50 protein-coding genes (2 of these 50 cut by a window edge) are annotated in these 57,671 nt (G+C 56.3%); 26 read left to right on the top strand and 24 right to left on the bottom strand.

The features are described from left to right. Positions 1-67 carry the 5' portion of a transcription elongation factor GreB gene (gene greB, locus L579_RS13930; RefSeq protein WP_021184856.1) on the bottom strand. It extends 437 nt beyond the left edge of the window, so 67 of the gene's 504 nt are visible here — the first part of the coding sequence; it begins with the start codon at positions 65-67; its stop codon lies off the left edge, out of view. 207 nt (positions 68-274) lie between these two features. Here greB and L579_RS13935 point away from each other — a divergent pair, with 207 nt between their 5' ends. Together L579_RS13935 and L579_RS13940 are read left to right on the top strand one after the other, a co-directional pair. Then, a complete protein-coding gene (locus L579_RS13935) occupies positions 275-2,605 on the top strand; it encodes a Tex family protein (protein WP_036626759.1) in 2,331 nt (776 codons plus the stop codon). A 125-nt stretch (positions 2,606-2,730) separates the two neighbouring features. Then, positions 2,731-4,419, top strand: coding sequence for a sugar phosphorylase (locus L579_RS13940; protein ID WP_021184859.1), 1,689 nt, complete (start codon positions 2,731-2,733; stop codon positions 4,417-4,419). On the opposite strand, the gene L579_RS13945 is transcribed toward L579_RS13940, so the two are convergent. Both L579_RS13945 and bioH read right to left on the bottom strand, forming a co-directional pair. Further along, positions 4,420-4,689, bottom strand: a complete 270-nt coding sequence (locus L579_RS13945) for a DUF1471 domain-containing protein (RefSeq protein ID WP_021184860.1) — start codon at positions 4,687-4,689, stop codon at positions 4,420-4,422. A gap of 114 nt (positions 4,690-4,803) precedes the next feature. Beyond that, positions 4,804-5,580, bottom strand: a complete 777-nt coding sequence (gene bioH, locus L579_RS13950) for a pimeloyl-ACP methyl ester esterase BioH (protein ID WP_036626729.1) — start codon at positions 5,578-5,580, stop codon at positions 4,804-4,806. Positions 5,581-5,614: 34 nt separating this feature from the next. Here bioH and gntX point away from each other — a divergent pair, with 34 nt between their 5' ends. Both gntX and nfuA read left to right on the top strand, forming a co-directional pair. Then, entirely contained in the window at positions 5,615-6,292 is a 678-nt protein-coding gene (gntX, locus tag L579_RS13955; RefSeq protein ID WP_021184862.1) for a DNA utilization protein GntX, read from the top strand. Positions 6,293-6,350: 58 nt separating this feature from the next. Then, complete coding sequence (nfuA, locus tag L579_RS13960) at positions 6,351-6,926, top strand: Fe-S biogenesis protein NfuA (protein ID WP_013510835.1); 576 nt, start codon at positions 6,351-6,353, stop codon at positions 6,924-6,926. Between the two features lie 37 nt (positions 6,927-6,963). Here nfuA and malQ read toward each other — a convergent pair whose 3' ends face one another. The 5 genes from malQ to glpE form a co-directional block, all read right to left on the bottom strand. After that, entirely contained in the window at positions 6,964-9,024 is a 2,061-nt protein-coding gene (malQ, locus tag L579_RS13965; protein WP_021184863.1) for a 4-alpha-glucanotransferase, read from the bottom strand. 99 nt (positions 9,025-9,123) lie between these two features. Continuing rightward, the gene (gene malP / locus L579_RS13970; RefSeq protein WP_021184864.1) at positions 9,124-11,529 is read right to left on the bottom strand and encodes a maltodextrin phosphorylase; all 2,406 of its coding nucleotides are present in this window, start codon (positions 11,527-11,529) and stop codon (positions 9,124-9,126) included. A 148-nt stretch (positions 11,530-11,677) separates the two neighbouring features. Next, positions 11,678-12,436 carry a DeoR/GlpR family transcriptional regulator gene (locus L579_RS13975; RefSeq protein ID WP_013510838.1) on the bottom strand — a complete coding sequence of 253 codons (759 nt, stop codon included), beginning with the start codon at positions 12,434-12,436 and terminating at the stop codon, positions 11,678-11,680. Positions 12,437-12,484: 48 nt separating this feature from the next. Then, positions 12,485-13,312 (bottom strand): rhomboid family intramembrane serine protease GlpG, encoded by an 828-nt coding sequence (gene glpG, locus L579_RS13980; protein WP_036626762.1) that lies wholly within the window; start codon positions 13,310-13,312, stop codon positions 12,485-12,487. Between the two features lie 33 nt (positions 13,313-13,345). Then, the gene (glpE, locus tag L579_RS13985; RefSeq protein ID WP_021184866.1) at positions 13,346-13,672 is read right to left on the bottom strand and encodes a thiosulfate sulfurtransferase GlpE; all 327 of its coding nucleotides are present in this window, start codon (positions 13,670-13,672) and stop codon (positions 13,346-13,348) included. A gap of 227 nt (positions 13,673-13,899) precedes the next feature. On the opposite strand from glpE, the gene glpD reads away from it, so the two are divergent. Continuing rightward, the gene (gene glpD / locus L579_RS13990) at positions 13,900-15,408 is read left to right on the top strand and encodes a glycerol-3-phosphate dehydrogenase (RefSeq protein WP_021184867.1); all 1,509 of its coding nucleotides are present in this window, start codon (positions 13,900-13,902) and stop codon (positions 15,406-15,408) included. 211 nt (positions 15,409-15,619) lie between these two features. Here glpD and iolE read toward each other — a convergent pair whose 3' ends face one another. Genes iolE through iolD form a run of 3 tightly spaced genes read right to left on the bottom strand, consistent with a single transcriptional unit; the run spans position 15,620 to position 19,536 of the window. After that, entirely contained in the window at positions 15,620-16,516 is an 897-nt protein-coding gene (gene iolE, locus L579_RS13995; RefSeq protein WP_021184869.1) for a myo-inosose-2 dehydratase, read from the bottom strand. Positions 16,517-16,528: 12 nt separating this feature from the next. Continuing rightward, on the bottom strand, positions 16,529-17,542 hold the full coding sequence (locus tag L579_RS14000) for a Gfo/Idh/MocA family protein (protein WP_021184870.1): 1,014 nt from the start codon (positions 17,540-17,542) through the stop codon (positions 16,529-16,531). 59 nt (positions 17,543-17,601) lie between these two features. Then, the gene (gene iolD, locus L579_RS14005; RefSeq protein WP_021184871.1) at positions 17,602-19,536 is read right to left on the bottom strand and encodes a 3D-(3,5/4)-trihydroxycyclohexane-1,2-dione acylhydrolase (decyclizing); all 1,935 of its coding nucleotides are present in this window, start codon (positions 19,534-19,536) and stop codon (positions 17,602-17,604) included. A 529-nt stretch (positions 19,537-20,065) separates the two neighbouring features. Here iolD and iolC point away from each other — a divergent pair. The 3 genes from iolC (at position 20,066) to L579_RS14020 (ending at position 24,109) form a co-directional block, all read left to right on the top strand. Next, a complete protein-coding gene (iolC, locus tag L579_RS14010; RefSeq protein WP_021184872.1) occupies positions 20,066-21,979 on the top strand; it encodes a bifunctional 5-dehydro-2-deoxygluconokinase/5-dehydro-2-deoxyphosphogluconate aldolase in 1,914 nt (637 codons plus the stop codon). A gap of 265 nt (positions 21,980-22,244) precedes the next feature. Next, a complete protein-coding gene (locus tag L579_RS14015) occupies positions 22,245-23,087 on the top strand; it encodes a MurR/RpiR family transcriptional regulator (RefSeq protein ID WP_013510847.1) in 843 nt (280 codons plus the stop codon). A gap of 107 nt (positions 23,088-23,194) precedes the next feature. After that, positions 23,195-24,109: a LysR substrate-binding domain-containing protein gene (locus tag L579_RS14020; protein ID WP_021184873.1), complete on the top strand. Its 915-nt coding sequence runs from the start codon at positions 23,195-23,197 to the stop codon at positions 24,107-24,109. Between the two features lie 124 nt (positions 24,110-24,233). Here the strand turns inward: L579_RS14020 and L579_RS14025 are convergent, their stop codons facing one another. Beyond that, entirely contained in the window at positions 24,234-24,515 is a 282-nt protein-coding gene (locus L579_RS14025; protein WP_021184874.1) for a CBU_0592 family membrane protein, read from the bottom strand. Positions 24,516-24,709: 194 nt separating this feature from the next. Between L579_RS14025 and L579_RS14030 the strand changes: the two genes are divergently transcribed. Genes L579_RS14030 through L579_RS14050 form a run of 5 tightly spaced genes read left to right on the top strand, consistent with a single transcriptional unit; the run spans position 24,710 to position 31,717 of the window. After that, a complete protein-coding gene (locus tag L579_RS14030) occupies positions 24,710-26,299 on the top strand; it encodes an ABC transporter substrate-binding protein (RefSeq protein WP_021184876.1) in 1,590 nt (529 codons plus the stop codon). Next, positions 26,299-27,246, top strand: coding sequence for an ABC transporter permease (locus L579_RS14035; RefSeq protein ID WP_021184877.1), 948 nt, complete (start codon positions 26,299-26,301; stop codon positions 27,244-27,246). Before L579_RS14030 ends, L579_RS14035 begins: the two co-directional genes overlap by 1 nt. A gap of 3 nt (positions 27,247-27,249) precedes the next feature. Then, positions 27,250-28,080, top strand: coding sequence for an ABC transporter permease (locus tag L579_RS14040; RefSeq protein ID WP_021184878.1), 831 nt, complete (start codon positions 27,250-27,252; stop codon positions 28,078-28,080). Then, positions 28,077-29,699 carry an ABC transporter ATP-binding protein gene (locus L579_RS14045; RefSeq protein WP_021184879.1) on the top strand — a complete coding sequence of 541 codons (1,623 nt, stop codon included), beginning with the start codon at positions 28,077-28,079 and terminating at the stop codon, positions 29,697-29,699. The genes L579_RS14040 and L579_RS14045 overlap by 4 nt, the downstream gene beginning before the upstream one ends. Continuing rightward, positions 29,696-31,717, top strand: coding sequence for a CocE/NonD family hydrolase (locus tag L579_RS14050; RefSeq protein WP_021184880.1), 2,022 nt, complete (start codon positions 29,696-29,698; stop codon positions 31,715-31,717). Before L579_RS14045 ends, L579_RS14050 begins: the two co-directional genes overlap by 4 nt. Before the next feature lie 91 nt (positions 31,718-31,808). Here L579_RS14050 and iolB read toward each other — a convergent pair whose 3' ends face one another. Beyond that, complete coding sequence (gene iolB / locus L579_RS14055) at positions 31,809-32,624, bottom strand: 5-deoxy-glucuronate isomerase (protein ID WP_021184881.1); 816 nt, start codon at positions 32,622-32,624, stop codon at positions 31,809-31,811. Positions 32,625-32,647: 23 nt separating this feature from the next. After that, positions 32,648-34,153 (bottom strand): CoA-acylating methylmalonate-semialdehyde dehydrogenase, encoded by a 1,506-nt coding sequence (locus L579_RS14060; RefSeq protein ID WP_021184882.1) that lies wholly within the window; start codon positions 34,151-34,153, stop codon positions 32,648-32,650. A gap of 293 nt (positions 34,154-34,446) precedes the next feature. Here L579_RS14060 and L579_RS14065 point away from each other — a divergent pair, with 293 nt between their 5' ends. Continuing rightward, a complete protein-coding gene (locus tag L579_RS14065) occupies positions 34,447-35,262 on the top strand; it encodes a TIM barrel protein (RefSeq protein ID WP_021184883.1) in 816 nt (271 codons plus the stop codon). A gap of 69 nt (positions 35,263-35,331) precedes the next feature. Here L579_RS14065 and L579_RS14070 read toward each other — a convergent pair whose 3' ends face one another. Further along, positions 35,332-36,552, bottom strand: a complete 1,221-nt coding sequence (locus tag L579_RS14070; RefSeq protein WP_021184884.1) for an MFS transporter — start codon at positions 36,550-36,552, stop codon at positions 35,332-35,334. A 234-nt stretch (positions 36,553-36,786) separates the two neighbouring features. Between L579_RS14070 and L579_RS14075 the strand changes: the two genes are divergently transcribed. From L579_RS14075 to L579_RS14085, 3 genes are read left to right on the top strand one after another with little or no spacing between them, the layout of a single operon-like run. After that, complete coding sequence (locus L579_RS14075) at positions 36,787-37,500, top strand: ABC transporter ATP-binding protein (RefSeq protein ID WP_021184885.1); 714 nt, start codon at positions 36,787-36,789, stop codon at positions 37,498-37,500. Continuing rightward, positions 37,478-38,452, top strand: coding sequence for an ABC transporter substrate-binding protein (locus L579_RS14080; RefSeq protein WP_021184886.1), 975 nt, complete (start codon positions 37,478-37,480; stop codon positions 38,450-38,452). Before L579_RS14075 ends, L579_RS14080 begins: the two co-directional genes overlap by 23 nt. Positions 38,453-38,455: 3 nt before the next feature. Continuing rightward, positions 38,456-40,108: an ABC transporter permease gene (locus L579_RS14085; protein ID WP_021184887.1), complete on the top strand. Its 1,653-nt coding sequence runs from the start codon at positions 38,456-38,458 to the stop codon at positions 40,106-40,108. 63 nt (positions 40,109-40,171) lie between these two features. Here L579_RS14085 and L579_RS14090 read toward each other — a convergent pair whose 3' ends face one another. After that, positions 40,172-41,131 (bottom strand): ABC transporter substrate-binding protein, encoded by a 960-nt coding sequence (locus tag L579_RS14090; protein ID WP_021184888.1) that lies wholly within the window; start codon positions 41,129-41,131, stop codon positions 40,172-40,174. Positions 41,132-41,142: 11 nt separating this feature from the next. Continuing rightward, entirely contained in the window at positions 41,143-41,907 is a 765-nt protein-coding gene (locus L579_RS14095; protein WP_021184889.1) for a class II aldolase/adducin family protein, read from the bottom strand. 239 nt (positions 41,908-42,146) lie between these two features. Here L579_RS14095 and L579_RS14100 point away from each other — a divergent pair, with 239 nt between their 5' ends. The 5 genes from L579_RS14100 (at position 42,147) to L579_RS14120 (ending at position 48,631) form a co-directional block, all read left to right on the top strand. After that, positions 42,147-43,751, top strand: a complete 1,605-nt coding sequence (locus L579_RS14100; protein WP_021184890.1) for an EAL domain-containing protein — start codon at positions 42,147-42,149, stop codon at positions 43,749-43,751. After that, positions 43,726-44,685, top strand: a complete 960-nt coding sequence (locus tag L579_RS14105) for a D-2-hydroxyacid dehydrogenase family protein (protein ID WP_021184891.1) — start codon at positions 43,726-43,728, stop codon at positions 44,683-44,685. The genes L579_RS14100 and L579_RS14105 overlap by 26 nt, the downstream gene beginning before the upstream one ends. 257 nt (positions 44,686-44,942) lie before the next feature. Next, a complete protein-coding gene (gene proP, locus L579_RS14110; protein WP_021184892.1) occupies positions 44,943-46,448 on the top strand; it encodes a glycine betaine/L-proline transporter ProP in 1,506 nt (501 codons plus the stop codon). A gap of 122 nt (positions 46,449-46,570) precedes the next feature. After that, complete coding sequence (gene hemB, locus L579_RS14115; protein ID WP_021184893.1) at positions 46,571-47,548, top strand: porphobilinogen synthase; 978 nt, start codon at positions 46,571-46,573, stop codon at positions 47,546-47,548. 114 nt (positions 47,549-47,662) lie between these two features. Further along, a complete protein-coding gene (locus tag L579_RS14120; protein WP_021184894.1) occupies positions 47,663-48,631 on the top strand; it encodes a GGDEF domain-containing protein in 969 nt (322 codons plus the stop codon). 107 nt (positions 48,632-48,738) lie between these two features. Here L579_RS14120 and L579_RS14125 read toward each other — a convergent pair whose 3' ends face one another. Continuing rightward, positions 48,739-49,746, bottom strand: coding sequence for an alpha/beta fold hydrolase (locus L579_RS14125; protein WP_021184895.1), 1,008 nt, complete (start codon positions 49,744-49,746; stop codon positions 48,739-48,741). 328 nt (positions 49,747-50,074) lie between these two features. Here L579_RS14125 and L579_RS14130 point away from each other — a divergent pair, with 328 nt between their 5' ends. Further along, positions 50,075-50,569 carry a helix-turn-helix domain-containing protein gene (locus L579_RS14130; protein ID WP_021184896.1) on the top strand — a complete coding sequence of 165 codons (495 nt, stop codon included), beginning with the start codon at positions 50,075-50,077 and terminating at the stop codon, positions 50,567-50,569. A 74-nt stretch (positions 50,570-50,643) separates the two neighbouring features. On the opposite strand, the gene L579_RS14135 is transcribed toward L579_RS14130, so the two are convergent. From L579_RS14135 to L579_RS14145, 3 genes are all read right to left on the bottom strand, one after another. Beyond that, positions 50,644-50,916 (bottom strand): DUF1471 domain-containing protein, encoded by a 273-nt coding sequence (locus L579_RS14135; RefSeq protein WP_021184897.1) that lies wholly within the window; start codon positions 50,914-50,916, stop codon positions 50,644-50,646. Positions 50,917-51,039: 123 nt separating this feature from the next. Beyond that, a complete protein-coding gene (locus tag L579_RS14140) occupies positions 51,040-51,390 on the bottom strand; it encodes a hypothetical protein (protein ID WP_021184898.1) in 351 nt (116 codons plus the stop codon). Between the two features lie 60 nt (positions 51,391-51,450). Beyond that, entirely contained in the window at positions 51,451-52,527 is a 1,077-nt protein-coding gene (locus tag L579_RS14145; RefSeq protein ID WP_021184899.1) for a nickel/cobalt efflux transporter, read from the bottom strand. Between the two features lie 94 nt (positions 52,528-52,621). Here L579_RS14145 and L579_RS14150 point away from each other — a divergent pair, with 94 nt between their 5' ends. Beyond that, positions 52,622-52,897, top strand: coding sequence for a metal/formaldehyde-sensitive transcriptional repressor (locus L579_RS14150; RefSeq protein ID WP_021184900.1), 276 nt, complete (start codon positions 52,622-52,624; stop codon positions 52,895-52,897). Between the two features lie 61 nt (positions 52,898-52,958). Here L579_RS14150 and L579_RS14155 read toward each other — a convergent pair whose 3' ends face one another. From L579_RS14155 to L579_RS14165, 3 genes are read right to left on the bottom strand one after another with little or no spacing between them, the layout of a single operon-like run. Beyond that, positions 52,959-54,251: an NAD(P)/FAD-dependent oxidoreductase gene (locus L579_RS14155; protein WP_021184901.1), complete on the bottom strand. Its 1,293-nt coding sequence runs from the start codon at positions 54,249-54,251 to the stop codon at positions 52,959-52,961. 20 nt (positions 54,252-54,271) lie between these two features. Next, a complete protein-coding gene (locus L579_RS14160; RefSeq protein WP_021184902.1) occupies positions 54,272-54,694 on the bottom strand; it encodes a RidA family protein in 423 nt (140 codons plus the stop codon). A gap of 14 nt (positions 54,695-54,708) precedes the next feature. Continuing rightward, positions 54,709-55,848 (bottom strand): tyramine oxidase subunit B, encoded by a 1,140-nt coding sequence (locus tag L579_RS14165; protein ID WP_021184903.1) that lies wholly within the window; start codon positions 55,846-55,848, stop codon positions 54,709-54,711. 178 nt (positions 55,849-56,026) lie between these two features. Between L579_RS14165 and L579_RS14170 the strand changes: the two genes are divergently transcribed. Beyond that, positions 56,027-56,860 (top strand): helix-turn-helix domain-containing protein, encoded by an 834-nt coding sequence (locus L579_RS14170; protein WP_036626732.1) that lies wholly within the window; start codon positions 56,027-56,029, stop codon positions 56,858-56,860. Positions 56,861-57,009: 149 nt separating this feature from the next. Further along, positions 57,010-57,671: the start of an APC family permease gene (locus L579_RS14175; protein ID WP_036626733.1), read on the top strand. The gene runs 736 nt beyond the window's last position; only the first 662 of its 1,398 coding nucleotides appear in the window; the start codon lies at positions 57,010-57,012; its stop codon lies off the right edge, out of view.

Genomic DNA, 57,671 nt, shown 5'->3' on the forward strand with positions numbered 1-57,671 from the left:
TCCACAAATGATCGTGCTCAGCGCGCAGTTTGTTATAGCCCTCGCGGGTAATCAGTTGGGTTTTCATAGCGTCAACTCGTGATACAGGTCTGATTTAGCATAGTGGAGGCTAACAATATGCGACCAGCCGAACATCAGCAAGGTAAGCGCGATGTTCTGCGCGCCGCATTCAGAAAATGACGGATTCACCTGCCGCCGTCTGGCAATTTTCAGCCTCAGCCCGTATAACTGTCCCCTGTTTCTTAACCCCGTGTAAGCAAGACAGTAACTGATGATGAAAGATTCGCTGAGCCAGATTATCGCAAGTGAGCTGAAGGCGCGTGACGAACAGGTTGACGCAGCCATCCGCTTGCTTGACGAAGGGAATACCGTGCCGTTTATCGCGCGCTATCGTAAGGAAGTCACCGGCGGACTGGATGATACCCAGTTGCGTCAGCTGGAGAGCCGTCTTGGCTATCTGCGTGAGCTGGAAGAGCGCCGCCAGTCGATTCTGAAATCTATCGACGAACAGGGCAAACTCACCGCCGACCTCGCCAGCGCCATTAATGGCACCCTCAGCAAAACTGAGCTGGAAGACCTTTACCTGCCGTATAAACCGAAGCGTCGCACCCGTGGACAGGCAGCCATTGAGGCCGGTCTGGAACCGCTGGCCGACACGCTGTGGCAAGACCCGTCGCACGATCCTGAGCAACTGGCTGCCGGCTATGTCGATGCCGACAAAGGTGTCGCCGATGTGCGCGCCGCGCTGGATGGCGCACGCTATATCCTGATGGAACGTTTCGCCGAAGACGCCACGTTGCTGGCAAAAGTGCGTGATTATCTGTGGAAAAACGCCCACCTGGTTTCCCGCGTGGTTGAAGGCAAAGAGGAAGAAGGTGCGAAGTTCCGCGACTACTTCGATCATCACGAAGCACTCAGCACCGTGCCTTCACACCGTGCGCTGGCGATGTTCCGTGGCCGCAATGAAGGTGTGCTGCAACTGTCGCTGAATGCCGACCCGCAATTTGACGAAGCACCGCGCGAAAGCCACGGTGAAACGCTGATTGCCAGCCACCTGAATCTGCGTCTGAATAACGCCCCGGCAGACAGCTGGCGTAAAGCGGTAGTGAGCTGGACGTGGCGTATCAAGGTATTACTGCATCTGGAAACTGAACTGATGGGCACCGTGCGCGAACGCGCCGAAGATGAAGCCATCAACGTCTTTGCCCGTAACCTGCACGACCTGCTGATGGCGGCGCCGGCAGGCATGCGTTCCACGATGGGCCTCGATCCCGGCCTGCGTACCGGTGTGAAAGTGGCGGTGGTCGATGCCACCGGCAAACTGGTCGCGACCGATACCATCTATCCGCATACCGGACAGACCGCCAAAGCGGCGACCGCTGTCGCAGCGCTGTGCGCCAAACATCAGGTTGAGCTGGTGGCGATTGGCAACGGCACCGCATCGCGTGAGACTGAACGTTTCTTCCTTGATGTGCAGAAACAATATCCGCAGATCAAAGCGCAGAAAGTGATTGTCAGCGAAGCCGGTGCTTCGGTCTATTCCGCCTCAGAACTGGCCGCGTTGGAATTCCCGGACCTCGACGTCTCGCTGCGTGGTGCGGTTTCCATCGCTCGCCGTTTGCAGGACCCGCTGGCTGAGCTGGTGAAGATCGATCCCAAATCTATCGGTGTCGGCCAGTACCAACATGACGTCAGCCAGAGCCAACTGGCGAAGAAACTGGATGCGGTGGTGGAAGACTGCGTGAACGCCGTGGGGGTTGATCTCAACACCGCCTCGGTGGCGCTGCTGACCCGTGTGGCCGGTTTAACCCGCATGATGGCGCAGAACATTGTCAGCTGGCGTGACGAGAATGGCCGCTTCCAGAACCGTCAGCAGTTGCTGAAAGTCAGCCGTCTCGGCCCGAAAGCCTTTGAACAATGCGCAGGCTTCCTGCGTATCAATCACGGTGACAACCCGCTGGATGCCTCCACCGTCCACCCGGAAGCTTATCCGGTGGTTGAGCGCATTCTGGCAGCCACCGAGCAGGCGCTCGGTGAACTGATGGGTAATCCGGGTAGCTTGCGGAATCTCAGCGCGCGTGATTTCACCGATGAGCGCTTCGGTCTGCCTACCGTCACCGACATTATCAAAGAACTGGAAAAACCAGGCCGCGACCCACGTCCTGAGTTCAAAACCGCGCAGTTTGCAGAAGGCGTGGAGACACTCAATGACCTGTTACCCGGCATGGTGCTGGAAGGTGCTGTCACCAACGTCACCAACTTTGGCGCTTTTGTCGATATTGGCGTGCATCAGGATGGCCTGGTTCATATTTCATCGCTGTCGGATAAGTTTGTCGAAGATCCGCACCAGGTCGTCAAAGCCGGTGATATCGTCAAAGTTAAAGTGATGGAAGTTGACCTGCAACGTAAGCGTATTGCCCTTACCATGCGTCTGGACGAGCAGCCGGGCGAGAACAATGCGCGCGGTGGTGGCAACCGCAGTGCCGGTAAAGAGTCGGCACGCCCGACACAGGCGAATAAGGGACGGGCCAAACCGGCCAGTCAGCCTGCCGGTAACAGCGCAATGGGTGATGCACTGGCTGCCGCTTTCGGCAAAAAACGCTAACCCCTGCCTTAAAAAGCGCGGTGGCCGCCAGGCCATCGCGTACATCAGGTTGATAAATCGTCCCATCCAGCTACGCTGAAAAAATCCGTGTGAAAAAATGACCCTCCGCGTGGCACAGCGATCTGATGGATATTATCAACGCCTTACTTGATGAGATTTATGCAGGCACTTTCCCTGTGGCGGCTCGTGAGCGTCTGCTTTCCCACATACGTGCGGCACGGGATACGGTCAAAATCCCACGGAAACCGCGCTGGGATGAGAAAGATGTGGTGCTGATTACCTACGCCGACCAATTGCGTGAACCAGATGTCCCTACGCTTGCCACCTTCTCGCGTTTTTATCAGCAACATTTGCAAGACACATTTTCTCTGGTCCATCTGCTGCCGTTCTTTCCTTATTCATCGGATGATGGTTTTTCGGTTATCGACTATCACCAGGTCAACCCGATTTGCGGCGACTGGCAGTATGTCGCGGCGCTACACACCCATACCCGGCTGATGTTCGATTTTGTTTGCAACCATATGTCAGCGCACAGCAGTTGGTTTCGCCATTTTCTGGCGCAGGACCCCGGCTGGGATGACTTTTTTATCAGCATGCCACCCGCCACCGATCTCAGTGCCGTGACCCGGCCTCGCACCTCACCGCTGCTGACGCCATTCGAAATGGCGGATGGCGCAACGCGCTATATCTGGACCACCTTCAGCGCTGATCAGATTGACCTCAACTTCGCCAACCCGGAAGTCCTCATCCGTATGGTCAACGTGTTGCTCGATTATCTGAAGAAAGGGGCCGACTACGTGCGCCTCGATGCGGTGGGTTATATGTGGAAAACGCCTGGCACCAACTGTATCCACCTGCCCAAGACTCATCAGCTGGTGAAGTTGTTTCGCGCGATTGCCAACGTGGTCGCGCCGGGTACGGTGATCGTCACAGAAACCAATGTGCCGCACAAAGACAACATCAGTTACTTTGGCAACGGCCACGACGAAGCGCAGATGGTATATCAATTTTCCCTGCCGCCGTTGGTGCTGCACGCCATTCATTCCAGCTCCGGTCGCGCGCTGCGTCAGTGGGCCAGCACGCTGGACACCGGTAGCGGTGATACCACCTTTTTTAACTTTCTCGCCTCACATGATGGCATTGGCCTCAATCCCGCGCGCGGCATTTTATCGGAAGTAGAAATTGTGGCGTTGGTGCGTGACCTGGCGCTGGAAGGGGCGCTGGTTTCCTACAAAAACAATCCGGATGGCACCACCAGCCCGTATGAAATTAACGTTACCTATCTGGATGCGCTAAATCGTCAGGACGACGATGACAACACGCGACTACGCCGTTTCCTGCTGGCACATGCCATCCTGTTGGCCTTTCCCGGCGTGCCTGCCATCTATATTCAAAGCATCCTCGGTTCACGTAACGACAACGAAGGCGTGCATGTCGCCGGGCACAACCGTGCCATCAATCGCGAGAAGTTCAGTGTGCGTGATATGGAACAGTTGCTGAGCGGCGGCAATGCGCTTCGTCAGCAGGTGTTTGAACGCCTGAGCGCGCTGATTCAACTGCGCACACGTCAACCTGCGTTCCATCCCGACAATCCGATGACATTATTCGACAGCGATAACGCGTTGCTGGTCCTGCGTCGTCACCAGCCCGATAACCAGGAAGCGGTTCTTTGCGTATTTAATCTTAGCGGTCGCGAGATTGAGACGATGTTGCCGCAGGCTCGGCAATTTCACGATTTAATCAATGGTGGGAATATTGATGGCAACCAGCCGGTGCGACTGGCTGCCTGGCAATTTATGTGGCTGAAGGGGTGATTATTTATACACATCCGCGACAGCACTGAACTTGCCATGTTCGCGGCCCGCAATCACCAGAAAATATTTTCCGCCCTTCTCATCCGCCAGTTTTGACAACTCTTTTTTGGCATCCATCGGCGAGGTGGTTTCTGCCGTGGTGGTCACCGTACCGATTTTCTCCAGATTCATTTTCTGCACTTCTTCTTTAGTCACCTCTTTGGCTGCCAGTGCCGAAAAGGAAATCGCGCCCATCACCATCGCCGCCACAACCGTGTTGATAACTTTCATGTAATCATCCTCAGTTATTATTTGATTTGCAGAGATGTCGGCAGGAAGTTGATTGCAGAGGTAAAGCATTCCTGCCCACCCGGAAAGTATTGACCTTTCCGGGAGAATTGCCAGCTAGCGCGGCAGACGGCCACTAAAGCTAAGAATATGCTGACAAAATGCTTCCGGGTGCGAGATGAATGGCGCATGGGCCGCTTTCTCCATCACCACCGATGGCGATTGTGGCCAGCGCACATCCAGTTCTGCCGCGATACGACGAGGCACCAGTCCGTCCAGATAGCCATACAGGCGCAGGAATGGCAGCCGGAGAGCATCCAGCGACGCACGCAAATCACAGTGACGCAGAATCTCCAGACCGCCTTCCAGTACCGCCACTGACGGCATTGGCTGGGATAACACCACTTCTTTCAGTTGGCGAGCATCCTGCCGCGCGCTTTCCGTTCCCAGCGTCTGCAAAGCCAGAAAACGTTCCACGGTGCGTTGAAAATCATTACTTAATTGCTGCTGAAAGCCATGCAGCGTTTCCGGCTTAATACCGGGCCATTCTTCGCTGGCGGTAAAGCATGGCGACGAAGCCACACTGATCAGCCCCCGAATGGATTCCGGCACCGTAAGCGCCAGTTGACTGGCGACCAGACCACCCAGCGACCAACCCAGCAGCAGGCTGCGTTCCGGCAAATGCTCCACCAGATGCTGTGCCATAGCGGGCAGCGTCATGGCACCAAATCCCTGGCTGCGACCAAAACCCGGTAGATCGACCAGGTGTAAGCGAAAATGCGGGCTGAGTCGCGGAATGATGTTTTGCCACACTTCGGCATTCAATCCCCAGCCGTGCAGCAGCACAAGATCGCAATCCCCCGTGCCGGTGGTGTGCCACCAGATCGAACTCATCGGTTATTATCCTGAAAGTGAAAAGGAGGTCGCTATGCTATCAATCCCTGCCCTGTGTTGGCTATGCCGTTTGCCGCTACGCATGGCGCAACACGGTCTGTGCAACGGGTGTTTGCGTCAGTTGCCGGTATTACCCGAACTTTGCCCACGCTGTGGCCTGCCCGCCCGTGCCGATCAGGTTTGTGGGCGCTGCCTGCAACGACCGCCACCGTGGCAACAACTGATCTGCGTCAGCGGTTATCAACCCCCGCTCAGCCACTGGGTTCATCAGTTGAAGTTTTGCCGCGCCACCGCACTCAGGGTGATGCTGGCGCGGCTACTTTTGCTAAAGTGGTTAGCCATGCGGCGATGTTATGCGCTTCCCCGACCAGATATCATCTTCAGCGTGCCCCTGCATCAGCGTCGCCACTGGCGACGTGGCTACAATCAGGCGTCGCTGTTGGCGCAACCGCTGGCGCGCTGGCTAAGTTGTGACTACAGGGAAGGCATAAGCCGCGTACGTCAGGCTGCGGTGCAGCATGAGCTGAGCGCATCGGCGCGTAAAAAGAACCTGCGCGGCGCGTTTCAGCTTGAAATCCCGGTAGAGGGACGCCATATCCTGCTTATCGATGATGTGGTGACCACCGGCAGTACGGTGGCAGAAATCAGCCGCATGTTGCAGGCCGCAGGCGCGGCCAGCGTACAGATTGGATGCCTGTGCCGTACCTTGTAGAGCGTCGGCGTTGGGCGTATTATAACCAACTAAATTAGTCAACTATTGAGCAATCGCCATGATCCGTATTACTGATGCTGCCCAAGAGCACTTCTCAAAACTTCTGTCAAAACAGGAAGATGGCACCCAGATCCGCGTATTCGTGATTAACCCGGGTACACCAACCGCCGAGTGTGGCGTATCTTACTGCCCGCCCGATGCCGTTGAAGCGACGGATACCGAGCTGAAGTTTGAAAAGCTGTCAGCCTATGTTGACGAGCTGAGCGCCCCTTACCTGGAAGACGCGGAAATTGACTTCGTCACTGACAACCTCGGTTCCCAGCTGACGTTGAAAGCGCCAAACGCCAAAATGCGTAAAGTCTCTGACGATGCGCCAATGGTCGAACGCGTGGAATACCTGTTGCAGGCACAGATCAACCCGCAACTGGCAGGCCACGGTGGTCGCGTTTCACTGATGGAAATCACCGATGACGGTTACGCCATTCTGCAATTTGGCGGCGGCTGCAACGGTTGTTCGATGATTGACGTGACGCTGAAAGACGGTATCGAGAAAGAGCTGCTGGCAGCCTTCCCGGAACTGAAAGGCGTGCGCGATCTGACCGAGCACCAGCGCGGCGAGCACTCCTACTACTGATTCCCAACGTGCGACAGCGACCCGACGCTGTCGCGCGTTAAACCCGCTTCCTGCCGATACTCACAGCCTTCAGCAATCGTTGCACTTCCCCCTCTGCAAACATCGCCTCCAGCGTGGTACTGAGCTTACGACGCCAGTTAGGATACTGTTCAACTGTGCCCGGCACATTCACCGGTGAGTCCATACCCAACCAATCTTCCGGTTGCAGGCCCAGCAACGCGCTGTCGGTAGCCGCCAGAAAACGGTGCATCGCCAGATTGAGCGCGGGTGACATCCCCCGTTTGGCCGCCTGTTTACCGCTGGATTTGGCTAACGCCCCGGCCTGATGCAATGCATCCAGTAGCGCCTGCTTCTGTTTTTCCCGCTGTTGCTGCAATGACTGCAACACGCTTTCACCAGGATACAAACCGAGCTTATTTCCCAGCAACAAGTCACCCGCCTCCCAGAATCCGGTCAGGGTTGGCAGATCGTGGGTGCTGGCACTGGCAATTGACTGGCGCGGATACTCCTCTGGCTGACGATAACGCCCATCACGATGCTGCTCAAACCACAACACCTTCCATGAAAAGATGCCGCTGTTGCGCAGCAGGCTGACAATCTCAGCAGGTACCGTACCGAGATCTTCACCAATGACCATGCAACGATGGCGCTGACTTTCCAGCGCAAGGATCGCCAGCAGGTCCTGCACCGGATAAGCGACATAGGCCCCTTTATCCGCCGTCTCACCCCAGGGAATCCACCACAGGCGCAGCAACCCCATCACATGATCGATACGCAACGCGCCGCAATCGCGCATGTTGGCTCGCAGCAGATCGATGAACGGTTGATAGCCGCGCGCACGCATCACATGAGGATCGAGCGGCGGCAGCGACCAGTTTTGCCCGAGTGGACCGAGGCGGTCTGGCGGTGCCCCAACCGACGCACCTAACTTGTAGAGCTGAGGATCCTGCCAGGTTTCTGCACTTCCCTGGGCCACACCGACCGCCAGATCGCGATACAACCCTACCGCCATCCCCAACTGCTGGCTACGCTGCCAGCACTGCGCAAATTGCTGCTGCGCCAGCCACTGCAACCAGCTCCAGAACTGAATCTCGTCCTCATGCTGCGTACACCATTGCTGGACCTCGGCCTGCTGCGCATTGCGCCAGCCTTCTGGCCAACCCGTCCAACCCCACGCCTGTTGATCGTCGGTGTGCCGTTCTGCCTGAATGCCGTCAAACGCTGCCTGGTAGCGCAGGTGCTCGCCCCCCTCCACCACAAACTGCTGAAACGCCTCCTGCTGGACGCCATGCTGACGAAATGCCTGCCATGTGAGACGTAGTGCGTGGATTTTCAGCTCTGCCACCGTGCTGTAGTCCACCCATTCGCTGACGCGAGCTTTCTCCAGCATCCGTCGCGTTTTGGCGCTGTTCCACCAGCGCTGCGCCGCGTGGCTTTGCTGGAAATCCGTCAGTTGGCTGACATCGATATACAGCACGTTCAGCCAGCGGCGTGAGGTGGGACTGTAGGGGCTGGCCATCTCTGGCTGTGCCGGGTAAAGCGCGTGCAGCGGATTGAGCCCAACGAAATCGCCCCCCAGCGCCGCCACCTGTTCCAGCATGCGCTCCAGATCGCCAAAATCCCCCATGCCCCAGTTGTGTTCGGAACGCAGGGTATAGAGCTGAACCAGCGCCCCCCAACGTTTTTCACCTTGCTCCAATGGCGCAGGCAGGTAACAACGGCGCGGGGCGAGGATGATACGGGTTTGCCACTGCTGGCGGCCTTTACGCAAGATAAGCTGATGGTAGCCCTGTGGTAACCGGGGAGGCAGCGTCAACGGTTCGCCCCCCTGCACGCTGCCGTGAAATTGCTTACCTTGTTCGGAAATCAACTGCCAGTGGAATTCGCCACTGCCTTGCGGCGTCAGTTGGCGCTGCATCCGTCCCCTGAATACCTGGACCGGCGGTAACGGCGGTGCTTTGCCCGTTGGCGCGTCCATCACCGCCAGCAGCGCCCGCTTGGTGTCATCACTGATGGTTGCAGGCTCGCCGTTGGCATTGATAAAACGCAGCGCGATGCCCGCGGCCTGTGCGGCTTGATCCAACTTGTTCAACGTCATTGCTGCTCCTGAATCGCGTAAGACACATTCGGTAGCGGCACGATTTATCGCGCAAAATCAATCAGCGCGATAAATCGCGCCGCTACGAGACGTGCAGATTTACCGTTTCGCCTGCCAGATACGTTTCTGGTAATCACGGATAGAGCGATCGGAGCTGAACATCCCATTGCGGGCGGTATTGAGGATGGCCGCTTTGGTCCAGGCTTCCTGGTCCTTCCACAGTGCCTCAACACGCTGTTGCGCCTCGACGTAAGCATCGAAATCGGCTAACACCAACCAGGGATCGCCGTTTTTCGTCAGGCTATTGAGCAACAAATCAAAGGCGTGTTTGTCGCCATCGCTGAATTTGCCCTTTTCCAGTTCTTTCAACAGCCCGTCGAGATGTTTATTGGCCTTACGCAGTTTTTTCGGATGGTAACCCTCGGCCTTCAACGCTTTAACCTCATCCACGGTATGACCAAAGATAAAGATATTCTCCTCGCCAACTTCCGCCGCAATCTCAACGTTGGCACCATCCAGCGTACCGATGGTGAGCGCACCATTCAGCGCCAGTTTCATATTGCCGGTGCCGGAAGCTTCATATCCGGCGGTCGAAATCTGTTCGGAGAGATCAGCCGCCGGGATCATCAGTTCAGCGGCGGTAATTCGATAGTCAGGAATAAACACCACCTTCAACTTATCGCCCACTTTCGGGTCGTTATTGACCACCTCAGCGACCTTGTTGATGGCATAGATAATATTTTTTGCCAGGTAATAACCCGGCGCGGCTTTCGCGCCAAACAAGAACACCCTCGGGACAAAGTCAGGATTTTTTGGGTCATCGCGCAGTTGACGGTAGCAATGGAGGATATGCAGCAGGCTGAGATGCTGACGTTTGTATTCGTGCAGGCGTTTGATCTGTACGTCAAACAGCGCCTCGGGATTCACCTGAATGCCGGTGACCTGACGGATGTACTCGGTCAGTTGCTGCTTATTGGCCTGCTTGATTTTGCGGTACTTCTGGCGGAACGCTTTTTTAGCGGCAAAAGGCTCCAGCGCTTTTAGCGCCTCAAGATTGTTGGCCCATTCCACCTGCAATGTCTCGTCAAGCAACGCCGACAACCGTGGGTTACATTGCTGGAGCCAGCGACGCGGGGTGATGCCGTTGGTGACATTATGGAATTTCTTCGGCCAAAGCTGGTGATATTCCGGGAACAGATCTTTCACCACCAACTCGGAATGCAGCGCCGCCACGCCGTTGACGGCGAAGCCACTCACCACACACAAATTGGCCATCCGTACCTGACCCTCCGCAACCACCGCCAGCTTCTGCCACACCGCCTCATCATCCGGCCACTGACGTTGCACCAGTTTCTTCAGACGTCGGTTAATCTCACGGATGATCTGCATATGGCGTGGCAACAAACTGCGCACCAGACGCTCGTCCCAGCGCTCCAGCGCTTCCGGCATCAGCGTATGGTTGGTATAGGCAAACACGCGGCTGGTGATGTGCCAGGCGTCATCCCAGCTCAGCTGATGTTCGTCCAGCAGCAGGCGCAACATCTCTGGAATCGCAATGGTCGGGTGGGTGTCATTCAGTTGAATCACTTCGTAGTCTGGCAGGTCATGCACCGAACGCCCGGCCAGATGATGCCGCCGCAGAATATCGCCCACCGCGCAGGCACACTGGAAATATTGCTGCATCAGGCGCAGGCGTTTACCTTCCTGATGGTTGTCATTGGGATAGAGCACCTTGGTGAGTTTGGCCGCCTCAATGCCCGACTGCTCCGACTGGAGAAACTTTCCGCCATTGAACAGCGTCAGATCAAACGGGTGATCGCTGGTCGCTTTCCATAACCGCAGCGGTAAGGTTACGCCATTACGATAGCCTACCACCGGCAGATCCCAGGCTTCCCCTTTTAGCCAGAAAGCGGGCTGCCAGTACCAACCGCCGCTTTCCGTTTTCTCAACTTTGCCGCCGATACCGACCTGCACATCATGCGCTGCGTTATGGCGAAACCACGGGTAGCGATCGCGCTGCCAGTCATCCGGCGCTTCTTTTTGCTGGCCATCATCAAACGACTGACGAAACAGGCCATATTGATAATTCAGGCCATGCCCCATCGCTGCCTGACCCACGGTGGCCATTGAATCCATATAGCAAGCGGCTAAACGTCCCAGCCCACCGTTACCGAGCGCCGGATCGACCTCTTCTTCCAGTAACTCGCTTAACGAAACCTGATAAGTCGCCAGCACTTCCTGCACTTCCTGATACCAGCCGAGATTCATCAGGTTGTTGCCGGTCAGACGGCCAATCAGAAATTCCATCGACAGATAATTAACATGGCGCTGGCCTTTGCGTGGCGTCAGTGGGGGTTGCGTCGCCAGCAGCTCCGCCAGCGCAGCGCTTAGCGCCTGCCACCATTGATGCGGCGTCATTTGTTGTGCTGAAGAAAGTCCAAGATATTGCCACTGGCGGGTAAGTGCGGCGTCAAAACGCGCTTTATTGAATTTTTGTTGCGACATATCAATCCCTTCCGAGTCCGGTAACGGTGAAGCGAAATTGGGGAGCGCATGGCCAGATGCTGGCCTGAATGGATAAGTAAAGACGGGTCAGGAGAAAAAAGCGACAGAAAAACAAGGCGGGAGAGAAAAAAACCCGCCTCGTGCAGATTTAGCAGAGTTCGAGTTGTACTTCGTGTTGCTCAATCACCTTCATCACGCTGGCAGGTGGCGTGAGGTCGGTATACAGATAGTCGATCAGGCTCATGTTGCCCAGGTTCACCATCGCGTTGCGACCAAATTTTGAGTGATCCACCACCAGCATCACGCAACGTGAGTTTTCAATGATCGCGCGCTTGGTGCGAACTTCGTGGTAGTCGAACTCCAGCAACGAGCCATCCATATCAATACCGCTGATACCAAGAATGCCGTAATCCAGGCGGAACTGGGAGATAAAGTCGAGGGTGGCTTCCCCCATAATGCCGCCATCGCGGGTACGCACTTCGCCACCGGCAATGATGACGCGGAAATCCGGTTTCGCCATCAGCAGCATCGCGACGTTGAGGTTGTTGGTGACAACACGCAGATTGCTATGATTAAGCAACGCATGCGCCACTGCTTCAGGCGTGGTGCCAATATCGATAAATAATGTCGCCCCATCGGGGATCTGGCTGGCAACGCGCTCGGCAATACGCGCTTTTTCAGCCGACCACATCATTTTTCGGTCCTGCCAGGCGGTATTTTCCGAGCTGGAGGGTAGCGCTGCACCGCCGTGATGACGCTGAATTTTGTTTTGATCGGCCAGATCGTTCAAATCGCGCCTGATGGTCTGTGGGCTGACTTCAAAGTGATCCACCAGCTCTTCCGTGCTGACATATCCCTGACGCCGGACCAGATCGATAATGGCGTCATGACGTTGCGTCTGCTTCACATCTCTCTCCTGTTCACGGCTTGATGCCGCGTTTTTCTTCTTCTGGTATTAACGGCGCACCACTTTCTTACGCGTATCAACAAACGCCATCGCTAACCCAACCAGCAGGCCGGTAACGTGTGCCGCATTGGCAATCGACAGACCAAATGCGCCGTACCAGCCAATAATCAACCACACAATAGCGAACCCCATCAAACCGCGCTCGAGATAAATACCACTTTCGGGATCGCGCTCGCCTCGCAACCAGCAATAACCCATCAACGCATACACCACGCCAGATAAACCGCCAAACAGCACGCCGCTAAATTTAGCCTGCATCCAGCCGGTAAGTAGCGCGGAAATGAGCATGATGACAAATAACTTGCCGCTCCCGAGACGCTTTTCGACTGCCCCGCCGAGATACCACCACCACATCAGGTTGAACAAAATATGCAGCAGGGAAAAATGCAGCAGCGCATGACTGAACCAGCGCCACACCTGGAAATATTGCTGCGGCCCATCAGGCCAGCCCAACCAGCCAAGCAGGGTTTCATCACCGAAAATCTGCATCAGGATAAACACCGCGACACAGGCCATCATCATGGTCATGGTGAGCGGGCCTGCGCGTTCGCGAATGTTCGCCCAAATATGGCTTCGCTCATAACGCAGCCCACTTTCCGTGCTGCCGGTATGCCAGCTGGCGGCCTGATAACGTGGGTGGTTGGGATCACGCACGAACTGCGCGAGTTCGTTTTCGACCATATCCAGCTTGCTTTCGTCTTCCAACAGAATGACAAAATGGCTTTCACGTTCAATCGTTAACCTGACGCCACGCGTCGCCATATAGTCCACAAACGCCTGGGCCATGCGCGGATTATTGAACTGGGTAATGCGCATCATGCGGTGCTCTCCGTACCTTTATCTAAAGGCTCACATCGTACCAGTTGTCACCTGAGCCGGAAACGCCGCACGCCAGGCGTCAAATCCACCATCAATACTGTAGGCCGCGCTAAACCCTTGTCCCAGCAGGAACTGCGCGGCACCTTTGCTGCTATTGCCGTGGTAGCACATCACCAGCACTGGCAGGTCATGATTGGCCTGGCTGATAAAATCGGCGAGGTTGTCATTCGACAGGTGTAACGCACCTGCGGCATGGCCCAGAGAGAAGCTTTGCGGATCGCGGATGTCCACCAGCTGCGCACCTTGTGTCAGATGCTCCTGAGCCTGTAGGACGTTAATACACTCGAAGGTTTCCATGGTTTCTCTCATCACATCGTCACAATTAACGCCTAGTTTACCCTGAGTTGTGAGCGCCATAACCTGATAAAGCATGTGGCTTTGTGTTTTTTTTCTGCCGGAATGTTAGCTGTATCACGCAAAGATGTTTTTATTAGGTTAACCGCTGGCATCAATGTTGGTTTCCGATTATTATTATGCTCGAAAACGAACATTTAAGAACGATTCCGAACATCGGAGGAGATGACGTGGAAACCAAAGACCTGATCGTTATCGGCGGCGGCATCAACGGTGCCGGCATTGCAGTGGACGCTGCAGGACGCGGACTGTCGGTGCTAATGCTGGAGGCGCGGGATTTGGCCTGTGCAACCTCCTCTGCCAGTTCCAAACTGATTCACGGTGGCCTGCGCTACCTTGAACACTACGAATTTCGCCTGGTGGGCGAAGCGTTGGCGGAGCGTGAAGTGCTGCTGAAAATGGCACCGCATATTGCTTTCCCGATGCGCTTTCGTCTGCCACACCGCCCGCATTTACGCCCGGCGTGGATGATCCGCATGGGCTTGTTTATGTATGACCATCTCGGCAAACGCACCAGCCTGCCGGGTAGCAAAAGTCTGCGTTTTGGCGCGGATTCGGCACTTAAGTCTGAAATCACGCGCGGATTCGAATATTCCGACTGCTGGGTGGACGATGCGCGCATGGTGGTGCTCAATGCTCAGGAAGTGGTGAAACAAGGTGGCGAAGTACGCACCCGTACCCGTGTAACCCGCGCCTGGCGTGAGGCTGGCCTGTGGATGGTGGAAGCCGAAGACATTGATACCGGCAAAACCTACACCTGGCGCGCCAAAGGGCTGGTGAATGCTGCTGGTCCGTGGGTTAAACAGTTCTTTGACGATGGCCTGAAACTGAAATCGCCTTATGGCATCCGTCTGATCAAAGGCAGCCATATTGTGGTGCCGCGCGTACATCGTGAAAAACAGGCCTACATCCTGCAAAACGAAGATCATCGTATCGTGTTTGTCATTCCGTGGATGGATGAGTTCTCAATCATCGGTACCACAGACGTCGAATACAAAGGCGATCCAAAAGACGTGAAGATCGACGATAACGAAATCAACTATTTGCTGAAGGTGTATAACGCGCACTTCAAAAAACAGCTGACGCAGGAAGATATCGTCTGGACCTATTCCGGTGTACGTCCGTTGTGTGACGACGAATCCGATTCACCGCAGGCCATCACCCGCGATTACACGCTGGATGTCCATGACGATAATGGTCAGGCTCCGCTGCTGTCGGTATTTGGCGGCAAGCTGACCACCTACCGTAAGTTGGCGGAACACGCGCTGGAAAAACTGGCGAAGTATTATCCGAACGCCGGCCCGGCCTGGACCAAAAATGCGGTGCTGCCGGGAGGCAATATCGCCGGTTCGCGCGAAGATTACGCCGCCAGCCTGCGTCGCCGCTACCCATTTATCAGCGAAGGTATGGCGCGTCATTATGCCCGTACCTTTGGCAGCAACACCGAAGTATTGCTGGAAGGTGCACAGAGTCTGGAAGATCTCGGCGAGAACTTCGGTCATGAGTTTTATGAGGCCGAACTGCGTTATCTGGTGAAACACGAATGGGTGTATGAACTGGATGATGCCATCTGGCGTCGTACCAAACAGGGGATGTGGCTGAGCGATGCCGAGCAGGCGCGCATTCGCGAATGGTTGGCAACTCACCGCCAGAAACCGACGCTGTCGCTGGCATCCTAAGCCGTAAAGTCAGATAACAGGCCGTAACCCTCTTCAGGGTTACGGCCTTTTTTTGCGCGATGAATCGCGCTGGAGCGGTCTGTAACGGCGCGATTCATCGCGCTGGCGCAGTCTGTAGCGGCGCGATTTATCGCGCTGGCGCAGTCTGTAGCGGCGCGATTTATCGCGCTGGTGCAGTCTGTAGCGGCGCGATTCATCGCGCGTTTTTACCTTAAAGACCGGTATTCTCGCGAATATATTTCCGCGCTTTCACCGCATATTCAAACGGGTTAGCCAGCGCCGGGTCCTGTTCCGCTTCCACCACCATCCAGCCTTTATAGCCGAAATCATCGAGGATTTTGAACACCGGTTGGAAATCGATGACGCCATCGCCCGGCACAGTAAAGGTGCCTTTCTTCACGCCATCGAGGAACGACAACGAATTCGCGCGCACTTCTGCCACCACGCTGTCGCGCACGTCCTTCAGATGCACATGGAAAATGCGTGGCAGGTATGTGGTCAGCACATCCAGCATCGCCTGTTGCGAACCTTCTGAGTAGTAGATGTGGCCGGTGTCGTACAGCAAGCCAACATTCTCATTGGTCGACGCCATAAAGCGGTCGATTTCCGCCGGGGTCTGAATCGCCGTGCCCATATGGTGATGCAGACATACACGCATCCCTTTCTTTGCCGCAATCTCCGCCAGCTCGTTATAGCCTTCGGCTGTCAGACGCCACTCTTCATCGCTAAAAATTGGCTTCTGCTCCAGAACCGGCAAGCTGGTGCCCTGAATACTTTTGCTCTGCTCGGAGCAACCAATCACGCGCGCGCCCATAGCATGCAGGAAGTTCATATGGTTGGTGAATTCGTCGATAGTTTTCGCTTTATCGCCATTAGCGAAGAAGGTACTAAACCAGGCGTTACAGATCTGAATGCCGCGAATATCCAGCATGGGTTTCAGCACCGCCGGATCGCGCGGGTATTTGCTACCCACTTCGCTACCGGTAAAGCCCGCCAGCGCCATTTCGCTGACCGTTTGCTGGAAGGTGTTTTCGCTGCCCAGTTCCGGCATGTCATCGTTGGTCCAGCCAATCGGCGCAATCGCCAGTTTTACATTGTCTTTGTTCATGGGAAGCCCTGATTATTTGTTGTAGAAAGTCGGACGCGGTGGCATTTCAACCGCTTCGATAGCCCCGCTGTTCTGCGCTTTCAGGCAGGCATCCGCCGCCACTGAGGCCGCAAAACCATCCCAGGCAGAAGGCCCGGTCAGTTGGCCGGCTTTCACATCATTGATAAACGCCTGCAACTCCACGTCGTAAGCCTCGATAAAACGATCTTTCCAGTCAGTCAGAATGGCGTTGCCAAGACGGGCGTTTTTACGCATCTGAATCGCTGAAGGTTCCGGCAGTTTCGCAATGCCCTCTTCCCCCACCACCTCGCACTGGATGTCGTAGCCGTACGCACAGTTCACAAAGATTTCCACGTCGATGCGGATCCCTTTCTGCGTTTCAAACAACACGATTTGCGGATCTTTCAGCTTCGCATGCGTTTTCGAGGTCACGCGCGGGAACACCACCTGCACCGTTTTGTAGTCGTCTTCCGTCAACCAGCGCAGCACGTCCAGCTCATGAATCAGGGTATTGGTAATGGCCATGTCGGTGGTGTAGTTCTCGCCAACGCTCTGGTTGCGATGCGCGCAGTGCAGCATCAGCGGCTCGCCGATTTCACCGTCGGTGATGACCTTTTTCAGTGCGCGGTAACCGGCATCATAAGGGCGCATAAACCCGACCTGGACCAGGCGTTTGCCGTGTTTGATTTCTGCATCGACAATGCGGCGACAACCCTCGGCGCTCAGTGCCAGCGGCTTTTCACAAAACACCGGTTTGCCCGCAGCAATCGCCGCGAGGGTAAATTCTTCATGTGTCGGATCCCATGAAGTGACCAGCACCGCATCAACTTCTGGCGAGTTGATCACCTGATGACCATCCTGATAAACCTCGGCATCAATATTCAGACGTTGCAGCGCAGCACGCGCGCCTTCCACATTAATATCTGAAACCGCCACCACCTTCGCACCCTGTAGCACATTGTTGCAGCGGCGGATATGTTCCTGACCAATTGCACCGGTACCGATAACACCGAGTTTGAGCGTCATAATTACACCTGTAGAGTCGGATAAGGGTAAATAAAGGCCGGAGAAGTCCGGCCTGAAGATCAGTACTTACGCGCCTGTTCGATATGCGCGTTAAGGTTGTCAGCTACCTGTTGCGTGCGCTCGGAAGTGGACGCTTGCGCGACCCCGACGTGCCACCAGCTGAAGTATTTGTGCACCATAGTTTTCGGCAGCACTTTAATATCGATAAGCGTTGAGACCGTCTGCTTCTGCGCATCGGCCAGTGCGGCCTTCAGCTGCTCCAGGCTGGTGACGCGATAGGTTTTGCAGCCGTAACCTGCGGCAATCGCCGCAAAATCCACCGGAACAAAGCCACCGTCCAGCTTGCCGCCTTCCGGGTTACGGAAGCGGAACTCGGTGGTGAAGCTGTCCATACCGTGTTCCATTTGCAGGTTGTTGATACACCCGTTGGTCATGTTATCCAGCAGGATGACGTTGATTTTCGCCCCTTCCTGAACTGAGGTGACCAGCTCGGAGTGCAGCATCATGAAAGATCCGTCACCGACCATGGCGTAGACTTCACGCTGCGGCTCAGCCAGCTTCACCCCCAGCGCGGCATTCACCTCGTAGCCCATGCAGGAGTAGCCATATTCAACGTGGTACGAGTTGTAATCTTTGGTGCGCCACACGCGTTGCAGGTCGCCCGGCAGACTGCCCGCGGCCGCGACAATCACCGCATCCTTTGGGAGTTGCTCGTTTAAGGTGCCCAGCACGCTGCTCTGCGTCAGTACCGACTGCGTCAGGCGCTGGAATTCGGCAAACAACGCTTCACGGTCGATATGGTCGGCGATTTCTGGGATGAAATCGTCGGTGTTATAGGTCGCGGCATACACGCGCTGCGTCTCTTTCAGCAGCTTACTTTGCGCCTGATCGATCTGGCCGCCCCAGTGACTTTCAAAGCCCTGCAACCCCTTATCCAGCGCGGTCAGCGCTTCGCGGGCATCGGCCAGCAGTTGCACCGCATCCAGCTTGTAGCTGTCGAAGTTGTTGACGTTGATATTGAGATAGCTGACGTCCGGGTTCTGGAAAATCCATTTCGAAGCGGTGGTAAAATCGGTGTAGCGCGTCCCCACGCCAATCACTAAATCCGCTTCTTTCGCCAGCAGGTTAGCCGCCAGACAGCCGGTTTCACCGACGCCGCCGACATTTAGCGGATGGTCAGAGACAATCGTGCCTTTCCCCGCCTGCGTTTCGGCAAACGGAATGTTGAAACGCTCAGCAAACTGGCGCAGCGCTTCACCCGCTTCGGAATATTTCACGCCGCCACCGCATACAATCAGTGGCTTATGTTTACGCGCAATCAGTGCCAGTGCCTCTTCCAACTGGGCCACCGTGGGTAGACGGCGATCCAGACGATGTACGCGCTTCTGGAAGAAATATTCCGGGAAATCCCAGGCTTCACCCTGCACATCCTGCGGCAGCGCAATGGTCACCGCACCGGTTTCCGCCGGATCGGTCAACACGCGCAATGCGTTTATACAGGCGGTCATCAGCTGCTCCGGGCGGCTGACGCGGTCCCAGTATTTGCTGACGGCACGGAAGGCATCGTTGGTGCTGATGCTGAGATCGTGGCTTTGCTCGATTTGTTGCAACACCGGGTCCGGCTGGCGCGTGGCAAACACATCGCCCGGCAGCAGTAATAAAGGAATACGGTTGGCGGTTGCGGTTGCGGCGGCGGTGATCATGTTGGCTGCGCCCGGTCCGACCGACGAGGTACAGGCAATAATCTGGCGGCGCAGCGACTGCTTGGCAAAACCGATGGCGGCATGCGCCATACCTTGCTCGTTACGGCCCTGATGCACCACCAGATCGCCGCTGTCCTGTTCCAGCGCTTGCCCCAGTCCCAGCACGTTGCCGTGACCGAAAATAGCGAAAATGCCTTTCACAAACTTGGTTTCAACGCCATCAACGTTCAGATACTGGTTATCAAGAAATTTCACCAGCGCCTGTGCCGTGGTTAATCTGATTGTGCCCATATGCTCATCCTTTACATGCTGGTACCTGTGAACCAGGTACAACGCGGTTGACGTCAACGCACCGGAAATGGCGACCGCGGATAAGTGAAACGTGAGGCGATTATAAACAAATATTTTTTCCATAAAATACGATTACAGAAGAAACATTTCATTTTGCGATGGAGATCAAATTCAGGGATGGAACGGACCCAGACACAGGCCAAAAAAGGGGGGAAAGTGGAACAACAATAAAGCAAAGAAGCCTCATAAAGAAATTTCATTTCACTTCAGCAGCTTCCATTATTTCTCAGGGTTTTCCTGAGAGCTGGCTCACAAGCCAGAGCATCCGTGAAACTTGTCTTGCCACTCTCCCCTGCACGCTACGTTGTTCAGAGTTTTACCTGGTTCACAAAATCGTGACAGATATTTCATTTCATATTGAATTTGGAATTTTTATTCCCCATACTGCGACCATAGCCAATCAGGCACCTTGAGAACCCGGAAGCACAGCGCCCGAAGTGTCTGCTTATCACAGAAGGAAACCACAAGTATGAGTACACAACAGAAGCGGCTTGATGTGATTTGTATCGGACGCATCGCCGTCGACCTCTACGGTCAGCAAATTGGCGCGCGACTGGAAGATATGAGCACCTTCGCTAAATACCTCGGCGGATCTTCCGGCAACGTTGCCTATGGCACGGCCATCCAGGGGTTGAAATCCGCCATGCTGGCACGCGTCGGGGACGAGCATAATGGCCTCTTTCTGCGTGAAACCCTGCAACGCGTGGGTTGCAGCACTGAGGGGTTGATTACCGATAAACATCGCCTGACCGGGCTGGTGATCCTCGGTATTAAAGATGAAGAGACTTTCCCGCTGATTTTCTACCGTGACAACTGCGCGGATATGGGGCTGGTACCCGAAGATATTCAGGAAAATTTCATTACTTCCTCACGCGCTGTCGCGGTAACCGGTACTCACCTGTCGCATCCTCATACCCGTGCCGCGGTATTGAAAGCGCTGGATATCGCCAGGCGAAACGGCCTGCGCACTGCGCTGGACATCGACTATCGCCCGGTGCTGTGGGGGCTGACTTCACTCGGCGACGGTGAAACGCGTTTCATCGAGTCCAGTCAGGTCACAAAACAGCTTCAGGAAGTGGTGCACTATTTCGATCTGATTGTCGGAACAGAAGAAGAGTTTCATATCGCCGGTGGTAGCACCGATACCCTTACCGCGCTGAAAAACGTGCGTCAGGCCAGCCAGGCGACGCTGGTGTGCAAACGCGGCCCGCTGGGTTGCGTGGTATTTGAAGGCGCGATCCCGGATAGCTGGGAGCAAACCAAACTGCACAGCGGCGTGCGCGTAGAAGTGCTGAACGTACTGGGCGCGGGTGATGCCTTTATGTCTGGCCTGCTGCGTGGTTGGCTGAACGATGAAGGCTGGGAACAGGCGTGTCGCTATGCCAATGCCTGCGGCGCACTGGTGGTATCTCGCCACGGCTGCGCGCCAGCGATGCCGACCAAAGAGGAACTGGATGATTTCCTCAGCCGCGATCAAGAGGTAAAACGCCCGGACCTCGATACCCGTCTCAATCATCTGCACCGTGTTACCTCGCGCACCCGCGAGTGGCCGGAACTGAACGTGTTCGCTTTCGACCATCGTAAGCAGTTGGCCGATATGGCGCGTGAGGCCGGTGTCGATGAAAGCCGCATCCCGCAACTCAAGCTGCTGCTGTTGCAGGCAGCACAAGAGGCGTCGCAACAGGCCGGTCTGGACAGCAAAAGCGGCATCCTCGCGGATACCACCTACGGCCAGAAAGCGTTGAACGCCATCACCGGTAAAGGCTGGTGGATTGGTCGCCCGATTGAGTTACCCAGTTCGCGCCCGTTGCGTCTGGAGCACGGCAATATCGGCTCCCAGTTGATCGACTGGCCACAGGAACATGTGGTGAAATGCCTGGTGTTTTACCACCCACATGACAGCGCGGAACTGCGCAAAGAGCAGGACGATCTGCTGCTGGATGTGTGGAAGGGTTGTAACAAAAGCGGGCACGAGCTGCTGCTGGAAGTGATTTTGCCGGAGAGTAACCCGGATAAAAAAGAGTCTTACTATGTCGATATGCTGAGCCACTTCTATAGCCTCGGCATCCAGCCCGACTGGTGGAAGTTACCGCCGTTGTCGGCAGAAACCTGGCAGGCGGTAAGCAGCCTGATCGAGCAGCAGGATCCTCACTGCCGTGGCATTCTGCTGCTCGGCCTTGATGCACCGGAAGAGAAGCTGAAAGCCGGTTTCGCGGCGGCGGCTCAGGCACCGTGGGTGAAAGGTTTTGCGGTCGGCCGCACCATCTTCGGCCAGCCATCACGCCAGTGGTTGCAGGGCGAGCTGGATGACCAGGCGCTGATTGAAACGGTGAAAGGTAATTATCTGCGCCTGATTGAGTACTGGCGCGCGGCACGCGGTTGAGTGGGCTACCCTCACCCTAACCCTCTCCCGCAAGCGGGAGAGGGGACAGATCGAGAGAACTTGCATATTGCACTCCCCCTCTCCCGTCTTGCGGGAGAGGGCCGGGGTGAGGGCAACAGCACGCACCACATCCCTGCATTTTGTGAGGCGTTTCATAAACCGATGAAATAACCGTCACGATGCTGCCAAACAAATGAAATTTTCCATCCATCTGGTACTATAGCGCTCATTATCCAGCCACAATGTTTATTAGCAGGCCGAAGTAATGACCAATAACCCCACCCAACTGACTTTGTTACAGGACGACATTCGTCGTCGTTATGAGACGCTGAGTAAACGCCTGAAACAGGTGGCGCGTTATATTCTTGATAACAGCAACAGCATCGCTTTCGACACCGTGGCCTCAATCGCGCAGCAAGCGGATGTCCCCCCTTCTACGCTGATCCGCTTTGCCAACGCCTTTGGTTTCAGTGGTTTTAACGAGATGAAGCAGGTTTTCCGTCAGCACCTGATGGAAGAGACGGTGAACTACACCGAACGCGCCCGCCTGTTCCGTCAGACCGCCACCGACGACAGCGCCTCTTCGCCGGAAAGCCCGGTCGAAATCCTCAACGTCTTCACTATGGTCAACAGCCAGGCGCTGCAACAGCTGGCGATGCAGGTTAACCCTGACCAGCTCAACAAAGCGGTGAAGATGCTGAATGAAGCGGAAAATATTTACATCATTGGTCTGCGCCGTTCGTTCAGCGTGGCGTCATATCTGGTGTACGCGCTGCGCCATCTGGAGCGTCGCGCGTTCCTGATCGATGGCCTCGGCGGCATGTTCACCGAACAGCTAAGCATGGTGAACCCGAAAGACGTGGTGATTGCCATCAGCTATTCACCGTACGCGCGTGAAGCGGTAGAACTGGTGGAACTGGGTGCCAAACGTGGCGCGCACCAAATCGCCATCACCGACAGCCAGGTCAGCCCGCTGGCGGCCTTCAGCGATGTCTGCTTTGTGGTACGCGAAGCGCAGGTTGATGGCTTCCGCTCACAGGTGGCGTCTCTGTGCCTGGCACAAACCCTCGCGGTTTCCCTGGCCCTGAATAACGTCGAAAAAGCCTGACCCTGCGGCTGGCAGCGAGACGCTTGCCAGCCTCCCCCGCGATGGTTAGTGTGTGAGGATCGCGACCGCTGCGGCGGCGCATTCTCCCCCGTACCGAGGCAGGATTGATGCAGATCGAACCTTTACCGCCCCTCAACACGCTCATTGCCTTCGAGTGTGTGGCGCGCTACGGCAATATTTCGCGCGCGGCTGAAGAACTTAACCTGACGCAAAGCGCCACCAGCCGCCAGATTTTGCAGCTGGAAGAGATGCTCGGTTGCAAACTCTTCACCCGCACGCAACGCCGGGTGTTACTGACGCCACGCGGCGAGGCTTATGCCACCCAGGTACGTCAGCAGCTCTCCGCCCTGTCCCATGCCACCGCAGAAGTGATGGGCTGGAACGGCCTGCCGCAGGTGACGATTGCCTGCACCAGCGCGATGGGATCGCTATGGTTAGCCCCAAGACTCTCCGCGCTGCACCGCGAATTACCCGATTTGCAAATCCGTATGAAAATCTCCGACAGTTTCGGCGATATGCGCTCATCGGAGTTTGACCTGGCAATTTTCTATCTACGCGAAGCCCCGCCAGGCTTTCAGGCCACCCCGCTGTTTGACGAAATCTGTTATCCGATGTGCGCCCCTGAGTTCCTGACCAGGCTGGAGGATAATGCCTCCGCTGAATCATTACTCCACCATATGTTGCTGATTCAGGACGACCCGCAGCGTGAATGGACCGGCTGGAGTGACTGGTTCGCCTCGCAAAATGTGTTGAGTTTTGTGCCACGCCAGACCTGGCGGGCGAATAACTATCCGTTTCTGGTACAGGCGGCGGTGCGGGGTGACGGGATATTACTCGGCTGGGAAGGCTTAGTGCAGGATCATCTCAACCGGGGTGAGCTGGTCCCCGCCCATAGCGGCAAGCTGGCTGCCAACGGCAAATGTTTTCTGCTGATCCCGCAGGACCGCTATCTCAAGCCGATTGTGCGCCATGTTATGAGCTGGCTCCAGCACCAACATCAGACTGAAATGTTGCCATTATAAAAAAACGGTGATGCAGCAGATTATTTGCCACATCACCGTTTATACAAAACATAAGTAAATTAATATCACGTCATAGGTTTTTCTTATATATAAAATAAAAGCCTATGCCGCTATTTCCCTTTCTTTATTGCTGGGTATCCATCGGCGGAAGTTTATTTTTTAGCGCGCCGCGTCGGCGATGTGAAGAATGCATACCAACCAGCGTAAAAATTAACCACATCGACTGGGAAATCACCATCGCCAAATTAAAATCATGACTCAATGAATAGAGGCCACAAACCCCTCCCGCGATATTCAGACAAGCATAAATATCTGAATCAATGACTAATTTACGCAACTGAACCAGTGCGTAAGCCAGTAAGTAACAAAAAACGCCAATTAGCCCAACTATCGTATGCAGTTCCACATGCATTTTCCCTGGTGTTGCCTGATGATCAGGAAATTATCTTTTTTGTGGGTGTTCTGCTGCGCGTTTTTCGCATAGTCTGATACGAAAATCTCATACATCAGGTTTTATTGGTTTTGATATAAATCAGAAATAACTGCGCTAAGGCTCAGGGTGATTAGTAAAACAGGGCGAATAACAACGGAGAAAAATAAATGAAAGACGAGCAGGACAAATTTAACAAATATCTTCAGGGCGCGAATTTAAGCCGCCGTTCATTTATCAATACTGCCGCGCTGATTGGTGCGGGTACGGCATTATCACTTTCTCCTTTCGCCGGTTTTGCGGCTGAGGCCACCCCGAAAAAAGGCGGCGTGCTGAAACTCGGTATGTCCGGCGGCAATACCAGCGATTCACTGGACCCAACGCTGTTCAGTGACTGGGTGCCGCTCAACCAGGCTTACATGCTGATGAACGGCCTGATCGAGATTGATGAGAACAATCAGGCGACGCCAGAGCTGCTGGAAAGCTGGTCGGCAAAACCCGGCGCGCAGGAGTGGACCTTTAAAGTACGCCAGGGCGTGACCTTCCATAACGGTAAGACCCTGACGGTAGAAGATATTCTCTACTCCATTAACCTGCATCGCGGCGACCAGTCGCGCAGCGCCATCAAAACCCAACTGGCGAGCATCACCGAGCTGAAGAAAAGCGGTGATAACGAAATCACCCTGACGCTGGACAGCGGCAACGCCGACTTACCTTATCTGCTGGCGGATTACCATCTGGTGGTGGTGCCGGACGGCTTCACCGACTGGAAACACCCGATCGGCACCGGCGGCTTTGTCTTTGATCAGTACCAGCCTGGCGTGCGTTCTTACTTCAAACGTAACCCGAATTACTGGAAACCGAATCGCGCCTTTGTTGATGCGGTCGAAGTGCTGGTGATCAACGATGCCACCGCACGTACCAACGCCCTGATCTCCGGTCAGGTCCATGCCATTAACCGCGTGGATTTCAAAACCGTTGATTTCCTGAAACGCAGCCCGGCGCTGAACATCATCCGTTCGTCTGGCGGCCAGCACTTTACCTTCCTGATGGATTGCCGCGTTGCGCCGTTTAATAACAACGACGTACGTATGGCGATTAAATACGGTATCGACCGTGAAAAACTGTTGGCGACCGTACTGCGTGGCTACGGCTCACTGGGTAATGACCATCCGATCCCGAAAACTGACCGCTTCTTCAACAAAGCGCTGCCCCAGCGTGCTTATGATGCCGACAAAGCGAAGTTCTATTTGAAGAAAGCCGGACTGACCAGCCTGCCGGTCGAACTCTCCTCCTCCGATGCCGCCTTTGCCGGTGCGCTCGATGCTGCTGCGCTGTTCCAGGGTCAGGCCGCACCGGCGGGGATTCAGGTCAGCATCAAACGTCAGCCTGCCGACAGCTACTGGGACGACGTGTGGATGAAAGCCCCGTTCAGCATGGGTTACTGGGGTGGTCGCCCAACCGCTGACCAGATGTTCTCCACCGCATGGCAATCCACCGCCAAGTGGAACGATACCCACTGGAAGAATGAGAAATTCGACAGCCTGCTGATTCAGGCACGTTCGCTGCTGGATGAGCAGAAACGTGCCGAGATCTATGGCGAATTGCAGCAAATCGCCAGCGATGATGGTGGTGCGATGATCCCGCTGTTCGGTGACTACCTTGATGCCACCAGCAAAAAACTGGGCGGCGTAAAACCACATCCGATGTTCAACTTTATGGGTGGTCGCCTGGCTGAACGCGTCTGGCTGGAGTCGTAATGAAAAAGCAGATTTTACATCGCCTGCTGCTGGGCTTGCTCACGCTCTGGCTGGTGTCGTTACTGATTTTTGTCGGTACGGAATTGCTGCCTGGCGATGTCGCCAGCGCAATTCTCGGACAAAACGGTACGCCGGAAACCATCGCCGCGCTGCGCACGCAGCTCGGACTGGATCAGCCCGCCATCTGGCGCTACCTGCATTGGCTGGGTGGCGTTTTGCACGGCGATCTCGGTAACTCGCTGGCGAACAACCAGCCGATTAGCGCGGAGCTGTTACCGCGTCTGGCGAATACGCTGTTCCTCGCCGGTTATGCCGCCATCATCGCCATTCCGCTGGCGGTGCTGCTGGGTATCGCCTCGGCGGTGTGGCGTGGTTCCTGGTTTGATCGTCTGGCTAACTCGCTGACCTTGCTGAGTATTTCCGTGCCGGAGTTCTTTGTCGGTTATGTGCTGGTGATTTTCTTCGCCATCCGCCTGGCGTGGTTTCCCAGTCTGGCGCTGGTCGACCCGGATGCCGGTTTCCTTTCACGCCTGTACGCCTGCACCCTGCCAATGTTGACGCTGGTGCTGGTGGTGCTGGCGCATATGTTGCGGATGACCCGCGCCTCCGTGGGCGCGGTGATGTCGAGCAGCTATATCGAAACCGCGCTGCTGAAAGGCCTGTCGCGCTGGCGCATTGTGCTGGGCCATGCGCTGCCCAATGCGCTGGCACCGATCATCAACGTCATCGCCTTCAACCTCGCCTATCTGGTGGTGGGAGTGATTCTGGTCGAAGTGGTGTTTGTATATCCGGGCATTGGGCAACTGATGGTGGATGCGGTGACCAAGCGCGACCTGCCGGTGGTGCAGGCTTGCGGGCTGCTGTTTGGCGGCACCTACATTCTGCTCAACACCGCCGCCGATTTGCTGGCGATTTGGTGTAACCCACGACTGCGCCACGCGAGGTAAGCAATGAAAAAACTGAAAAGCCGCGCGGTGCCGTTTTCCGCCATGCTCGGCCTGGCGATCATCGCCATTAACCTGATTGCCGCATTGTTTGCGCCGTGGCTGGCACCGCACAGCGAAACCGCACAGGTGGGCGATATCTGGATGCTGCCCTCCGGCGCGCTGCCGCTCGGCACTGACAGCCTTGGCCGCGATATGTTGTCGCGTATTTTGTTTGGCGCACGTACCACCATCGCCATCGCGCTGGCCATCACCGCCATCTCGTTTGTCATCGGTATTCTCACCGGCTTCACCGCCGCCATTTATGGCCGCTGGGTCGATGTGGTGCTGACGCGCATCGTCGATACCCTGATGTCGATCCCGGTACTGATTCTGGCGCTGATCGTGTTGTCGGTACTCGGCACCTCGATTCCGGTGCTGGTCGGCACCATTGCCTTGCTGGATGCCACCCGCGTTTATCGTCTGGCGCGTCTGGTGGCGCAGGGCATTGTCTGCCAGGAATATGTCGAAGCGGCGCGTCTGCGCGGTGAGGGCCTCGGCTGGATCGTGCGTAAGGAGATTTTGCCGAATGCCATCCCGCCACTGCTGGCGGAATTTGGCATGCGTTTCTGCTTCACCTTCCTGTTTATCGCCGGTTTGAGCTTTCTCGGTCTGGGTATCCAGCCGCCGTGGGCCGACTGGGGCAGCATGGTGCGTGACAACGCCCAGGCAATTAACTTCGGCCAACTGGCCCCGCTTTACCCGGCTGCCGCTATCGCCCTGTTGACCATTGGCGTCAACCTGGTGGTTGACTGGCTGCTGGTGCGCAACAACCTCTCGCTGGGGGAAGAAGGATGATTCAACCGATTCTGGAAATGCGCAATCTGCGCATTGAAACCGACCAGGGCATTCCACTGGTACAGAACATTTCACTCAGCCTGAAACCCGGCGAGGTGCTGGGACTGATTGGCGAATCCGGTGCCGGTAAATCCACCATCGGCCTCGCCGCACTGGGCTATGCCCGTTCCGGCTGCCGTATTGCCAGTGGCGAAGTGCGTATCGCCGGACAGGATATCGTGCCGCTCTCCAGCAAAGAGAAACGTGAAATTCGCGGCAGACGCGTGGCCTATGTGGCGCAAAGCGCCGCCGCCGCGTTTAACCCGGCGCTGACCATCGGTAAACAGGTGTGCGAAGGCCCGATCCGTCACGGCCTGATGAACGCCGAAGAAGCGCAGGCCTGGGCAGTGACGCTGTTCCGGGCGCTGGATCTGCCGCAGCCGGAAACCATCGGCCAGCGCTATCCGCATCAGTTGTCGGGCGGCCAGTTGCAGCGCGCGATGGCAGCGATGGCGATGTCCTGCAAACCTGACCTGCTGGTGATGGATGAACCCACCACCGCGCTGGATGTCACCACCCAGATTGAAGTGCTGGTGATGCTGCGCAAGCTGGTACGCGAGTTCAACACCGCCGCGCTGTATATCACCCACGATCTGGCGGTGGTGGCGCAAATCGCTGACCGCATCATGGTGCTGCGTCAGGGCAGCGAAGTGGAATGCGGCAGCACCGCTGACATTCTGCAAAATCCGCTGGAAACTTATACCCAACGGTTGGTATCGGAGCGCGCCCATGCGCTGACGTCGGTGCATGCCGAGAACACCGCGCAGGGTCAACTGCTGAGCCTGCAAAATCTCTCCACCGGTTACAACGGCAAAACCGTGGTTCACGGCGTCTCGATGAGCATTGCCAAAGGGGAAACCCTGGCGATTATCGGTGAATCCGGCAGTGGCAAAAGCACCCTGGCACGCGCGCTGTGTGGCTTGCTGGGCGATACCGCGGGCAACGTCAGCTTTGCCGGTCAGGTGCTGGCGAATCGCTACCAGCAGCGCGACAAAGAGACGCTGCGCCGCATCCAGATGATTTATCAGTTGCCGGATGTGGCGCTCAACCCACGCCAGACCATCCTTGAAGCGATTGGTCGCCCGATTGCCTTCTATTTCGGACTGGATAAACGCCAGGTACGGGCACGCGTGGAAGAATTGCTGCGCCTGACCGAGCTGCCGCTCACCCTGATCGATCGCTACCCCGCCGCGCTGTCGGGTGGTCAAAAGCAGCGTGTTTGTATCGCCCGCGCACTGGCCGCCGAGCCGGACTTGATCATCTGCGATGAAGCCACCTCGGCACTTGATCCGCTGGTGGCGGAAGAGGTGCTGAATCTGCTGCGTCGTTTGCAGGAGCAACTGGGGCTGTCGTACCTGTTTATCACCCACGATCTCAGCACCGTGAAGCGCATCGCGCAGCAGGTGGCGGTGATGTACCAGGGCAACGTGGTGGCGCAGGGGCCGACCGAGCAAGTGTTCAGTGCCCCGATGCACAGCTACACCGAAAAACTACTGACCTCAGTGCCGGAAATGCGTACCACCTGGCTGGATGAGGTGCTGGGTCAGCGTCAGAACAACGCAATGGCAGGAGCCTCATGAAAACCTTCGTAACGCAATTCCCCCACAGCGTCAGCGTGACGGAACATCTCTGGATTACCCTGAAAGACGGCACGCGCCTGGCCGCGCGCATGTGGCTGCCGCTCTCCGCCAGCCAGCAGCCGGTGCCCGCCATTCTCGAATACATCCCCTACCGCAAGCGCGACGGGACACGTACCCGCGATGAGCCGATGCACGGTTATTTTGCCGGTCAGGGTTATGCGGTGCTGCGCGTCGATATGCGCGGTAGCGGCGAATCAGACGGCTTACTGGAAGATGAATATCTGTTGCAGGAGCAGGAAGATGCGCTGGAGGTGATTGACTGGATTAGCCAGCAATCCTGGTGCAGCGGTGCGGTTGGCATGATGGGCAAATCCTGGGGTGGTTTTAACTGCCTGCAACTGGCGGCGCGCCGCCCACCTGCGCTGAAAGCCATCATTACCGTATGTTCTACCGACGATCGTTACAACGATGATATCCACTACAAAGGCGGCTGCCTGCTGAATGACAACCTGTGGTGGGGCGGCATCATGCTGGCTTACCAGAGTCGCCCGCAGGACCCGGCCCTGGTGGGGGAAAGTTGGTATCAGGACTGGCTGAATCGGCTGGAAAACATGCCATTCTTCCCGGCGCTGTGGATGGATCATCCACTGAAAGATGCTTACTGGAAACACGGTTCGGTCGGTGAAGACTGGTCGGCAATTCAGTGCCCGGTAATGGCGGTTGGCGGCTGGGCTGATTCCTACAGCAACGCGGTGTTCCGTCTGATGGACAACCTCGACGTGCCGCGCAAGGCGATTATCGGCCCGTGGGCGCATATCTATCCCCAGGATGGCACGCCGGAACCGGCAATTGGTTTCCTCCAGGAAGCGGTGACCTGGTGGGATCGCTGGCTGAAGCAGGTGGATAATGACGCACTGGCTGGCCCGCGTGTGCAGGCCTGGCTGAACGACAGCCAGCGTCCGGGATCGCAGCGTCCCCAGGCGTTTGGCGAGTGGATTGCTATCGACGGCGATACCGACGCGGTGACGCAGCCGCAACGCTGGCATGTGCAACCAGGCAGCCTGACCACCACGCCGCTGGCGCAGGAGAGCTGGCAAGCCATCTGTACCCAGCAGAACCACGGCCTGTTTGCCGGTGAGTGGATGGGGGCGGGCGTGTTGGGCGAAAGCCCGAGCGACCAACGTATGGACGACGGGTTGGCAGAGAGTTTTGACAGCGCGCCGTTAAGCGAAAGCCTGAGCATCTACGGTTTCCCGCAGTTCAGCGTCAAACTGAGCAGCGACAAACCGGCGGCGATGCTGTATGTCCGTCTCTCCGATATCGCACCGGATGGCGCATCAACCCGCGTGACACACGGCTGGGTTAACCTGAGCCATTTGCAGGGGCAGGATAAAAACGTGCCGCTGACGCCGGGTGAAGTGGTGGATGTGCAGGTGCAACTGGACGGTATCGCCTGGCGCTTTGCCGCCGGACATCGTCTGCGCATTTCGCTGGCGACCACCTTCTGGCCGATGATCTGGCCGATGGCGGAAGTCGCCACCCTGAAGGTGAATCTGGCGAGCGCCGCGCTCGACCTGCCGGTATGTCGGCAGGTGACAGCGATTGACGGCCCCAACCCGCAACCGACCACCGCAGCCAATACGCCACTGACGTTACTGTCGCCGGGACGTGTCGAACGTGAGTTGCGTTATGACGTGGTCAACGATAGCTGGGAAAGTGTCACCCACGGTATCGGCGGGGTGTTCGGTGAGGGCGTCTATCGTTTTGACGATATCGATACCACCGTTGATCACAGCCTGCGCCGCCAGTTGACCTGTCATAACGATGATCCGCTGTCAGCCCATTATCTGCTGACGCAGAGCATGAAGATTGGCCGGGAAGGTTGGTGGACGGAAACCGATATTGAGCTGGAAATGCGTAGCGATTTGACGCATTTCATCATCAGCGGCGAGATGAAGGTGCAGCATAACGGTGAAGCGGTGTTTAGTCGCCGCTGGGATCGACGGATTAAACGTTAAATCCGCACATCAAAAAAAGCGCGATAAACCGCGCCGCTACAAATACATGCAAATATCGTAGCGGCGCGATTCATCGCGCGGTTTGCGCGTTTTAAACGCGCGGATACTTGTCGCTATTCACCCAGGCGTGATCTTTCTCCCAGGTAAATTTCCACAGACGTACCGGACCCGCCATCACGTTCAGGTAATAATTATCGTACCCCGCCAGCGTCGCCACCGGATGGTAGCCGCGCGGCACCGTCACCACATCCCGGTTATACGGTGCCATACATTCGTCGAGTGAACGATCGTCGGTATAGACGCGCTGCATGGCAAAACCCGGCTCCGGATCGAAACGGTGGTAATAGGTCTCTTCCAGGTAGGTTTCGTCCGGGCTGTCCTTCTGGTCGTGCTTGTGGCTTGGGTAAGAACTGGTCGCGCCTTCGTCGGTGTAGACTTCCACCACCAGCAGGCTATCAGCTGGCTGAGTGTCCGGCAGAATGTTATGCACCAGACGCTGGTTGCGTCCCTTGCCACGATGTTCGACCCCGACATCTTCCGGCGCAATCAGGCGCGCCGGTAAGTTGCCCTGGCTGGGAGCGTTGCACACCGCCAGCTCCAGATCGCTATCGGCGTAGACTTCCACCTCATCGTTATGCGGCACATACACCGAATACGGCGGAATACGCTCGAACGGTGACAGACGCTTACCGAGATTGGGGAACTCCGCATGACGGGTTTTCACCGAAGCAAAACCTGCCACCAGCACCAGACACAGCTCTTTATCGCCGCTGCTGAGTTTCAGCGTCTGTCCCTTCTTCAGCAGATAAGCATCAAAACCGACATATCCCCAGCCCGCGCTTTCCGGCGTAACATGCTGAATTCGGCCATTGCTGTCTGGCTGCTGCGCTTTCGCAAGTAGTGACATCACCCTCCTCCTCTGTTGGCAGATTAACCCAGGGTCGGCATGCTGAATTCAGACACCGTCTGCTGACCGCTCGGCCAACGCACAGTGGCGGTTTTCATACGGGTATAGAAACGAACGCCGTCCGGACCGTGCACGTTCAGCGCGCCAAACACCGAACGTTTCCAGCCGCCGAAGCTGTGGAACGCCATCGGTACCGGCACCGGAACGTTGACGCCGACCATGCCCGCTTCCACATCCTGCACAAACTCACGCGCGGTGTGGCCGTTGCTGGTGAAGATGGCGCTACCGTTGCCGAATTCGTGGCTATTGACCAGTTGCAGAGCGCTGTGGAAATCCGGGGAACGCATGATGCTCAGCACCGGTCCGAAGATCTCTTCGCGCCAGATGGTCATCTCTGAGGTTACATTGTCGAACAGCGTACCGCCCACGTAATAACCTTCCGCATGGCCCGGCACCTGATAGTTACGACCATCCACCACCAGTTTCGCGCCTTCCTGCTCACCTTTGTCGATATAACCCAGCACTTTTTTCTGGTGCGCGGCAGACACCACCGGCCCCATTTCATTCTCTTCCGCACCCTTCTGGATACCCGGACCGACGCGCAGCGCTTTGATCAGCGGCGTCAGGCGTGCAATCAGTTTATCGGCGGTGCCTTCACCCACGGCCACCACCACCGGCAGTGCCATGCAACGCTCACCGGCCGAACCAAATGCGCCGCCCATAATGGCGTTCACGGTGGCATCAAGATCCGCATCCGGCATCACGATGGCGTGGTTTTTCGCTGCGCCAAACGCCTGAACACGTTTGCCGTGGGCGCTGGCGGTTTTGTAGATATGCTCGGCCACGCCGGATGAACCGACGAAGCTCACCGCCGCAATGCGCGGATCTTTATACAGCTGCTCAGCATCTTCGTTGGAGGAGTGCACCACGTTGAACACGCCATCTGGCAGACCCGCTTCTTTCAGCAGCTCCGCCATGCGCACAGAGGCTGACGGGTCGAGCGCCGGTGGCTTAAGCACAAAGGTGTTACCGCAGGCCAGCGCAATCGGGAACATCCACAACGGCACCATCGCCGGGAAGTTGAACGGCGTAATACCCGCCACCACGCCCACCGGCTGCATCAGCGAGTAGCTATCAACGCCGCCGCCCACGTTGGGTGAATTTTCGCCTTTGATCAGATGCGGAATACCGCAGGCAAATTCAATCACTTCAATACCGCGCGTCAGCTCGCCCAGCGCATCAGACCAGACTTTACCGTGTTCAGAGACAATCAACGCCGCCAGCTCCTCACGGTGTTGTTCCATCAGAGCTTTGAAGTTGAACATCACGCGGGCACGACGCAGCGGAGAGGTCTTCGACCATTCCGGGAAGGCCGCATGCGCGACTTCAATCGCCTGAGCGACTTCGTCCGAGGTGCTCTGCGTCAGCTCACGTATCACTTTGCCGGTCGCCGGATCGTAAACAGGGATAGTTTCGTTGCTGGCGCTGTGGGTAATCTGGCCGCCGATAAAGTTTCCTACGATGTTCATGTCGTTGCCTCTTTAATGTGTAAACCAGCTAAGACTAAAAGCGTGATATGAAGCTATTACAATGAAATAAATTTTTCAAATACTTATTTTTGGAAAATTTCCTTTTAGCGGGCTGGATCGCATTTTTCCTCGCGCCCCATCCACGATGGCCGCCGCATAGATCGGGTATACAAAACGAAATATGAAATTTTTGCGAGGCAGATCCAATATCTGATATTTCATAATTCACTAACAATGAAATAAATGTTTTCTTTGGCTCCATCTTACCCGCACATCATTACAGGAGCCGCAGCATGGCCATCGATCCCACCCGTTTCTGTATTAACCGTAAAATTGCTCCAACGCTGTCGCTGGAAGCGTTCTTCCAGCTGGTGCAGCGTCTGGGACTGAACAAAGTCGAACTGCGTAACGATATGCCGAGTGGCAGCGTCACTGATGGCCTCAGCGCCGCCGCGCTGCGCGCGCTGGCCGACAAATACCACATTGAAATCGAAACCATCAACGCGCTCTATCCGTTCAACCGCGTTGATGACGCGCTGCTGGCGAAAACCGAAGCCCTGTTGCAGGAAGCGCAGCAGATCGGGGCCAAAGCGTTGGTGATGTGTCCACTGAACGAAGGGATCGCCATCTCCCCGGAACAGACGTTGGCAGCGCTGCAAACGCTAGCGCCGCGCTTTGAACATTACGGTATTCAGGGACTGGTGGAACCGCTTGGCTTCCCGGTCAGCTCGCTGCGTTCGGCGGTGAAAACCCAGCAACTGATCCGCGATGCGCAGGTACCTTTCAAACTGCTGCTGGATACCTTCCACCATCATCTGTACGAAAACGCTGAGCTGGAGTTCCCGCAGGAGATTGATGTGAATCAGATCGGTCTGGTGCACCTGTCGGGTGTGGAAGATCGTCGCCCGACGGCACAGCTCACCGATGAAGAGCGCATCATGCTGAGTGATAACGATGTCCTGAACAGCGTGGCGCAGGTGAAGCGTCTGGAGAGACTGGGCTACAAAGGCATCTATGCCTTTGAACCCTTCTCTTCCGAGCTTGAGAAGTGGAGCGCACAAGACATCGAACGTGAAATCCGCGCCAGTATCGAATTGCTGCAAGCCTGACCGAAACGAACCCTTATCTGTGTCTCTGACACAACTTTGTAGTGATTGGCCTCGGTCGGAGGCCTCTTTTTAATTCTCTTTGATTTCAATGGGCGGGCTGGCGGGCTGACGTCGGCTCATGCGCAGCGTACATACCAGCGCCAGACACACCAGTAGCGCAGTGAGGAAGTAGACCAGCGGCACTCCCGCGAAGCTCATAATAAAACCGGCAATCGGGCCGGTGATCCCCAACGACAAATCCATAAACGCGGTATAGGTGGCGAGCGCGCTGCCCTGATTCTGCTGCGGCACCACTTTGACCGCCACCACGCCAATCGCCGGGAAGACTAACGAGAAGCCTGCGCCGGTAAAGAACGCGCCAACCTTTGCCATCCAGGGATCAAACGACGCGGCAACCAGGAACAGGCCCACCGCCTCCACCGCAAAGCAGATGCTGGCAACCCGTAGGCCGCCGAGGCGGTTGATGGCATTCGGGAACAACAAACGGGTGCCGACAAAGGCAGCGCTGAATAGCGTCAGGGCAAATGCCGCGCCATCCCAGCCTTTATCTTTATAGAACAAGGTAATAAAGGTGGCGATCACCCCGAAGCCCGCCGATCCCATCGCCAGGATCAGGCCAAAGCCGTAAATCTTGCCCAGGACATCACGGAACGGCAGCGGTTTGGCTTTGCTGCCTTTCACCGGCGCACGCGGTAACGCCAGCGCAATCGCCAGCACACAGATGGCGATGATCACCCCGGAGAGCAGCAACAGCCCGCCGCTGTGGAAAATCACCACGCCAAGCGGTGCCCCAATCGCCATCGCCCCATAGGTGACAATGCCGTTCCATGAGATCACCCGACCAATATGCAATGAGCCAACCCGCGCCACGCCCCACAGCGAGGTGCCAGTGCCGGAGAAACTCTGGCCGATACCAAGAATCACCCTGCCCAGGCACAGCAACCCAAGACTGAGCACCGTCCAGCTTTCGGTCAAGGCCGAAAGCAGAATGCATAACCCGCTGATAAAACAACCGAACAGGCCGATCACCACCACTTTTTTCGGTCCCCACTGGTCGGCATAGCGTCCGGCATGGGGGCGGCTCAGCAGCGTGGCGAGATATTGCAGGCTAATCACCAGTCCGGCCCAGAAGGCACTATAGCCGAGGCCGTCATGGACAAAGCCGGGCAGCACCGCCAATGGCAAACCAATGGTGAGATAGCTGGCAAAGTTGAACATCACGATGGAGAGAATCAGTAAATTCAGACGGAAAGGCGTTAAAGCAGGTTCCGCAGCAGGCTGGTCAGGCATGAGTAATTGCGCTCGTGTTTGACGGAGTTTTTATAACAGAACCTTTACTATACGCCTTTTATGCCGCGGCGCATCATAGCCTCTGATGATATTTGGTCATCATTCCGTCATATCTCCACCGTAGACTCGCCGCCAGTGAAATCCCAAAGAGGATAACAATCTGATGCCGCTCCTGATAAACCATCGGGTGCGCGTGGCGTGCTGCCGCTTCCTGTTGTTAGCGGGAGGTGGTCAATGACGCGTGTCGCACAACCCATCGAACTGAAAAACCTGAGCTGGTCAGCGGGTAACCTGACCATTCTGCACGATCTCTCCCTGACCATTCCGGCCGGACAAACGCTGGCGCTGCTCGGCCCTTCTGGCTGTGGCAAAAGTACGCTGCTGAAACTGCTGGCGGGTTTGCTGCAACCCACGTCCGGCGAAATCTGGCTGGGCGACCAGTGCGTCGCCTCTGCCACCCACTGCGCAGCGCCGGAAGCGCGCAACCTCGGCATGGTGTTTCAGGATTACGCGCTGTGGCCGCATATGAGCGTGGCGCAGAACGTGGCCTTTCCGTTGCGTATGCGCGGGGTAAAAAAAGCAACGGCGCTGGAGCAGGCACAAGCCGCGCTGACGCAGGTGGAACTGAGCGGATTTGGCGATCGTAAACCCGCGATGTTGTCGGGCGGTCAGCAGCAACGCGTCGCGTTAGCGCGTGCGCTGGTCGCACAACCGGCGATTCTGCTGTTCGACGAACCCTTATCCAATCTCGACCGCGAACTGCGTGAAACCCTCGCACAACATATGGCGCAGTTGCTGCGCGCCGCCGGGATCACCGCCGTATACGTCACCCACGACCGCGAGGAGGCCAATACCCTCGCCGACCGCATTATCCATCTGGCGCAGGGCCAGATGGTTTCAGTCACTGACCTCTCAGGGGAAAACCATGCCATCTCTCAAGTCTGTTAAAACAGGAGCCATCAGCGCGATGATTTTGACTTCCGCCATGATGATGATGAACGATGCCGAGGCACTGACGGTGTACACCGCCGGGCCGGGATCGCTGGCAAAAAGCCTCGCCGCCGGGTTTGAAAAACAAACCGGGGTCAAGGTGAATATATTCCAGGCCACCACCGGCAAAGTGATGGCGCGCCTGGAAGCCGAACAGGCAAATCCGCAGGCCGATGTGCTGATCTCCGCCTCCTGGGATACCGCCGAAGACCTGCAACAACGTGGTTGGTTGCTGCCTTACCAAAGCCCCAACGCGGCCAACGTCCCGGCGGCGTTTAAAACCGATGCTTACGTGGCACAAGGCATTTCCGCGCTCGGTATCGTCTGGAACACCAATAGCCATACCCCGGAACCGAAAACCTGGCAGGACCTCACCGGCCCGGCATTTAAAGATCAGGTCACTACACCCGATCCAGCGCTGTCCGGGGCGTCCCTCGATCTGTTAATCGGTTTGCAGAACGGCGAAGGTGAAAAAGCCTGGCAGTTGTTTGATCAACTCAAAGCCAACGGTATGGTGATCAGCGGCCCGAACGCCCAGGCGGTGACGCCGGTGTTGCAGGGTGCGAAGGCGGCGGTATTTGGTGCGGTGGATTACGTGACCTACAACAACATCGCGCAAGGTGAGGCGGTGAAAGTGATTTTCCCGGAAAACGGCACGGTGGTCGCGCCGCGTCCGATGATGATCCTGAAAACCAGCCAACATGCTGCGGATGCTAAAGCCTTTATCGATTATGTGTTGTCGGATGAGGGCCAGCAGCAAGTGGCGAAGGCCTGGCTGATGCCAGCGCGTACCGATATCAAGGCACAACGCCCGCTGATCACCGAGATTAAACTGTTGCCGGTGAATCAGGAGGGGGGCAGCGAACGCGCGGCAGTGCTGAAACGCTTTGCCACGCTGTTCGGGCAATAAGTCATGGCGCGTGCCCTGTTTAACGGTTTGATCCTGCTGGCGTTGCTGGTGCTGGTGGCGCTGCCGCTGCTGTTTATCGTGCTCCAGGCGCTGTTTCCGCATCTGAGCGAGGGAGAGTGGCGTGGCGCTTTCAGCGCGCTGCCGACCCTGCTGGAGGACCCGCAGTTAGTCCCGATGTGGCTGGGTACGCTGAAAATTGGCCTGGGAGTGGCACTCGGCAGCCTGCTGCTCGGGCTACCCCTTGGCGCGCTGCGTGGGCTGTTTCGCCTGCCCGGCGGGGCGCTGTGGGATCTGTTGTTTCTTATCCCCTTCCTGACGCCACCTTACATCGTCGCGCTGGCCTGGACGCTGGCGCTGCAACGCAATGGTTACGTTGCCCAGCTCACCGGGCTGAATTTTGACAGCCTGCTGTTCAGCAGCAGCGGCATGATGCTGGTGATGACGCTGAATATCTTTCCGGTGGTTTACTTCGCGGTGTCGCGTGCGCTGATGACAAGTGGGCAGCGTCTGGCCTGGGTGGCGCGGGTGCATGGCGCTTCCGCATGGCGTGCTTTCTGGCAAATCACCCTGCCCCTGACCTTACCGGCGTTGGCGGGTGGTGTGCTGCTGGCGTTTACCCTGGCGATTGAGGAGTACGGTGTGCCGGCGGCGCTCGGTGCACGCGCCGGATTAACCTTGATGACGGTGGGCATTGAACAGAAGCTGGCCGACTGGCCCATCGATTTGCCAGGGGCCGCCTCGTTGTCGCTGATGTTAAGCCTGGTGGCGCTGCTGGCGTGGTTTTGCCAGCGCAAACTGACCGGCAGCAGCGATGTCACGGCAGTGAGCGGCAAACCGGTGTCACAGGATGCCGCCGATCCTGGTGGCTGGCAGTGGCCAATGTTGCTGTTGTTCACCGGGACCGTGCTGCTGGCGGTAGCGTTACCGCTGGGGGCCATGACGCTCAGCGGCCTGTTAAATACCTTGTCCGGTGGCATTCATACCAGCAACCTGACGCTGCGCCATTTCGCCGCGCTGTTCAGCCAGCAGGGGGATGCGCTGACAGCCTTCTCCACCAGCATCGGGCTGGCGCTGGGGGCGGCGTTGCTGACCGGGCTTCTTGGCTTTCTCATCGCCTGGCGCGTTGCCGAGGGCAAAACCCGTCTGCTGGCGCTGATGGATGGTCTGGCGCTGCTACCGGCGGCCATGCCGGGGGTGGTGATTGGCGTGGGGTTGATTCTGCTGTGGAATCGCGGTTTCTGGCCAGTTTCACCTTACAACACGCTGGCAATTTTGCTGCTTTCCTATAGCTGCCTGCTGCTGCCGTGGCCGGTGCGCTATGTCAGCAGTGCCCTGCGCCAGCTTGGTCCAACGCTGGAACCCGCCGCCCGCGTGCATGGGGCGACGCGTATCCAGGCGCTGCGTTTGATTGTGTTACCGCTGGTGGCACCGAGCCTGCTGGCGGCCATGATGATGGTGTTTGCCGTCGCCTCGCGCGAACTGGTGACTTCACTGATTCTGGCTCCGGCAGGCACGCAAACCGTAGCGATATTTATCTGGCGGCAGTTTGAGCAAGGCTCCGTCGGACAGGGCATGGCAATGGCCACCCTGACGCTGCTCGCCAGCCTCAGCCTGATGCTCGCCGCGCTGGCGTTGCTGCGCAGAAAATCGGGCTAGCCTGTTTTGCGTGATAAATCACGCCGCTACGTCAGGTAGCGGCGCAATTTATTGCGCTTTCAATCAATGCTGCCCGCCGTCAGCAAACACCTGTGTATCGGTAATCGCCTGCACATCTACCTTATTCGGCAGAATATGCAGCGCGCTGAACAGGTCAGATACCTTCTGCACCTGGGCGATATCATCCGGTGTCACCGCGCGAATACCGTGGGAGATACGCGCGGTGATTTTCCCGGCATCAGCCGGTTGCAGGCGCGTCAGTTGCGCATATACCTGGTTGTATTCTTGCGGGTGCGCCAGCGCCCACTCACGCGCCTGTGCCAGACGATGGGTGAAATCGGCAATCGCCGCGCGCTTCAACGGATCATCGAGCGAGCTTTGTGTCGCGGTGACAAAGGAGAGTGCCGTGGTCAGCCCTTTGCCATCACGCAGCAGGCGTGCGCCATGCTGCTCCGCAATACCTAAATAGGGATCAAAGGTGGCCCAGGCGCTAATCTGCCCCGAGTTAAACGCCGCGCTGGCATCGGTTGGCAGCACAAAACGCACCGGTACGGCATCCCGTTGCACATCTGCTTCCTGCAAAGCCTGATACAACAGATGCTGTGAGATGCTGCCGCGCGCAGATGAAACCACCACCTCTTTACCCACCAAATCCTTAACGCTGTGGATTGGGGAATCCGCCGGCACAATCAGCCCGTTGGAGCCGCCGTCACCGACGTTGGTGGCGATGATTTTCAGCGGAACACCGCCAGATGCCGCCATCAGCACCGGTAGATCACCGGCGTAGGAGGTGTCCACGGCCCCGGCGCGCTGCGCTTCAAACAACGGAGCCGCCCCCTGAAAATTCGCCCAACGGTACTGATAAGGCGCATCTTTCATCACTCCGGCCGCTTCAACCAGCGAGCGCAGGTTGCGCGCCTGATCGCCCAGCACCAGCGTGACGTGACTTAAATCAGGCGCAGCCTGACTGCCAAACGCCGCGCACAGCAACAGCGCAGCAATAACGGGTTTCAGCCATTTCATCGGTGAGACTCTCAGAGGGCGTTGCGGTTGAGCTGACGGATGTAGGCATCCCAGTGCAGCAGATATTTTTGGTTGCGGATACTGTTATCAAATGCCTGCGCGGCTTTCTCCGCCACCGCATCCGGCAGGATAATCAGTTCAGCACCGCCCGCTTGTGCCGCCAGCTGTGCCTGACAGGCGCGTTCGAGATAATAGAGGTTATAAAATGCCTCTTCGATGCTGCCGCCGCTGGTGAGCAGGCCATGATTGCGCAAAATCAACGCGTTACGCGTGCCAAGATCGGCCACGATACGTTGCTGCTCATCCAGATCCAGCGCGATACCTTCGTAATCGTGATAGCCAAGGCGCTGATGGAAGCGGGTGCTGTGCTGCGAAATCATCAACAGCCCGTGCTTCTGTGCCGACACCCCAATGCCCGCGGCGGTATGGGTATGCAGCACCGCATGCGCATCCGGGCGGGCACGATGGATCGCGCTGTGAATCACAAATCCGGCCGGGTTAATACCCAGTCCGGTCGGATCATCAATGATGTTGCCGTCGATGTCGATCTTCACCAGCGTCTCCGGCTGGATTTCATCGAAGGTCTGCCCGTAAGCATTAATCAGGAAATGCGGTTTTTCGCCGGGTACGCGCAGTGAGAAATGGGTGTAAATATGATCCGTCCAGCGCAACTTTGCCGCCAGATGATAAGCCTGCGCCAGTTTGACGCGTGCCTGCCATTCTCCCTCGCTAATGCGCTGCCGTAATGCGCTGACATCCAGGATTGCCGTACTCATTTTCTGCTCCTTTGCCGGGTCGGTTTGCCTGCAAATCATCCTGACACAGCGCTTTTCACCCTGGGAAATGCCAATAACGGCAAAACAATGTCAATAAACGCAAAGCGGAGTCGATAATTGACCTGGGTCAGTTTGGTTGAAAATCAAAACGCTAACATGCACGGCCCCGGGAAGTGCTATGCTGCTGAAGCCGCAGCTTATCGCCCTTCCCGCTGCTTAAACCTGACGAGGGATGCCTGGTGCCACCGCAGAGACGAAACCGCGATTTTGGTTGGCTGTTGATTGTTTGTGCCGGGCTGCTGCCGCTGGTGCTTGGCATCCTCTGCACGGCCATTGAAGCACGCCACACCGTGCATCAGCAGCAAATCACCACCGCTAACTCCCTACTGGCTCAGGCAGAAAGAATGAGCGACAGCGCCTGGGACATGATCACCGAGTTGCGCCAGTTCCACTATCAACCCTGTGCGGCGATTGAAGACAAGCTGCAACGTGAAGGTAACCTGAACGCCTATTTTCGCTCCATCGGCAAGCTGGAGGGCGATAACGTGACCTGCTCCTCGGCATACGGGATGAATCCCGGTTCTCTGAGCGAAATGATGCTGCGTCAACCCCCCGTAACCGGCAAAGCCTGGTGGAGTATCTCGATCCGTGGGACATTTGGCGTGCCAGACCGCCCGGCAGTGATCTTTGTGCGGCAACTTCCTGATGGTGAAGGCTTTTGGGCGGTGATTGATGGTCAGTATTTGATGGATTTTATGCGCGCGCTGGGCGAGTCGCGTGGCTATCGCATGACCATGCGGTTTAATGACGGCGCCCCTATCACCAGCGGGCCGGCGGAGCAGTTGCCGGAAACCTACCTGAAAAGTGAACCCTGGCAGGCAGAATCCAGCCGCTATCCCATCAGCGTCGAAGTGGTGGTCCCTCCCAGCGAACTGTTGAAGGCGTGGCGGCAGGCGTTGTTTATTTTCCTGCCAATGGCGGCGATTTTTTCCATTCTGCTGATGATCCTCACCGCCAACTGGTTGCGTCGTCGTATCTCCTGGCGGGATGAAATTCGTCGCGCGATGCGCAACCGCCAGTTTTCGGTCCATTATCAGCCGGTCTACAGCATGGCCGCGCAGCGCTGCAACGGTGTCGAAGCGTTGCTGCGCTGGCATTTGCCAAACGGCGATACCATCCGGCCTGACATTTTTATCAGCGCAGCAGAAGAGGAAGGCATGATTGTGCCGCTGACGCGTCATTTGCTGGAGCTGATGGCGGAAGACATTCAGAGCTGGCAAGTGGAACCAGGGTTCCATATCGGGCTGAATCTGGCGGCAGAACATTTGCAACACCCGGAGTTTGTCGCAGATATCCAACTGTTCGCCAGACGCGTGCAGAACAAAAAATTGCAGATAACCCTGGAGCTGACCGAGCGCAGTTTGATTCACGACGGTGAGGATGTGGCGCGTAAGTTGCGATTGCTACAGGCGCAAGGGATGAAGGTGGCAATCGACGATTTCGGTACTGGTCACTGCTCGCTCAGTTATCTGCAAACTTTTCCACTCGATTATCTGAAGATCGATCGCGGCTTTATCAACGCGATTGAACGGCTGGATGGCGAAACCCCGGTACTGGACGCGATTATCAATCTGGCGCACAAGTTGCAGCTTGAGGTGCTCGGCGAAGGCGTTGAAACCTCGTTACAATTCCAGTACCTGCAACAGCGTGGTGTGGTATTTATTCAGGGCTATTATTACGCCTGGCCAATGGATAATGACCGGCTGCGCGCATGGCTCAACGAGCAGGGGCAGCAGCCGCTACTTGCTGAGGAATCCCATGAGTCTGAACTGCATCATTCTTGATGATTACCAGAATGTCGCCCTGACGCTTGCCGACTGGGCGACGCTGGAACCGCTGGTCCACACCACCGCCCTCACCACCCACATCGACGATCCCGACACGCTGGTCAGCCAAATTGAGCACGCCGATATTCTGGTGGTGATGCGTGAACGTACCCCGCTCAGCGCTGAGCTGATTGGCCGCCTGCCTAAACTGAAGCTGGTGGTCACGTCCGGCATGCGGAATGCCTCTATCGATCTCGATGCCTGCCGCGAACGTTATATCGCGGTATGCGGCACTGGCAGCAGCAGCGCACCTCCGCTGGAGCTGACCTGGGGACTGTTGCTGGGGCTGGCGCGTCATCTCGTCAGCGAAAATCAGGCGCTACGCAGCAATGGCCCGTGGCAACAGACGCTGGGCATCGGGTTGCAGGGCAAAACCCTGGGATTGATTGGGCTGGGGAAAATTGGCGGCGAGATGGCGAAGGTGGCACAGGCATTTGGTATGCGGGTATGCGCCTGGAGCCAGAATCTGACCGCAGAGCGCGCGGCCGCCTGTGGGGCAGAAAAGATGAGCACGCTGCCCGCCTTGTTGCAGGCGAGTGATGTCGTCTCACTTCATCTGGTACTGAGCGATCGCACCCGCCATCTGCTGGATGCCGACGCGCTGGCACAGATGAAAGCGGGCGCGCTGCTGATCAATACTTCGCGTGCTGGCCTGGTCGATCAGGCGGCAATGATCGCCGCCTTGCAAAGCGGGCAACTGGCGGGTGCCGGGCTGGATGTGTTTGATCAGGAACCGCTGCCAGCCGACCATCCGTTGCGCCAGTTACCGAACGTCCTCGCCACGCCACATCTGGGTTACGTGGCCGATAATAACTACCGCACCTACTTCACCGAAGCCGTAGAAAATATCAATGGTTGGGTAAAAGGCGCACCGCTGCGGTCCCTGCTGTAAACCTGCGTTTTACGCCCATTCATAGCCATAGTTTCAGCCACAAACTTGCTGGTTTTTGGCTGAAACATGACAAATATCACACAAAAACGGTATACTCTGTCGCGGGATGCAATAATTGCCAGCGTAATTATTGCTGTAGCAAGCCGGAGAAACGCACTTTTTACGGCTATGCTTTAATTTTCTCAACGCCGCGGACTGACTGCTGTAACCCGGTCCGCGCCGTTGAGGACTTTCTGATTCCAGGACAGGGTAACCTCATGAAAATTCGTAGGAAACGTGTAAAACCGATCGGGCTGGATGATGTCACCATCATCGACGATAGCCGTTTACGTAAGGCCATCACCGCGGCATCTCTGGGTAACGCGATGGAATGGTTCGATTTTGGTGTGTATGGCTTCGTGGCGTATGCGCTGGGTAAGGTGTTTTTCCCGGACGCGACGCCCGGTATTCAGATGATCGCCGCGCTGGCGACCTTCTCCGTCCCCTTTCTGATCCGTCCGCTGGGTGGCCTGTTCTTCGGCATGCTGGGGGATAAATACGGTCGGCAGAAAATTCTCTCGATAACCATAGTTATTATGTCGATCAGTACCTTCTGTATCGGCCTGATACCTTCGTATGCGTCTATCGGCATCTGGGCGCCGGTGTTACTGCTGCTCGCCAAAATGGCGCAGGGCTTCTCGGTGGGCGGTGAATATACCGGCGCGTCGATCTTCGTCGCCGAATACTCGCCGGACCGTAAGCGTGGCTTTATGGGAAGCTGGCTGGATTTCGGTTCCATCGCCGGTTTCGTGCTGGGTGCCGGTCTGGTAGTACTGATCTCCACCATTATCGGCGAAGACCGCTTTCTGGAGTGGGGCTGGCGTCTGCCGTTCTTCCTTGCGCTGCCGTTAGGCATCATCGGGCTGTATCTGCGCCATGCGTTGGAAGAGACTCCGGCCTTCCAGCAGCATGTGGACAAGCTGGAACAGGGCGATCGTGAAGGTTTGCGTGACGGCCCGAAAGTCTCGTTTAAAGAGATCGCCAGCAAACACTGGAAAAGCCTGCTGGCTTGCGTAGGTCTGGTGATTGCCACCAACGTGACCTATTACATGCTGCTGACCTATATGCCGAGCTACCTGTCGCATAACCTGCACTACTCGGAAGATCACGGTGTGCTGATTATCATCGCCATTATGATCGGGATGCTGTTTGTGCAGCCAGTGATGGGGATGCTGAGTGACCGTTTTGGCCGCCGCCCGTTTGTCATTATTGGTAGCATCGCGCTGTTCATCTGCTCCATTCCGGCGTTTATGCTGATTAACAGCGGCGTGATTGGGCTGATTTTTGCCGGTCTGCTGCTGCTGGCGGTGATCCTGAACGCCTTTACCGGTGTGATGGCCTCCTCGTTGCCCGCGATGTTCCCGACCCATATCCGCTACAGCGCACTCGCCAGTGCCTTCAACATTTCGGTGCTGATTGCCGGTCTGACGCCGACCGCCGCCGCCTGGCTGGTGGAGTCCACCAACAATCTCTACATGCCGGCTTATTATTTGATGGTGATTGCGGTGATTGGTTTGGTCACCGGCCTGTATATGAAAGAGACGGCGAATAAACCGTTGATTGGCGCAACGCCTGCGGCATCCGACATTGAAGAAGCGCGTGAAATCCTCCAGGAACATCACGACAACATCGAGCAGAAAATCGAAGATATCGATGCCGAGATCGCGAAACTGGAAGCGAAGCGTAAAAACCTGGTGCAGCAGCACCCGGATATCAACGAGTAATTCTCCCTCCACTCCCGCTTCGGCGGGAGTTTTCATTTGCTGCGCAGCACACAAACCTTCATCCACCGCCGTGAAAAGGAGTAGACTGGCGCTACTTTTTTCACCTGTAAGTAAGAATGAGCATGTCTGATTTTTCTCTTATCCAGCGTCCAAGAAGGCTGCGTAAAAGCGCCGCGATGCGTGAAATGTTCCAGGAAACCAGCCTGAGCCTCAGCGATTTGGCGCTGCCCATCTTCGTTGAAGAAGGGGTGGATGATTACAAACCCATTACCGCCATGCCAGGCGTGATGCGTATTCCCGAAAAACGTCTGGCGTATGAAATCGAGCGTATTGCCAAAGCGGGTATCCGTTCGGTGATGACCTTTGGTATTTCGCACCACACCGATGCCACCGGCAGCGATGCATGGAACGAAAACGGCCTGGTGGCGCGTATGTCGCGCATCTGCAAAGACACCGTGCCAGAGATGATCGTCATGTCTGACACCTGTTTCTGCGAATACACCAGCCACGGCCACTGCGGCGTGCTGTGCGACCACGGTGTCGATAACGACGCTACCCTGATTAACCTCGGCAAGCAGGCAGTGGTTGCCGCACAGGCCGGTGCCGATTTTATTGCGCCGTCAGCGGCGATGGATGGTCAGGTTAAAGCGATTCGTCAGGCGCTCGACGCCGCCGGATTTACCGATACCGCCATCATGTCCTACTCCACCAAATTCGCGTCTTCGTTCTACGGCCCGTTCCGTGAAGCGGCGGGTACGGCGCTGAAAGGCGATCGCAAAACTTATCAGATGAATCCGATGAACCGCCGTGAAGCGATTCGCGAATCGCTGATTGATGAAGCGGAAGGGGCCGATTCCCTGATGGTGAAACCGGCCGGAGCCTACCTTGATATCCTGCGTGATATCCGCGAGCGTACCACGCTGCCGCTGGCTGCCTATCAGGTAAGCGGTGAGTACGCGATGATCAAATTCGCCGCGCAAGCCGGTGCCATCGATGAACGCAATGTGGTACTGGAAAGCCTCGGTGCCATTAAGCGCGCCGGGGCTGATTTGATTTTCAGCTATTTTGCCCTTGATCTCGCCGAGCAAAAAATGCTCTGATCACCGTTACGCTTATCAGCCGTTGTTTGGCGGCTGATAAGTTATTACGGCCATCTTTTGTTGTGGCACAACACCAGTTCTGTAGCACCTGCATCCTATAAGAAGAGTAACGCGATGAAAGCACCTGCACTGCCCGCAGACGAGTCATATCGTCTGGCTCAGTTACGTGCGCTCAACATTCTGCATACCCCGGCAGAAGAGCGTTTTGACCGCCTGACCCGCCTCGCCCGTCGTCTGTTTGGCGTGCCGATTGCGCTGGTAAGCCTGCTGGAGGAGGACCATCAATGGTTCAAATCTATCGCGGGACAATCCGGTGAAACCGCGCCGCGCAATACCTCCTTTTGCGGCCATGCCATCTTACAGGATGATGTGATGGTGGTGGAGAATGCGCTGGAAGACGAACGTTTCCACGATAATCCCTTAGTCACTGGCGAGAGCCCAGTACGCTTCTATGCGGGTTGCCCGCTGCGTACCCCTGCCGGTGCCAAAGTCGGCACCCTGTGCATTGTCGACCACCATGCCCGTGCGTTTGATGCCGAGGATTGCCACACGCTGCGCGATCTGGCGGCGATGGCGGAAGCTGAGCTGGTGGCTTTCCAGACCGCCACCTCCGACGAGCTGACACAAATCACCAATCGCCGTGGCTTTATGACGCTGGGGCAACTGGCGCTGAACGAATGTCAGTTGAAGCAGTTGCCCGCCAGCCTGACGTTTCTCGACCTCGACCGCTTTAAAGAGATCAATGACACCCTCGGCCATCGTGAAGGCGATCGGGCGTTGATGGATTTTGCCGATGCAATGAAGGTGAGTTTCCGTCATGCGGATCTGTTCGCACGTCTGGGCGGTGATGAATTTGTGGTGCTGTTTAACGGCCTGCAACAAGCAGATGCCGAGGGAGTACTGGAGCGCTTTGATCGGTTGCTGCAAAAACAGACGCGCGATCTGAACCGGCGCTATCAACTACATTTTTCGTCCGGCATCGTCGAGTTTGATCCACACCACCCGTTGTCGCTGGAGCAACTGCTGGAAAGCAGCGACGAACGGATGTATGCCGCGAAAAAACTGCGTAAACAGACGCGATAAACCGCAAACAACTTGCACGATAAATCGCAAACAACTTGCGCGATAAATCGCGCCGCTACGGAATAGGTGAAATCGGTAGCGGCGCGATTCATCGCGCGGTGTTGACCTTACCGCGCCAGGTCATCAATCAACGTCTGATTAAACTTCTGTGGTTCTTCCATCTGCGGCGCATGCCCCATACCGGGGAATTCAATCAGGCGCGCGCCAGGGATCAGTTTCGCCACCTGTTTACCCAGCACATTGTAATGCCCCAACTGCGCTTTCACCGCTGGCGGTGCGATATCACTACCGATGGCGGTGGTGTCGGAGGTGCCGATCATCAGGGTGGTCGGCACTTTCAAATCTTTAAATTCGTAGTACACCGGCTGGGTAAAAATCATGTCGTAGATCAGCGCTGAGTTCCAGGCGACCTTTTTATGCCCCGGACCGCTGTTTAACCCAGCCAACATATCCACCCATTTGTCATATTCCGGCTTCCACTGGCCGACGTAATAGGTTTGCTGCTCATACTTTTTGATACCGGCGGCGTTGAGTTTCAGCTCGCGTTGATACCACTGATCCACCGAACGCCAGGGCGCGCCTTTGGCTTTCCAGTCTTCCAGACCAATCGGGTTCACCAGCACCAGTTTTTGCGTCTGCTGTGGATACATCAGCGCATAGCGCGTAGCCAGCATGCCGCCGGTCGAGTGGCCGACAATCACCGCCTTATCGACACCCAGTTGCTGCAATAACTGATGGGTGTTCTGCGCCAGTTGCTGGAAGGTGTATTGATAATTCGCGGGCTTGCTGGAACTACAGAAACCAATCTGGTCCGGTGCCACCACGCGATAGCCCTGCTGGCTCAGTGCCTTGATGGTGTCTTCCCAGGTGGCACCGCAGAAGTTTTTGCCGTGCATCAGCACCACCGTCTGCCCATTGGCATGCTGCGCGGGCTGCACATCCATATACCCCATGCTGAGCGTCTGCTGCTGGGAGGCGAAGTTAAAGTGCTGCAACGGATAAGGGTACTGGAATCCTTCCAGTTGTTCTCCATAGACGTTGGCGGCAAACGCTGATGCGCTGCTCATCAGCATCAGCGAAGAGATCAATAACTTCACGGGAAAACGTAACGCCATCAGGACATCTCCTGTCAGATCAAAAGATCGAGTGTGGCATGTTACGCGTATCGCTGTATTGATGGGCCGTGCCATCAGTAAATTTCCCTGATGTATGGCAACCGATGTGGCGCAAAAAATCAGGTTATGGGATTTACGTTAACTAATTAGGGTTAAATCAGGATATTCCCTCAACAAATAAACAACATATAACGGTCAAATCTCACGAGTTGCGAGAATAGTCTGATAGCAGAAAAATAAACCTCAACTTCCTGATAAAACTTTACGTAACAAGGCACACGGAAAGATAAGTTAAATTACACTGTGCGCACTGACCTGGAGGTGCTATATGCAAGAGAGAAAATACAATGAAGGTGTCATTCTCGCCGTAACTGAATGGATTGTTGAAAACTTAGATCAGCGTTTAAGCATTGATGATATTGCGCAAAAATCTGGTTATTCAAAATGGTATTTGCAGAAACTTTTCGCCCGTTGCCATAATGAAACCCTGGCACGTTTTATTCGCAAAAAGAAACTGGCCGCCAGCGTTGTCGAGCTGAAAAACAGCGAAGCAACGATTATCAGCCTGGCCGTAAAATACCATTTTGAAAGCCAGCAATCTTTTACCCGTTCATTTAAACAAATGATGGGTTGTACCCCGCTTGCATGTCGTAAAAAACAATTAAGCGGCGAACGGCAACAGCAACTGACAGAATGTGAAGATCCTTGCGTCTTGTGTCGCCTGGAATCTGTCGCCAACAGCAAAGAGATGCCAGAGATTCTGCCACCACCGATGCGGTCGGGTCAGTTTCCGGTGCGCCGAATTGACTGTGTGATGCAATGAGACAAAGCGCGATAATCGCGCTTTTTTTATCGTGTCTTTCAGGCAAAAAAAAGCCCCTTTCGGGGCTTTTCGCATTATTTGTAGACCTGGGCTACCGCGTCAAAATTATTTCCGTGTTGGCGTGCAGCCTCGACCACATAATATTTTCCGCCTTTCTCATCGGCCATCTCTGACAGACGTTGATGCAGATCCATCGGCGAACTAATGGCACCGCCAGTATCGGATACGCTAATATTTCCCAGCGACTCAAGTTTAAAGTGTTCCGCTTCCTGCGCAGAAATATTATTGGCGGCCATAACCGGTACGCTCGCACCAAGCAGCAACGCAGACAGAATATATTTTTTCATCAGCTCGTCCTCTTCAATTGTCGTGGTAATTTTCTATGGCTATTGTCCAATTAATCGCCACCCGACATTGATCTTTTTGAGCACTTATTATTCGTAGCTAAATGATTTATCGCGCCAAACCATTTAGCCCTGTAATTCCTGACCCGGTAATAATTTTTCCGACATCAAACGGCGGCATTGGGTACGGTCCTGATGGGCTTGCTGTTGCAGTTCAGGCGACAAGCCTTGCCACACCATTTGCAGATGCTCACCGAGACCGCGCTGGAAGTGAATTTTTTGCAACGCATAGTCTGAATTGCTGCCTTCAATAATCTGCTGCATATCCTGCACCGAATTACTGCGCCCATCATGGGTTAAGGTACAAAACATGGCGATGTAATACGCTTTGTCCTCATCACTGTAATGCGGCGTAAACCACCAGACCAAAGCGCTGATGATGATCAGCAACGGCAGGATAAATTTCAGTTTTAACATGGGGAAAATAACCAAATGGAAAAAAACGCCGCGATGTTAACAGATTCGCGGCGTTGCGGTTTAGTGCAGGATGCCACTTAGCCCGTGATAACCCATATAAAGTGCCACCAGCGCGATCAGGGTGCCGGAGAACCAGGGCGCACGGCGTGCCAGCGTATCCAACCCCTGCCAGCGCTGGGTGGCTTTTTGTACGCTTAACGCGGCAGCGGCCCCCACCCCTACCAGCGTCAGTGCCAGGCCAATGCTGAAGCACAGCACCAGCGCAGCGCCAAGGCTGAAGGCTTTCACCTGAATGCACAGCAACAGTACCGTGATGGCCGCCGGACAGGGGATCAGGCCGCCGGTTAAACCAAACAGGATGATCTGCCCGTTGGTCACTTCACGGCTGGCAAAACGCTTTTTGATATCGCTGGCATGGGCACGCTCATGCGCATCCTGAAAACTGCCATCATGCTCGCCAGGTGCGCGCTGGACCTCCCCCTGCTGCCAGGCCACATCGTAATCATGGGAATGACCAGCATGACCGAGTGACAGACGCGCATTGAAGGTATGCGGTTGTGGCACCGCCAGTGTCGATTGCAGGACACCGTCCTGTGCGGCGAAGGTAAAGATTTGCGAGAACCCCATTCCGCGCCGGGTCGCAACGCTAACCTGACCGGGCTGCCATGCCGCGCCATCCAGAGTACGCAGTTGCCAGTGACCCTGATGCAGCGCCAGTTCAATATGGCCGTGCCCGGTGTCGATCACCTGCGCATCTGCCCGCTGCTCGTGCTGATGTTTCTTGCGCTGCTGCTCGCTTTGCCAGGTACGCCAAATCATCCAAAGCGCGGTTGCCAGAATGATAATGGCGGAGATCAGTTGGAACCAGGGTTCGGCAGTATCGGCCGTCAGCTTGCGGCTGACATACATCCCCCCTAACGCGACCAGCCAGACAATCAAGGTATGCGACAGGGTTGCCGCCAGCCCCAGCATCACTGCCTGCTTAACCGTGCCGCGAATCGCCACGATAAACGCCGCCATCATGGTTTTTGAATGTCCCGGCTCCAGGCCGTGTAATGCCCCCAGCAAAATTGCACTGGGGATAAACAGCCAGGCGCTGGAGGTGCCCTGGCTGATCAGGGCGGCAAAATCAGTCATATTTTCTCTCATTGTCACGGTGTGGCAGATGCAATTGTCTGACACTGCGAATATACTATACCCCACTATAGTATTGATCAACGGATGTCACGCCATGTCTCATACCCTGAAAGACCAAAAGAAATTGCTGGCGCGCGTACGCCGCATCAAAGGCCAGACCGAATCACTGGAAAAAGCGCTGGTGGGCGGGGAAGAGTGTCTGAAGGTGTTGCAGCAGGTCGCAGCGGTGCGGGGGGCGATTAACGGATTAATGAGTGAGTTGCTGGAAGGACATATTCGCGAGCACCTGATGAACCCACACGCCAGCGAGCAAGAGCGCAACGCCGATATGGAACAGATTATTACGGTGGTGCGCAGTTATATGAAGTAACAACATCGCGCGATAAATAGGTGTGGATTACGTAGCGGCGCGATTTATCGCGCCTTTTTCCTCAAAATCGCTCAAACCGATACGGCGTGGGGTCGATCAGCGGCGTATGACCGGAGACCAGATCGGCCGCCAGCTGCCCGGCTGCCGGTGACGTACCGAAACCGTGACCGGAAAAACCGGTCGCCAGCGTCAGACCCGGCAAGCTGGCAACCGGGCCGATGACCGGGTTCGAATCGGGCGTCACATCAATCACCCCAGCCCAGGCCTGCGCCAGCTCGGCTTGTTCAAACACCGGCCAGGCCGCACGCAGATTACGCATCGCCTCCTGATTGAGCGCCGGGTTAGCCGCCGGATCGAGCGTACGAACACGTTCGAACGGCGAACGTCGATCGCCACGCCAGCGTCGAGCCAGCGCCAGGTCTTTAACAAAATAGCGGCCAAGCGAGATACGCAGATTGTCCCGCGCATGACGCAATTGGGGTAAATAGCGCGTCCCCAGCAGCAGATGGTCGAGGGTCAGCGGCGCATCCAACGCGCCACGCTGAGTAATAACAAATCCACCATCCTGGTGTTTGCGGAACGAGAAATCCGGCGCACCCACGGCGATATGGGTTGGCCCCTCCATCGGTTTAGTGCGCATCACCGAACAGATCAATGGCAGTGTCGGCAGCGCAATACCCTGGTTGCCAAGGAAACGCCGCGACCAGGCTCCCGCCGCCAGCAGCACCTGGTCACAGCGAATTTCGCCACGTTCGGTAATCACCCCGCTAACCTTGCCGTCGCTGGTTTCCAGCGTACGCACCGCGCACTGCTCAGCAATGATCGCCCCGCGCGCGATAGCCGCTTTCGCAATCGCGCTGGCAGCGAGCGTCGGTTCTGCCCGACCATCGGAGGCGGTGAAAATCCCCCCCGCCCAATGACCCTGCCCTCCCGGCACCCGTTGTGCAATCTCCGCTTTGCTCAGCAATTGCGTATCCAGCGCCAGCGGCGCTACCGCCTTAAACCAGCCTTCATGCAGCGCCATCTGGGCTTCATTGCGGGCGATAAACATAATGCCCGCCTGACGATATCCCACATCGCTGCCAACACGCGCCGCCATGCCCGCCCACAGACGATCGGCGGCCTGCGCCAGTGGAATATCATCGGCAGCACGGCTGGTTTTACGAATCCAGCCCAGATTACGCGATGACTGCTCGCCCGCGATGCGGCCTTTTTCCAGCACCACCACCGGGATGTTGCGCTCCGCCAGCGTTAGCGCGGCGGTTAAACCGACAATGCCGCCGCCAATAATCACCACCGTGGTGGCGGAGGGGAAAGCGGCAGAGGTGGTAACGGGGGTAATTTGCGGTGACATAACGCGCCTCCTGTGATGCCTTACAGCGCCACGGTGATTTCCTGTACTGCGGCCTGACCGGCCCCACGGTATGCCGTAACCTCCAGCTCCACCTTGTAAACCGTGGAACCCAGCGGCGGGCAAGTCACGGTGGTGGCCGGGTTGATGCCACGAAACTTCTCGCCGATGATGGCCATTACCGTCGGCACATCGTCCGGTTCCTGAATAAACACCCGCGAGAACACCACATCCTTGAGCGAGGCATCAATCGCCGCCAGCGCCGCTTCGATATTGGCAAACACCTGCAAGGTTTGCTCCGTGACATCGGCCGGAATCTCCTTGCTGACCGGGTTGCGGCCTGCGGTATTGGAGACATAAATCCAGTTATCCACCGCGACAATGCGTGAATAACTGCCCATCTCTTCAAATTTTGAACCGGTTTTTACTTTAATAATCTGCGTCATGCTGGTTTCCTTGGTTAGCTGAGTACCGGGGTTTCCCACAGGTTTAATTTCACGCCGATGCCTTTTGCGATCGCGTTGCGATACACCACCGTGCCCCAGGCAACGTCTTCCACCGGCATACCACCGACGGACATGATGATGATCTCTTCATCGTTTTGGCGGCCAGGTGCATCACCGGCAACGATTTTGCCGATATCTTCCAGTTGCTCCGCCGCCAGCTTGCCCTCGGCGATCATGTCCATAAAACGCACGCCGATAACCGGAATGGTTTTATGGGCAGGTTTCGGCACCTCCTCGAACCACGCCTGATACAGGCCGGTGTTATCCAGCACTTTGCGCACATCGGGTTGCTCCATCCCGGCGTCGATGTTGCACAGCGCAGGCATGGCAAGAAACGCCCCTGGCTTTACCCACTCGCGTTTGACCAGTGGATAGCTGTCCGGGTCGCCCACCTCGCCGGAACTGCAATAGGTCACGATGTCGGAGTCACGCACCACCGCTTCGAGGGTATCGACGATTTCAATATGTTTGATTTGCGGATACGTCTCCTGCACCCAGGTGAGGAAGTTATCGAGGCTACGCTGCCCACGCCCCTTCACTTTGATGGTGTCGATCAGCGGGCACACCGCGATAAACGCGGCGACGGCGGTTTTACCCATCACCCCGGGTCCCAGCAGGCCAATTACGCGGGAATCCTTGCGTGCCAGATGGCGCGCGCCCACGCCGGGTACTGCGCCGGTGCGATACGCCGACAACAGGTTCGCTGACATATGCGCCAGCGGAGCACCGGTATCCGCATCGTTAAGGGTGAACATCAGAATCGAGCGCGGCAGTCCTTTTTCGCGGTTGGAGATATTCGAGCCATACCATTTCACTCCGGCGGTACAGAAGCTGCCGCCGAGATAGGCGGGCATCGCCATTAAACGTCGGTCAGCCGTGGGCTTCGGCATCGTGGGAAAGGGTGAGTTTTCCGGGAAGGTCACCATCGCGCCGTGCGAATCGTTATTGGCCCCGGCCATGCGGTAGTCGCCTTGATACAGCAGGCCAAACATCTCCTCCATGGTATCGACACAGGCAGGCATGTCGGTGACGCCTGCGCGGATCATGTCCTGCTCCGACAGGTAGATAAAATCAATCCGGGTTGAATCTGTCATGGCTAACCCCTTTTCAGTCTTCGTTCGTATTCCCGCCAGCGCAGTGCGTCTGGCGTGCAGGTGGATGCCTTTAGGAATACGTGACTGGATTCGGGCTGTATTGAATATTTGCGACATCCGCGTGGCACAGCGCTTGCATGATCCCGCTATCCCTGTTCAGCCTGTAGCGGAGCGCGCGATGTCTGAGAATTCCCTTTATCGTCATGGCGGCAGCTTTCACCCGGAACAGCCGTTTTTCGTGCTGAATGCCGCGCAACATTACTCCGTGATCGCCTCAGAAAACCCGGCGATTTCACACTTTTACAGCTTTGATGTCGCGCAATCGGCAGGCATGACGCTGGCGATTCCCGATGGCTGCGTCGATATCGTGTTTGATTGCGATGCGCTCAACCCGAAAGGGCGCGTGTGCGGCACCACGCTGGAAGCACGCGGCGCCGACATGCTGCACAACCATCATTATTTTGGCGTGCGGTTCGCGCCAGGCGTTATCCCCGATTTTCTTGATGTGATGGCAGAGGAGATCCCCGACCATGAATTCAGCTTTCTTGATGTGGTACCTGATGCCCGACTGGCGTTTGAACAAATTGTGCAAAGCCACAGCTTTTCACAGCAAATTTCGTTATTTAACGCCCACTTCACGCCACGGCTGGTGCGCAAAGCCTCATCGGTAACCGCCTTTATCATCCACGCGATGCGCCAGCAAAAAGGCAATATTCGCGTCGATCAACTGGAAGCCCTGACCGGTTATACCTGCCGCACCATTCAGCGGCAGTTCCGCCAGGATACCGGTTTGTCGCCCAAAGCCTTCAGCCGCATTCTGCGCTGCCAGTCGGCGCTAACCAGCATCCATGCGCAGGGTAATATTTCCTTTAGCGATCTGGCGTTTAACCTCGGATTCAGCGACCAGTCCCACTTCCTGCGTGAATTTAAGAAGTTCGTCAGCACCACGCCCTGCGACTATCAACGCCGGATTGCCCACGACGCGTTGTTCCATCGCTTGCGCTATCACTGAGCACTAAAACGGTGCAACTCTGCACCGTTGCTCTGTCCGATTTTTTCTATCCGTCATCGTCATCGCTGAGAAATGATGCAGCGAAGTTACCTGCTTCAGGCGACGCAGATCGCCTGAGAAATTTCACTCTCTCCATAGAGGCGCTGGCGATGAACAACGATACCGGTTTACGCAAAAATACGTTGGGCTTGTTTTCTCTGGTCTTTTTTGTGGTGGCGGCGGCGTCGCCGCTGACTGGCGTGGTCGGTGGCCTGCCGGTGGCGATTATTTCCGGCAATGGCGGTGGCATTCCGGTGTTTTACATCCTGTCGTGCGTCATTTTGATGCTGTTCGCGGTGGGCTTTATCGCCATGAGTCGCCACGTCAATAACGCCGGTGCCTTCTATACCTATATCTCCAAAGGTCTGGGAGAAAACTGGGGCGCATCGGCGTCGGTACTGGCGTTAATGGCCTACTTCTCCATCCAAATCGCGATTGTCGCCATGCTCGGCTTCTTTACCCAGCTGTTCCTTGAAGAACATCTCAGCACCCATATTCCCTGGTGGGCGCTGAGTATGTTGTTTGCGGTGATTGCCTGGGTGCTGGGCATCAAACGGGTTGAGGTGGGCGGTAAGTTACTGGGCGTGCTGATGCTGGCCGAGGTCGCGATCGTGCTGCTGACCGATGTGATGCTGCTGGTGAAAAAAGCCGGTCCTTACACCTTCCAGTCGTTTGAGCCGTCCGTGTTTATGCAAGGCAACCTCGGTATCGCCTTTATCTTTACCATCGCCGCCTTTATCGGTTTTGAATCAACGGCGATCTATGCCGAAGA

This window comes from Pantoea sp. AS-PWVM4 (assembly GCF_000468095.1).
Taxonomy (GTDB): Bacteria; Pseudomonadota; Gammaproteobacteria; order Enterobacterales; family Enterobacteriaceae; genus Pantoea; species Pantoea phytobeneficialis.

What these genes read in the sequence shown, in the direction of transcription:
- L579_RS14065 (WP_021184883.1), top strand. Translation starts at nt 34,447, where the DNA reads ATGGCCATCGATCCCACCCGTTTCTGTATTAACCGTAAAATTGCTCCA.
- L579_RS14035 (WP_021184877.1), top strand. Translation starts at nt 26,299, where the DNA reads ATGAAAAAGCAGATTTTACATCGCCTGCTGCTGGGCTTGCTCACGCTC.
- L579_RS14020 (WP_021184873.1), top strand. Translation starts at nt 23,195, where the DNA reads ATGCAGATCGAACCTTTACCGCCCCTCAACACGCTCATTGCCTTCGAG.
- L579_RS14125 (WP_021184895.1), bottom strand. Translation starts at nt 49,746, where the DNA reads ATGGCGTTACGTTTTCCCGTGAAGTTATTGATCTCTTCGCTGATGCTG.
- L579_RS13945 (WP_021184860.1), bottom strand. Translation starts at nt 4,689, where the DNA reads ATGAAAGTTATCAACACGGTTGTGGCGGCGATGGTGATGGGCGCGATT.
- L579_RS14000 (WP_021184870.1), bottom strand. Translation starts at nt 17,542, where the DNA reads ATGACGCTCAAACTCGGTGTTATCGGTACCGGTGCAATTGGTCAGGAA.
- L579_RS14130 (WP_021184896.1), top strand. Translation starts at nt 50,075, where the DNA reads ATGCAAGAGAGAAAATACAATGAAGGTGTCATTCTCGCCGTAACTGAA.
- L579_RS14165 (WP_021184903.1), bottom strand. Translation starts at nt 55,848, where the DNA reads ATGACAGATTCAACCCGGATTGATTTTATCTACCTGTCGGAGCAGGAC.
- L579_RS14095 (WP_021184889.1), bottom strand. Translation starts at nt 41,907, where the DNA reads ATGAGTACGGCAATCCTGGATGTCAGCGCATTACGGCAGCGCATTAGC.
- L579_RS14090 (WP_021184888.1), bottom strand. Translation starts at nt 41,131, where the DNA reads ATGAAATGGCTGAAACCCGTTATTGCTGCGCTGTTGCTGTGCGCGGCG.
- nfuA (WP_013510835.1), top strand. Translation starts at nt 6,351, where the DNA reads ATGATCCGTATTACTGATGCTGCCCAAGAGCACTTCTCAAAACTTCTG.
- L579_RS14060 (WP_021184882.1), bottom strand. Translation starts at nt 34,153, where the DNA reads ATGAACATCGTAGGAAACTTTATCGGCGGCCAGATTACCCACAGCGCC.
- bioH (WP_036626729.1), bottom strand. Translation starts at nt 5,580, where the DNA reads ATGAGTTCGATCTGGTGGCACACCACCGGCACGGGGGATTGCGATCTT.
- L579_RS14145 (WP_021184899.1), bottom strand. Translation starts at nt 52,527, where the DNA reads ATGACTGATTTTGCCGCCCTGATCAGCCAGGGCACCTCCAGCGCCTGG.
- iolE (WP_021184869.1), bottom strand. Translation starts at nt 16,516, where the DNA reads ATGAACAAAGACAATGTAAAACTGGCGATTGCGCCGATTGGCTGGACC.
- L579_RS14170 (WP_036626732.1), top strand. Translation starts at nt 56,027, where the DNA reads ATGTCTGAGAATTCCCTTTATCGTCATGGCGGCAGCTTTCACCCGGAA.
- L579_RS14045 (WP_021184879.1), top strand. Translation starts at nt 28,077, where the DNA reads ATGATTCAACCGATTCTGGAAATGCGCAATCTGCGCATTGAAACCGAC.
- L579_RS14085 (WP_021184887.1), top strand. Translation starts at nt 38,456, where the DNA reads ATGGCGCGTGCCCTGTTTAACGGTTTGATCCTGCTGGCGTTGCTGGTG.
- L579_RS14105 (WP_021184891.1), top strand. Translation starts at nt 43,726, where the DNA reads ATGAGTCTGAACTGCATCATTCTTGATGATTACCAGAATGTCGCCCTG.
- hemB (WP_021184893.1), top strand. Translation starts at nt 46,571, where the DNA reads ATGTCTGATTTTTCTCTTATCCAGCGTCCAAGAAGGCTGCGTAAAAGC.
- L579_RS14075 (WP_021184885.1), top strand. Translation starts at nt 36,787, where the DNA reads ATGACGCGTGTCGCACAACCCATCGAACTGAAAAACCTGAGCTGGTCA.
- glpG (WP_036626762.1), bottom strand. Translation starts at nt 13,312, where the DNA reads ATGCGCATTACCCAGTTCAATAATCCGCGCATGGCCCAGGCGTTTGTG.
- L579_RS14030 (WP_021184876.1), top strand. Translation starts at nt 24,710, where the DNA reads ATGAAAGACGAGCAGGACAAATTTAACAAATATCTTCAGGGCGCGAAT.
- gntX (WP_021184862.1), top strand. Translation starts at nt 5,615, where the DNA reads ATGCTATCAATCCCTGCCCTGTGTTGGCTATGCCGTTTGCCGCTACGC.
- L579_RS14150 (WP_021184900.1), top strand. Translation starts at nt 52,622, where the DNA reads ATGTCTCATACCCTGAAAGACCAAAAGAAATTGCTGGCGCGCGTACGC.
- L579_RS14080 (WP_021184886.1), top strand. Translation starts at nt 37,478, where the DNA reads ATGCCATCTCTCAAGTCTGTTAAAACAGGAGCCATCAGCGCGATGATT.
- iolD (WP_021184871.1), bottom strand. Translation starts at nt 19,536, where the DNA reads ATGGGCACAATCAGATTAACCACGGCACAGGCGCTGGTGAAATTTCTT.
- L579_RS13935 (WP_036626759.1), top strand. Translation starts at nt 275, where the DNA reads ATGAAAGATTCGCTGAGCCAGATTATCGCAAGTGAGCTGAAGGCGCGT.
- malP (WP_021184864.1), bottom strand. Translation starts at nt 11,529, where the DNA reads ATGTCGCAACAAAAATTCAATAAAGCGCGTTTTGACGCCGCACTTACC.
- L579_RS14135 (WP_021184897.1), bottom strand. Translation starts at nt 50,916, where the DNA reads ATGAAAAAATATATTCTGTCTGCGTTGCTGCTTGGTGCGAGCGTACCG.
- iolC (WP_021184872.1), top strand. Translation starts at nt 20,066, where the DNA reads ATGAGTACACAACAGAAGCGGCTTGATGTGATTTGTATCGGACGCATC.
- L579_RS14050 (WP_021184880.1), top strand. Translation starts at nt 29,696, where the DNA reads ATGAAAACCTTCGTAACGCAATTCCCCCACAGCGTCAGCGTGACGGAA.
- L579_RS14015 (WP_013510847.1), top strand. Translation starts at nt 22,245, where the DNA reads ATGACCAATAACCCCACCCAACTGACTTTGTTACAGGACGACATTCGT.
- L579_RS14160 (WP_021184902.1), bottom strand. Translation starts at nt 54,694, where the DNA reads ATGACGCAGATTATTAAAGTAAAAACCGGTTCAAAATTTGAAGAGATG.
- glpE (WP_021184866.1), bottom strand. Translation starts at nt 13,672, where the DNA reads ATGGAAACCTTCGAGTGTATTAACGTCCTACAGGCTCAGGAGCATCTG.
- L579_RS13940 (WP_021184859.1), top strand. Translation starts at nt 2,731, where the DNA reads ATGGATATTATCAACGCCTTACTTGATGAGATTTATGCAGGCACTTTC.
- proP (WP_021184892.1), top strand. Translation starts at nt 44,943, where the DNA reads ATGAAAATTCGTAGGAAACGTGTAAAACCGATCGGGCTGGATGATGTC.
- L579_RS14140 (WP_021184898.1), bottom strand. Translation starts at nt 51,390, where the DNA reads ATGTTAAAACTGAAATTTATCCTGCCGTTGCTGATCATCATCAGCGCT.
- malQ (WP_021184863.1), bottom strand. Translation starts at nt 9,024, where the DNA reads ATGACGTTGAACAAGTTGGATCAAGCCGCACAGGCCGCGGGCATCGCG.
- L579_RS14070 (WP_021184884.1), bottom strand. Translation starts at nt 36,552, where the DNA reads ATGCCTGACCAGCCTGCTGCGGAACCTGCTTTAACGCCTTTCCGTCTG.
- L579_RS14120 (WP_021184894.1), top strand. Translation starts at nt 47,663, where the DNA reads ATGAAAGCACCTGCACTGCCCGCAGACGAGTCATATCGTCTGGCTCAG.
- L579_RS14155 (WP_021184901.1), bottom strand. Translation starts at nt 54,251, where the DNA reads ATGTCACCGCAAATTACCCCCGTTACCACCTCTGCCGCTTTCCCCTCC.
- iolB (WP_021184881.1), bottom strand. Translation starts at nt 32,624, where the DNA reads ATGTCACTACTTGCGAAAGCGCAGCAGCCAGACAGCAATGGCCGAATT.
- L579_RS14040 (WP_021184878.1), top strand. Translation starts at nt 27,250, where the DNA reads ATGAAAAAACTGAAAAGCCGCGCGGTGCCGTTTTCCGCCATGCTCGGC.